The organism is Hydrocarboniphaga sp. FW305-C-57 (genome assembly GCF_058783045.1).
The window spans coordinates 56,951-114,621 of sequence record NZ_JBYSYG010000016.1 but is presented as its reverse complement, the minus strand read 5'-3'; the positions used below and the strand labels follow the sequence as shown (position 1 = coordinate 114,621).

Here is a 57,671-nt window from a genome sequence, read left to right as displayed (position 1 = left end):
GTGACGAGCAACACGCCATTGGTGGTGGCCTTGATGCTAGTGCCAGGCTCCACGGTAAGCGTTACGCCGTTGGCGCGCAGCTGTTCGGCGGCAGCGGCGTCTGCGATCTGGCCGTTGCCCGTGCCCACGCGAACCACACCGCTGAGCGTCCACTGGCGAGCAGCGGACATGGTGTAGTCCTGATCGACGTCACCGCTGATGGTGCAAGCATTGCCTTCGCAAGTCACGAAGCTGACTTCCGGCTCTTCCGGGAGTTCACAAGCATTGCCCACACCATCATTGTCGCTGTCAGCCTGATCGGGGTTTGCTACCGTCGGGCAGTTGTCGGTTGCGTCTGGAATACCGTCGCTGTCGGTATCGGTGGGCGGCGCGGTGCAGGCGTCGCCTACGCCGTCGTTGTTCGAATCGGCTTGATTCGGATTGGCGACCGTCGGGCAGTTATCCGTCGCGTCGGGAATACCATCGCCATCGGTGTCCGGCTGTACAGTGCCGTCACCATCGGGAACGAAGACATTGCCGTCGTTTCCGCAAGCCGACAACAAGAGGCTGGCGCCCACCAATACCAGCCACCAGGGATTGTGTTTCATGACCTCTCCCGAGGATTGTTCAAAAAGATCTGGTCAGCGATCGCCAACCTTCGGAACTACAGGACCGGCCAAGCGACTGCCTGGCCGGCCCGTGTAACTAACTAAAACTTGTACGTGTACGAGACCTCACCGTTGACGCCGATCCTCCAGCGCTCGATGACCTGATTGTTCTGTTCGAAGCGAATGTCGTCGTTGAGCAGATTGCGCAGCTTCACGCCAACGACCGAGCGGTTGGTGAACTTCTTTTCGTAGGTGAGGTTGAGGATCACGCGGGCCATTTCGTAGGCCGGGTCGGCGGATTGACCGCGGCCAGTGACGTCTATGCGATCGTCGAAATAGTTCGCGGTCATCGTCACCGTTTGCTGGGTCGGGAAATGCTCGTAACCAATTCGCGCATTCGCCAGCAGAGGCGACTGGCCCTGTAGGTCGCGGGTGTCGCGAGCTTCGAGTCGCGCGCCTTGCGCATCGAGCTTGATCTCGGATTCGATGTAGCTGATGTTGGCGCCGACCGTAATGTTGTGGTCCTGGTTCAGCAGCCAGGAAAGCTGGCCGTCGAGTTCAACGCCCGAAACCTTCGCGGACTCGCTGTTGCGGAATGTGAAGATGGGGTTGTCCGATGCGCCGCCCTCGGCATATCCGCGTTCCAGCGGCTTGTCGATGTCCTTGTAGAACAGCGCCAGCGAGATGCTGTCCTGACGGTTGAGGTAATACTCGACGCGCACATCGTAGTTATCGATAAGTGACGGATCGCAAGGAATGTAGCGTCCACCCGATTCGACCGAGCAGCCTCTGAACTCACGCCCGCGATCATCAAAGAAGCGCGACGGCGCCAGTTCGGTGATGCTCGGGCGCGATACCGTGCGCGCATAGCCCGTGCGAAACTGCCAGTCATCGCCGTAGCGATAGATGCCGGAGATGCTGGGCAGCAGCTCGTTCGACTTCAGGCTGGTTTCCCCGAGATTCGGCGCGTTTGGGTAGCTCAGCGAGGTCTTGAAGTTATCCTGGCGCACGCCCGCAACCAGTGTGAAACTCGGGCCGAAATTGGTTTCGGTGGTCACATAACCAGCGGTCGAGCGCTGCTCTGCTTCGTAGGTATCGGTTTCGGTTGTTCTCTCGAAGTTCAGAGAGAATGCACCGCTTTCAAAGGCATCCGGCGTCAGCAGGGCTTCCGGATCGTCGTTGGTGATTGCGTCACCCGAGGAGGTCACGCCGAGACGAATCAGTTCATTCTTGCGGTCACGATCGTTGTAAAGGCCACCGACTTTGACAGTCGTCTTGATCGTATCGCTGAACTGCAGCGGAATCGTGTAGTCGGCGCCGAAGTCGAGACCGTCTTCCTTCAAGTCCGCGAACAGACGCTGGAACTCGGACGGCAGGAAGCGAGTGCCGAAGTAGGTGTAGCTGCGACGATCGGGAACATCGTTGGTGGTTTGCGAAACACCGGCACGCAGATCGAGCGTCTGATTGTCGAATACCGGAATGCTGCCCTGCAGCTGCTGGCTCACGAACTGACGCTCGCGCCATTCCATCATCACATCAGAGCGATCGATTTCATCATCGACGTCACGACCCGATTCAACGGCCGTCGTGTCTTCGGTTTCGCGCAGCACTGTGGTCTTGCTGTAAGCCTTCCAGCCTGCGTTGGCTTCGATGCCGCCGACTAGGTAAGCATCGACCGCTGTGCGGAAGATGTCGCGATCGTAGACCGTCGCCACCGGCGCGATCACCGTATTGCGAATGCCGTCCTGGCGAGATTCGACGCTACGATCGTAGGACACGGTGCCATAGCCGCCGATACGACCGATGTCATGATCGAAACTGTTACCCAGTGCCCACGACAAGCCGAAGTCCGGAGCGGCCTCGCGCAGCGTGGGGTTGAGTTCATCGTCCATCAGCGACCAAAAGCGAGCCTGCTCGCTGCGGCTCAAGGTGGGACGGAAGCCCACGCCGCGAGGGTACTGGCGAGTGCCATCGTCGTAGCCGAGCAGATCGCGGCCGCCACCATGGTACGAGGCCATCTTCTCGCCGGTCGTGCCGGTGCTGCCACCGGCGCTGACCGACACGTTGTTGATGTATTCATCCGGCAAGCCCTTGGTGCCGATCTTGATGATGCCGCCGGTAGTGTCGCCGGGCATGTCGGCGGTGAAGCTCTTCTGGATTTCGATGCCCGACAGGATGTCGGCCGGGAACAGATCGAGTTCGACGTCCCGACGATACGGATCGGTGCTTGCGAGCAAATCGCCGTTGAGTGTGGTGGAGATGTATCGACCCGCCAGGCCACGCACGATCGCGAAGCGACCGCCCTGGATCGACACGCCGACGACGCGCTTGAGCGATGCCGCGACGTCGCTGTCGCCGGCCTTGAGCAGTTCTTCGACGCTGATCGCATCGGTCACCGCGACCGAGTTGCGTTTGATGTCGATCGGCGCGGCGGACCGCTTGTAGCTGCCGACGACGACGATTTCCTCGACGCCCGCCGTGGAGGGATCGGAGACGGCAGCGGCCTGCGGAGGCAGCAGCGTGATGTTGGCCGACAGGCCGACGCCGGAGACGATGCGAATGCCCGAGGTCCGCGCGGTCTCGAAGCCTTGCTTCTCGACGGCCAGATCGTAGCGGCCGCGCGGCACGTCGATCTGGAACAGGCCGTTCGCATCGGTGGTGCCGGTGATGTCCGAAGGCTGCAGACGCAGTGTTGCGCCTGCGATCGGCTTGTTGTCGCCGTCGAGCACGTAGCCTTGCAGCACGCCGGGCGCGCCCTGGCCGGGCTGGCTGGCATCGTACTTGTCGATCGAAGCCGCCGGCGGCTTTTCGAAATCGGTGAACGTGAGGCTCAGGTCTGCGCTTTCGCCTTCGGCGAGTTCGAACTGGTATTCGGTGAGCGTGACGCCTTTCGCCTTCTCGACGATGCGCACCGTGTGCGCACCTTTCTCGAGTTCGCCGACGACCGCGCCTTGCGCATCGGTCTTGCCGATGGAGCGTCCGTCGAGTTCAACCTCCAGATCCTTTAGAGGGTTGGTGCCAAGAAAAGTATTCAGATACAGCTCGGCCGACCAGGCCTCCTGAGCGGCCAGTGCGAGAGAGGCCGTACCAACGAGCTTGAAGAGCGATTTCATCTAGAGTCGAGGATCCGCCAGCGAACGAAATGCGGCTCATCGCTCGCTGTGATCGAACGAGCCATGGATGCATGTGTGACCGCAGAATCCCCCGCGCCGGTGGAGCCCCCCACCAGCGCCGGCTCGCTCGCACATGACGAGGGCCGGACTCTTTTGGCGCGGCAAGAGTAAGAGCCGGACGTGATCCTTTTGTGACAAGCTCGAGCGCGTGCGATGAAATGTGACAGCCGAAAAAATGGCGGGACGAGTTGACGCTCGAGTCGGCTTTTCGAGCCATTTCACCGGCAAAATCGGCGAATCGGCTGCGAAGGAAATGACGGCGAACCCGACGCGGCGCGGGCTGTCCGAGAGCTGCGACGGGCGATTGTGACGGTGATGAAACCCCTCGTTCGCGTCGCGGACTTGCCGGTCAGCGAGCGGCATCGATTGTGGGCTGCCTGCTTTCGCCTTGCCCTAGCTACTGCGCCCCGCCTCGATGTGGGGCGGCAGCTCATGGCCGATGTAGATGGTATCGCCGGCTCGGTGGCAGGAGCCCGCGTAAAATAAGTCGTAGCTGCGAACCACGCGGACGGACTTGAGCGCGGCCATTACCACGTCGTCGAGTACTCCTCGATTCAAGCTCGTGGCCTTGGGCTTGGGCCGGCTACCCCAGCTCATGACAGTTCACCATCGGACCGGGTAAGAGACCGGACGCCGTAGGCGATCAGGAGTGCCGATCGGCCTTCTGCCGTGATTCGGCATGACGCAGAACCTTTTCGTAGCGCGACCGCAGGGCGTCGAGAGATTTCTGATCCAGCTTCTCGATATCGATCATGTCATCGCTGGCGTTGCTGAGGGCGAAAATGACCTCGTCCAACTTGAGCTGCAAGGCCTCCGAATCGCGGTTCTGCGAATTCTGGATCAGAAACACCATCAGGAACGTTACGATCGTCGTGCCCGTATTGATGACGAGCTGCCAGGTCTCGCCGAAGTGGAAGAGGGGCCCGGTGGCCGCCCAGATGAGGACGGATGCCCCAGCGATGACGAACGCATAAGGCGAGCCTACGGCTTTGGACGCCTTGCCGGAGAACTTTGCAAACGCCTTTTCCATGGACATGACCTGACCTCCCTTACTTCTTGATCACTGCGAGGCGGGCCTTATTCCAAACGCTGTCGAGTTGGCCCATGGCTGATATCCCTATTGGCGAGCGGGTATGTCGAACCTACCAGCCGCATCCTTAACGCTGGACACTGGCCTACACCGAGAGCCGCGCAAGCGTCGAAGCGTCAGCAGCCCCACCGAAGAAGCGCTGCAATGCAGAAGCGAAAAGAGAATCGCCGTTCGCCGCGGCGTCGAAAAGCGTCATCGAGGATCGGAACTTGAGATCGTCGGGATGGCCGAACAGAGCGCTGGCACCGATCGATGCCGAGGCGATTGCGAGCTGGGTGCATTCGACAAGACGAGGGCCGAGGATCGGATGGTCCAGATAGCTTCGAGCTTCAGCGAGCCCCGATAGGGCATAGCGCCTCGCCATGTGGGACGAACCAAGACCGGCGATTTGGGGAAACACGAACCACATCCAATGCGATCGCTTCTGGCCCTCGCGCAGCTCACGAACAACGTCGTGATAGACAGGTGCCTGGGCTTCGACGAATCGAAACAGGTTGAATGGATCGGACATAGGGCAGTCAGTTGGTGAACTGGATCGTCAACGCTGCCTGCGCCGTGCTGAACATCGGTAGAAGCATCGACGACGGCCTTGGAGTAACGGGAGGCGGTTGGTACAAGGGGAAGCATCGCGATCGCAGAAGCTCCGCCCGCCCTTTTTGTGGCGAATCACCGAACTAGAAGCGCAGCTTGAAAGGCACCTAGATCGTCAAGCAGCAGCGGCGTTCCAAGTGACTTAAGCTGTCTTTTGGAAGGGCGAATGGCTGATTTAAATCATCATGTTAAGAATAGGAATCGACCTCGGCGGCACCAAGATCGAAGGCGTGGTCATGGATGCCACGCACAGCATCCTCGCGCGCAGGCGCGTGCCGACTCCGCAGGGCGATTATTCGGCCACGCTCGGCGCGGTGGCCGCACTCGTCGGCGAACTCGAGCGCGAAGTCGGCCAGGCCCGGCTGCGTGTCGGCATCGGCCACCCGGGCTCGCTGTCTCCGTTCTCCGGTCTGCTGCGCAACTCCAACAGCACCTGCCTCAACGGCAAGCCGCTCAAGACCGATTTCGAGCACCTGCTCGGCCGCGAAGTGCGCATGGCCAACGATGCGAACTGCCTCGCGCTGTCGGAAGCCACCGACGGTGCGGCGGCCGGGGCGGCGAGCGTGTTCGCGGTGATTCTCGGCACCGGCGTCGGCGGCGGGCTGGTATTCAACGGGACGCTCGTCTCGGGCGCCAACGGCATCGCGGGCGAATGGGGGCACAACCGCCTGCCCTGGCCACGCGTGGAATGGGACGAGGTGCCGGGCCCGGCCTGCTGGTGCGGCCAGCATGGCTGTATCGAGACCTGGCTCGCGGGCCCGAGCCTGGCGGCCGACCACGAGCGCCTGCACGGCCGGACACTGGGCGCCGAGGCCATCGTCGAAGCCGCCGCCGGCGATGCGGCCGCCGAAGCCACGCTTGCGCGCTACGACGACCGCTTGGCCCGGGCGCTCGCCCACGTCATTAACCTGTTCGACCCCGAAGTCATCGTGCTCGGCGGCGGCGTCTCGCGCATCGGCCGGCTCTACGAGCGCGCGCCGGCGCTCTGGCGCGGCTGGGTGTTCTCGGACGAGGTGCGCACGCGGCTCGCTCCGGCCCTGCACGGCGATTCCAGCGGTGTGCGCGGAGCGGCCTGGCTCTGGCCCTGAGCGGCCGAGGCAGCGTCCGCGAGTGAATGCCATCTGAATCGATGGCCGGCATCGCGGCCCGCTTGGGTACACTCGCGATCCGACCCTCCGACCCCCCACAAGGCGACGTCCATGGCCCGACCGTTCAAACTCCTCATGATCCTCGTCGGGCTGGTGCTGCTCGTCGCGATCGGCGCCGTGATCGCAGTGATCGCCACCTTCGATCCGAACGACTACCGCAGCCAGATCGCGGGCCTCGTCAAGGACAAGACCGGGCGCGAGCTGCAGATCGGAGACATCGGGCTGTCGGTGTTCCCGTGGATCAAGGTCGATCTGGCTAAGGTGTCGCTGAGCAATGCGCCCGGCTTCGGCGACCAGCCGTTCGCCGAAGTCGGCAAGGCCAAGGTCGGCGTCGAGCTGATGCCGCTGCTGCGGCAGCGCAAGATCGTCGTCGACGGCCTGCAGCTCGACGGCCTGGTGCTCAACCTCGCCAAGAACGCCGACGGCAAGACCAACTGGGAAGACCTCGTCAAAAAGGAGGACAAACCCGACGAGCCCGAGACGCCCGAAGACGAATCCAAATTCAAGCTCGAGGACATCGACATCGGCGGCATCGAGATCACCAAGGCCGCGATCCGCTACCAGGACGACCAGGCCAAGCAGGCCTACCAGATCAGCGACTTCAACCTGAAGACCGGCGCGCTCAAGCCCGGCAAGGCCTTCGACATCGAAACCTCGGTCAAGGCCGCGCTCGAAGCACAGAAGCTCAACGTGGAGCTCAAGCTCAGCACGCACGTCGACCCGGACCTCGACACGCAGGACATCGAACTGTCCAAGCTCAAGCTCGAAGCCAAGCTCAGCGGCGCGCAGCAAGGCGAAGCGAAGTTCGAAGGCGACATCAAGGGCAATTTGAAAACCCAGGCTTTCGAGCTGCCCAAGCTCACGCTCGACGTGAAGGGCAAGAGCGGCGACATCGAGGCCGAAGCCACGCTCAAGGGCAGCATCAAGGGTGACATGATCTCGCAGCAGATCGACGTCTCCGGCCTCGACCTCGACGCCAAGGGCAAGCAGGGCGCGGCCAACAACGGCCAGGCCAAGCTCAAGGGCGCGATCAAGGCCAATCTGCAGACGCAGGTGTTCGATCTGACCGGGCTCGATGTCGACGCCAAGGGCAAGTACGGCGAATACGACATCGCCGCGCTGCTCAAGACCGCGGCGCATGCGGAACTCGCTTCCAAGCTGTTCACCGCCAAGGGGCTCACGCTCAACGCCACCGTCGGCGGCAAGGCGGTTCCGGGCGGAACGCAGAAGGTGGATCTCACCGTCGGCGACGTGAAGCTCGACCAGGCCAAGGGCAGCGGACAGGTCAGCAGCGTGCTGCTCAAGGCCGCGGGCCTCGAAGCCTCGACCAGCCTCGCCGTTTCCGCGCTCGACACCGATACGCCGCGCTTCTCCGGCCCGCTGGAGGTGAAGCCGTTCAACGCGCGCGAGCTGATCGCCAAGTTCTCGCCGGAATCGCTCAAGACCGCGGACGCCAAGGCGCTCACCTCGGTGAGCCTGAGCAGCAGGATCGATGGCAGCACCAAGAGCCTGAAGCTCGAAGACCTGCTGCTCAAGCTCGACCAGAGCAGCATCAGCGGCAGCTTCAATGTGCGTGATTTCGCGAGCCTGGCGCTGGGCTTCGCGCTCAAGATCGACCAGATCGATGCCGACCGTTACCTGCCGCCGGTCGAAACGCCACCGGCAAACCAGCCAGCCAAGCCCTACAACGCCGCCGAACTCAACAAGACCGAAATTCCGCTCGATGCGCTCAACGATCTGAACATCGACGGCACGCTGAGCATCGGCAAACTCAAGATCAAGGGCACCAACCTGAGCGATGTGAGGCTCGACATCGCGGGCCCAAAAGGGGCAGCGAAGCAGGCGAGCCTGGCCGGTAAGCTCTACGGCGGCTCGTTCACCGCGAACACGCGCATCGCCCCGGGCCCGCGTCCGACTTATGCGATCAAGACCAGCCTGCAATCGCTCTCGCTCGGCCCGGCGCTCAAGGATTTCATGGGCGACGACAAGGTCACCGGCGTCGGCACCGTGAACCTCGACATCACCACCGCCGGCAAGACCGTCGGCGACGTGCGCAAGGCGCTCAACGGCGATGTTTCGCTGAACTTCAAGAACGGCGCGGTGAAGGGCTTCAACCTCGGCGAGATGCTGCGCAAGGGCAAGGCGATGCTGAGCGGCCAGCAATACGCGGCGCCGGCCGGGCCGGTCGAAACCGATTTCGCGGTGATCGACTTCAGCGGCAAGATCGTCAACGGCGTGCTCAAGTCCGACACGCTCGATGCGCGCAATCCGCTGCTGCGCGTCGGCGGTTCGGGCGAGATCGACCTGGCGAACGAAACCTTCAACTACACGGCCAAGCCGACCATCGTCGAAAGCAGCAAGGGCCAGGGCGGCCGCGGCCTCGAGGATCTCGGCGGGCTCACTGTTCCGATCAAGCTCACGGGCACTTTTTCGGCGCCGAAGTACAAGATCGACTTCAAGGACATGGCGACCGCGAAGGTCAAGGCCGAGGTCAAGCAGCAGCTCGACGTGCGCAAGGAAGAGCTGCAGCAGAAGCTCAACGACAAGTACGGCGACAAGCTCAACCAGAAGCTCGGCCCCGAGCTCGCGCCCGCGCTCGAAGGCCTGTTCGGCAAGAAGAAAAAGAAAGACGCGCAGCAGCCGGCGCAGGAACAACCGCAACAGCAGCAGAGCGCTCCGGCCGAGGAGAAGAAGGAAGAGAGTGCGCCGGCCAATCCGTAACTTCGCCGTCCTGCTCGCAGGCCTGCTGCCACTGACGGCGCAGGCCGTGAGCATCGAATCGCTGACCGTCACCAAGACCGACGATCGCTATCGCGTGACGCTGCAGGCGCGTCTCGATGCGAGCGCCGATCGCGCGTTCACGGTGCTCACGCACTACGAAGCGCTGCCGGACATCAGCAAGGCCGTGAAGCTCGTGCGCATCGAGCCCGACGCACCACCCGACATGCAGCGCGTGTATACGCGCATGCGCGCCTGCTTCTCGTTCTTCTGCCGCACGCTCGATCAGGTGCAGGACATGCGCAGCAGCGCCTCGCCCAACGGCGGCAGCCTGTCGGCGACAGTGCTGCCCGAGAAAAGCGATCTGCGCTACGGCCAGGCCGACTGGACCATCGATCGCTGCGCCACCGCCAACGAAACCTGCCTGAGTTTCGTCGCCGTCGTGGAACCCAATTTCTGGATTCCACCCGTGATCGGCCCGTGGGCGATGGAGCGCAAGCTGCGCCAGGAAGCGCTGGAAACCACGCAAGGCATCGAGCGCCTCGCCAAAGCCGCGCCATGAGCACGCCGTTCGCCGACCGCCTGCTGCGCTGGTTCGACCAGCATGGCCGTAAGGACCTGCCCTGGCAGCACCCGCGCGAGCCGTATCGCGTCTGGCTGTCCGAGATCATGCTGCAGCAGACCCAGGTCGCCACGGTGATCCCGTACTTCCATCGCTTTCTCGAACGCTTTCCAAGCGTGCGCTCGCTCGCCGAAGCGCCGGTCGACGACGTGCTGCAGCGCTGGGCGGGCTTGGGCTACTACGCACGCGCGCGCAACCTGCATCGCTGCGCGCAGGCCGTCATGGAGCAACATGGCGGCGAGTGGCCTCGCGACATCGACGCGATGGTCGAGCTGCCCGGCATCGGCCGCTCCACCGCGGCGGCAATCCTCTCGCAGGCCTTCGGCGATCGTCATGCGATCCTCGACGGCAACGTCAAGCGCGTGCTCGCGCGTCACGCCGGCATCGCCGGCTACCCGGGCCTGCCGGCCGTGCAACAGCAGCTCTGGCGCGTCTCCGAATCGCATCTGCCGCAGGCTCGGCTCGCCGACTACACGCAGGCGATCATGGATCTGGGCTCGGCCGTCTGCACCTCGCGCAAGCCGCAGTGCGGCAGCTGCCCGGTCTCCGAAGACTGCGTCGCCCGCCGCGACAACCGCATCGCCGAACTGCCTGGCCCCAAGCCGCGCAAAGCCCGGCCACAGCGCGCCTCCTGGCTACTGCTGATCGAGAACGATCGCGGCGACCTGCTGCTCGAACGCCGCCCGCCGACCGGCATCTGGGGCAGCCTCTGGTGCCCGCCGGTGGTCGATCTCGCCGGTGACTGGCGCGCGGCGCTGGCAGAGCGCTACGGCCTCCAGGCGGGGCTGCCCGAGACGCTGGCCCCGGTCCATCACGCCTTCACGCACTACGACCTCGAGCTGCGCCCCCTGCGCGTCCGCATCGCCAAAGGAGCCCGAATCGCGGATGCCTCGGCCGCCTGGACTACAATGCGCGACCCCGACGCCCTGCCCGGCCTGCCCGCTCCCGTGCGCAAGCTCCTCGAAGCGGCGTATTTTTCGACACCCGATCTGCTGAGCCTCTAGATGTCCAGAACCGTTCATTGCGTGAAGATCGGCGCCGAGGCCGAAGGCCTCGACCGCCTCCCCTACCCCGGAGCGCTCGGCCAGCGCATCTACGACAACGTCTCCAAGGCGGCCTGGCAGCAGTGGCTGCAGCATCAGACGCGCCTGATCAACGAGTACCGACTGCAGCTCGCGGACGCCGAAGCGCGCAAGTTCCTCGCCAAGGAAATGGAGAAATACTTCTTCGGCGGCGGCGAGCTCGCGCAGACTTCCTACGTGCCGCCCCCGGGCGGCGACGAAAGCGGAAAAACTTCTTGACGCACAGCAGCTTCGCCGCTTTAATACGCGGCCTCGCGCAGCCTCTCCGGCTGGCAAACGCGAGATTCCTGTCCCGCTCCTAGCGCGCAGTTGCCCCAGGGGCCGAGTAGCTCAGTTGGTAGAGCAGGGGATTGAAAATCCCCGTGTCGGCGGTTCGATTCCGTCCTCGGCCACCATATCCATATTCACGCCCAAGAACAGCCTTAGCGCCCGTATAACCGCGCGACTATAGGGTTGTTCTTGTTGCCTTTTCTTTTTCTGGGGCGGCGACGCCCCCAGCTATCCGGCCCTTGTGCCGGTGAACACGCCGGGCGACTGAAGCGCAAAGTCGCTCCGCGGCGATTCCAAGGCCGACCGACGCTGCCGTTGTGAAATGCCCGAGGCTCAGAGCTTGCAGTGCAGGGACTTAAGGCATGGCGAGATAGAAGCCAAGCACACCGCAACAGACCCCCAGGATGCATGCCTCGAAGGCGATACGCAGAAGCAATGGCGCATGCCGCAGTTCCATGAAGTAAAGCCCGATCAATCGCATCTTGAACGCAGCAAGCGCGATCAAGCCGGTGTTCATCAGTGATGCCGACGGCGACAACTCGCAGACCGTATCGAGCCCGAGCAAACCGCTCCCCACGGTGGCCCCGATGAGCGCCATCCAGGCCAGCAGCATCCCGCGATCAACCCGATTGACGGATCTCATGCTTAGCGCAGCAGGTATAGCAACGGGAACAGCATGATCCAGAGCAGATCGACGAGATGCCAATAAACTCCGGCGCCTTCAAAGAAACGCGGATTGGGTTCGGGCTTGCGTGCGGCCAGCGCCAACAGCAGCAGCAGAGCCATCCCAACGAGCAGATGCAACAAATGAATGCCCGTCAGCATGAAGTAGAACGTGTAGAACTCGTTGGTTGTCAGGTCGATACCGGCCTGTACCTTGGCTCCGTACTCGAACACTTTGACCAGACAAAAGCCGCCTCCACATCCCATCGCACCGACGAAGAAGCGCGAAGCAATAATCGTTCGGTCGGCTCGCACCATCTGCACTCCGAGCGAGACAAGCAATGAGCTCAGTAGTAGCAGGAAGGTGTTCGTGAAACCCAAGCTACAATCGAGGGCTTCCTGCGACAAGCGATACAGGGAAAGATTTTGTGAGCGGTAAGACAGGTAAGTCATGAAGAAGATGCCGAAGACCACAATGTCACCGAGGATGAACACCCAGATACCGGCTTCTCCCGGAATTCGCTTGCTCGGCAGTGTTGCGGAACGATCCGCGTCTTCAGAAAAAAACATGTGTATGCGAGGTATCAACTTTTTCGAGGCAGGCACTGCCGTGGATGTCGCCAGCCGAGTTGAAGTGATACGGATGTTGTAGCGCTCCATCGCGCATGACCGCGACCCAGGTCTTATGGACGGGGCGCGGTGGCACTGCTATCGGATCGCGCCATTTTCGCGCCGTTGGGCGGCGATTGCGCGCAGCATGAGAATAGAGATCACGGTGATCCAGGTTCCAAAGACAAAAAATGGAAACCAGAAAACGAACAGCCCGTTCCAGGAGAAAGGCCCGGTTTTGGGGATGAACGCGCAGGCTCCGAGTTCGAAGATAAAAGCCGCCCAGAGCGTGAAGTAACCCATCCAGCGCGGGAATGGTGAATTGCTAACCTGCTTGCGGCCGAGGCAAACCCACGCAATCGCCACGAACTGGAAAATGATGTACTGATCCGTGGTGGTCAGCGTGAGCATGGCCACCTCATGGATGAGCGCAGTGACTTCGGCCGGCCGCGTCGGATTAAAGGCAGCCACTCCCCAGAACAGCGGCGGCAGCACCAGAAAAATCGACGTCATGATGCCGCCACCGAACTGGAGGATCGACCAGACCGGCACACCATCGTGCTCGACACGGCGCATCTGGACCGATATCGCGGTGGCAATCGGCATGGCGAACGCACTGCACCAAGAGCAAATAACGGCGCCAATACGAATCCGCAGGCTGTTCTCGGCATAGAAGGCGGCAACGGCTTCTGGGCCAAGCGCAGCAGAAGGCGGTGGCAGCATATGAAACAGGCCCCAGTACACCAGACCGAACAGGCACATGAAGATCATGCCCCAAACGATCAGGAAACTCTGTGCACGCTCGCTCATTGCAGCACTCTTGCATTGGTCGTTGCAGCCGAAGACAAACCAGCCCGCGGATTAGCGCGGCCCGTGCAAAGGCGCCTGCCTCATCACAGAACAGGCGCAAGCGCGCAACCGCAGGCCGTCATGCCCTGGGACTTCGCTGATCCGCGCCATCAGCCTCGATTCACGCGAGGAATCGCGGTTGGCCCAATAGCGCGTTGCCACCCGTACAGAAAACGATCTGACCAGTTTCGAAGTACTCGTCGCGGACGAGCATCAGGGCACAGGCAGCAATGTCCTCCACGGTAGCTGTGCGCCCCAGTGGTGTTAGATCGACGAAGCTCTTCTCGAAAGCTTCCGGGTCCGCGCCGTAATTGCGCATCCCCTGGCGAGACAGCTCCGTCAGGACGAGCGAAGGAACGAGCCCGTTGATGCGCAAGCGCTTATCGCGATACTCGATCGCGGCGCCCTGCACGATACGGTCCCCTGCCCGCTTTGAAGCCGCATAGCCAACAATGCCGGAGAGTGGGTCGTAGGCGGACAAGCTCGAAACGTTGACGATCGCGCCGCCCGGCACCATCGCTTCGGCCACGTACTTGATGAGCATCGCCGGCCCGACGAAATGCAGCCTGGACATTTCGATCAGATGCTCCTCGCTGAACTCGCGAAACGCAACTCGTGGAGCCTGTCCGACGACGTTGACGACGATATCGAGACGACCGTACTCGGACACCGCGACATCGACGAGGTCTTTGATCTGCTCGTGGCGCGTGATGTCCGCGTGCACCCCTAGGCCACCGATCTGCTGCGCGATCTGTTTCACGTCGTCTAGCTTGCGCGCGGCCACCACTACCTTGGCCCCCTCACGTGCGAAGCGCCGCGCGACGGCCTCGCCCATGCCACCGGGCGTCGAGGCACCGAGCACGATCGCTACCTTGTTCTGCAGCTCACCCATCGCCGTCTCCTTATCGTTGCGCTGTCTCGCAGTAGCCGGATATCCGCTAAAACTTGCCTTCTGCACTCATCCTCAGCTCGCGTTGCGCAGTCTTCGCAGACCGCGCGTGATTCACCGAATCTGCCAATGGAGCAGCCCGAACCAGCTTGGAAGTCGGCAGCAGGAAGTGGGACAGCGCCGGAATCAGCACGAGCGCTCCGACCATGTTCCAGAGAAACATGAAGGTCAGCAGGATGCCCATATCGGCCTGAAACTTGATCGGCGACCAGGCCCATGTCACCACGCCAGCCGCCAGCGTCACGCCGACGAGCGCAACCACCTTTCCGGTGAATCCGAGTGCATGCGCATAGGCTTCGCCGAGCGGACGACCGGCGCGCTGATGAGCAAGCTGCACGCTGAGCAGATAAAGCGCGTAGTCCACGCCGATGCCGACGCCGAGCGCGACCACCGGCAAGGTCGCCACCTTCACGCCGATGCCCAGCAGAACCATCAATGCTTCGCACAGTATCGAGGTGATCACCAAGGGAACCACCGCAACGACGACAGCTCTCCAGCTTCTGAACGTAATGAAGCAAAGCAGAGTGACGGCCGCGTAGACCAGCGCCAGCATGAGTCGGTTGGCCGACTTCACGGCGATGTTCGTCGCCGCCTCGATACCGGCTGAGCCCGCCGCCAGCAGGAACTGGATTTGATCGTTGCTGTGCGCCTCGGCGAACTCCGACGCCACCTTCACGACTTCGGCCAGGGTGTGCGCCTTGTGATCACGCAGGTAGGTGATTACCGTCCCGGTGCTGCCGTCCGAGTTGATCAGCTCGGGATTGTTCGTGCGCAGGTCATAAGTCGACTGGGACGAAAGCGAGTACGCGCGATTCAATGTGGCCCATTTCGGTGATCCCTCGAAGATGCCCGCCATCGCGGCGCGGGCCAGACCGGCAGCCGATTCGGTGGTCTGCACCGCAGGCATCTCGCGAAACTGCTGCTCGAGCCGGTCCTCCTCGATCAGCGCCTCGTAGTGGCTCAGGCCGTCCGGCGGCGTCTTGACGATCACCGCGAAGACATCGCTGGAAAGACCGAAGTTGGCGGAGATGAAGGCGTTGTCCCGGTTGTAGCGCGAATCCTGACGCAGCTCGGGGGCACCGGGATCGAGATCGCCCACCTGCAGTTGCAGGCTCAACGCGAACCCGATCACCGTGATCGCGGCACTAGTCCCGATCGCCGCAATCGCCCAGCGTCTGTCGGTAAAGCGCGATAGCGCCAGCCAGAAGCCCTTGAGATCACCGCCGTCGGCCGCTCCACCACCGAGACTACGTTGTGCGGCCGACGAGCTCACCCCGACGTAGGACAACAGAACCGGAAGCAGTACAAGATTGGTCAGAATCAGGACGCCCACGCCGATGCTCGCGGTGAGTGCCAGATCGCGAATGACCGGAATGTCGATAACCATGAGCACAGCGAAACCGACGACATCGGCCATCAGCGCGGTAAGCCCGGCGAGAAACAAACGCCGGAAGGTGTAGCGCGCCGCCACATAACGATGCGTGCCTCGCCCGATGTCCTGCATGACGCCATTCATTTTCTGCGCGCCGTGGGAGACCCCGATCGCGAACACCAGGAACGGCACGAGCATCGAATACGGATCGAGCACGAAACCCAGCAGCGCGATGATGCCCAACTGCCAGGCCACGGCCGCCGACGAACACAGCAGCACGAGCACCGTACTGCGACTGCATCGCGTGTATCCGAAAATCGCCAGGGCTGCAATGAGTGCTGCGATCGCGAAGTAGGACATCACGCGATTGAGACCTTCGATGAGATCACCCGCGAGCTTGGCGAAGCCAACGATGTGAATACGAACGCGGTCGGACTCCAGCGAACGCACCTGCTTTTCGAGATCCTGCGACAACGCCGCGTAGTCGATCGGCTGCCCTGTCGCCTCGATGCGATCGAGCAGCGGCACGAAGATCATGCTCGAGTGGTGATCGTTGGCGACGAGCCGGCCCGTGAGTCCGGCGATGCGAACGTTGTGGCGCACCTGATCGATCGCCTGCGGCGAGCCATCGTAGTCGTCGGGCATCACCGCACCGCCGCGATACCCTTCCTCGGTGATCTGCGTCCAGCGCGTCGCCGGCGTCCACAGCGACTTCATGAACGAGCGATCGACGCCCGGAATCAGGAACACGATATCGTTGATCTTCTGCAAGGTCTGCAGATAGTCGGCGTCGTAGATGTCACCGCCGCGGTTCTCGACCACGATGCGAATCGAATTGCCGAGACTGCGAAGATCGCCGCGGTTGTCGAGAAAGTGACGGATGAACGCCTGGCTCTGCGGCAGCATGCGCTCGAAGCTGGCATTCACTTGCAGCTTCGCTGCCTGCACGCTCAAAGCGACCGTCACGACCGCAATTACGGCAACGAGCGTAGCTCGGTAATTGAAGATGATCCGCTCCAACCAACTTCCGGAGCGACGGTCGAATGCCTCGATACTGCGTACCACCGGCATCTGGCCAGCGGCACCTTCGTTGATCTTCATGTGATGGACCGTATCGCGCTCATCGCGCGAGCTGTTGAATTCGGACGCCGCCATAACCGACGAGCGCGAGTCGACCGTCGTCCAAAGGCAGCGACGCGGCAGTCGCGAATCCCGGGCGCGTGAGCGGCTTTCCGCTGCCGCCCTCAGACGACGCGCGCAGAACCTCCCCTTCTTCGGTCACGATGTAGAAATCCGAAGTGCCGGGCAAAGTGCCGCCACTGAAGAGCGCGGACGTGGTCGGAAGCGTTACCGCAGTCCAGCTCGTGCCGTCGTCGCGGCTCGAATAGGCCGTTCCGCGCAGGCCGAAAGCCAGCAGCAGTCCAGGCTTTCCGACGATGTCGAACAGACTGCCCTTGTAGCCCGTATCGACCGCGATGAAGCGTCCTGCCTCGCGATCGTGGCGATAAACCATGCCACGCTCACCCGCGATGTAGAGCGCGCCACCAACGCGACGGATGGCATTGAGATTGAGTTGCTCGGGGTTGTCGATCAGATGCGAGGCCGGCAGCCAGTGACGACCACCATCCAGAGTCATCGCGATCTGGCCGAAAGTGCCGACCGCGTAGCCGCGATCTCGATCGAGAAAACAGACCGAGACGAACGGCAGCGCACTGTCGCCCTGGATGTTCGCGTTGACCTGCTCGAGATAACGCTGCTTCTCGGTATCGCCAGCTTGAATCAAGTTCTCGTAATAGGCTGGGAACTCGACTTTCATCGTACGCAGGTCGAACTGCTTTTCCCAGCTTTTCCCACCGTCTACCGACTTCAGTACGAGCGCATCGTGCCCCACGATCCAGCCGGTCTGATCGTCGATGAACTGCACGTCCGCCAGATCGGACTGCACCGGAGAATCCATCTGCGTCCAGCTCTTTCCCTGATCATCCGACATCACGATGAGCCCGCGGCTGCCGACCGCGATGAGTCGCTGCCCTGCCTTCGCGATCGCGACGAGCGGAAGCTCGGTGACTTTACGCGCGCTCCCGACGCGATGTGCCGGTGTATCGAGCGGGTCGGCAAACGGCACCGCCTTTTCCTTGGCCGCGGAGGCGAAGGCGAGCAGCAAGCCGGCGAGCAGAGCCAACCGCCTTGAATCGAGATGCGGCATCGTCACGAACTCCTGAAAAGGCACCGGGATCGAAGCGGTAGCGACGCCATTCCGACGTCGCTACCGCGCTCGCCTTGTCAGCGAATGCCTGTGGCGGACAATTGCTGCGGGGTAAACATCGCGTGATCGAGCGGTTTGTCGAACACCTTGACCTTGTTGTGAGCTCCGACCCAGGCGTTGAAGTACACGCCCTTGGTCAGATCCAGAAGGAAGTACGAGTAGCCGCAGAGGAAGGGCTGCTTGGCATCCGGCACCGCATACGGCAGTCCGAAGCCGACACGATAAAGCTTGCCCGCGCGATCGAAGCTGTCGGTGCCGAGAAGATTCCAGGAGTCTTCGTCGAAATAGAAAATCTTCTTCGGGTTGATGTGCCGCTTGCCGTCCTTGAGCGTCGCTTCGACGACCCAGACGCGATGCTTTTCCCAGCGCAGCAGATCCGGATTCGGAAAGCGCGGCGTGTTGAACTGGTCCGTCGTCACGCCCGCCTGATTCGGCTTTGCGACGTTGTACGGAACGATCATCTCCTTCTTGCCGATCAGCTTGAAGTTGAAGCGATCCGGACGGCCCGAATAGAGGAACACTTCGTCGTAGGTGAGTGCTCCACCGAAGTTCGCCGCCGGCGTGTCGTAGGTGAACTCGGGCGCGACGCGAACGCGACGCTGACCTGGCGTATAGACCCAGTTCAACTGGTTGGTCTTGCTGTAGTTGATCGAGAACTGCAACACCAGGTTGTAGCCCACCTGCGAAGACGGGGCGCGACCGACATCGAGCTGCTTGAAGAAATACGGATCCGACAGGCTGCTCTTGCTCTGGTCGTAGTACGCGAGCCCGAGGTAGTTGGCGAAATTGCCGAGCAAGGTTTTATGTCCGGGCGTCACCAACCAGCTGTCGTTGTCGAATTCCCAGAACGTCGGCTGGTAGCGCAGAAAATAATTCCAGATCGCTTCGTAGCCGTTTTTCGGAATCGGAAACGGCAATCCGCCGTATGCATTCTCGACACCGTCGCCTTCCACCGTGCCGGTGAGCTTGGCCGTGGTGGCATTCTTGACCGTGTTGTCGAGCACCCATTTCGGATACGCCGCGGTGCGATGCGTCGGATAGACGTCGAGCCTGAACTCCGGATACTGCTCGATCGTCGCGATCGCACCCTCGGTGAGCTGATCCTTGTACTGGCTGTAGTTCTTCGAGTTGATGCTGTAGAGCGGCTTCTCGGATGGGAACAGATCGGGGACCAGGCCGGCCGCCGGATTGAAACCAGACGGTATCGACGTGTAGCCGCCCTCGTAGGCCGGAATGCTGCCATCGGCATTGCCTGCCTTCTCGGCGCCGAACAGCGTGAGCTTGTCGCCGCCGAGCTGCTTGGCTTCTTCCGCCGAAACCGCAGCGTAGGTGCTGGCGGCGGACAGCAGCGTCGCAACGCCGAACGTAAGCTTCAAAGTATTCTTGATGATCGTCACGGGATCCTCCTTGGGATTCGTGCTGGTCAGAACGCGAACTGGACAGTCAGCGAGAGCCAGTCCTTGTCGTTGTAGAAATAGGTCCCGTTGCCGCTCGCGTAGTACGAGGGAAACCCTGGCGTTCCGATCGGGACCGGCGTGCCATTGGCAGTCGGGAAATTCGTCAGGCCGCCATTGGTGTGCGCGGAGTAGCCGTTGTACTGAAGCGTGACGTTGTAGCGGGCACGGATCAGCGTATGCAGGCCAACCGTGTAGTTGAAGGCCCCTTGGTTCACCGGGCCACCGAGGCTCGCCGCATTGCCGTAAACGCCGTACATCGCAAAGATCGGCATGTCGAGATCGATGCCCGGAAACACCTGCAACCACTGAGGCGTGAACAGGGCAGCGACCGAAACTGCGTCATCGGTCGCACAGCCGTTCCACTTGTTCCCGCTCGGGCAGGCGGATGCGTTGTCGGTCCCGTTGTAGAGGGCCTCGTTGGCGGTGACATCGAGCTTGCGCGTATAGACGACTTCGCCGAGCGCCGAGCCTGTCTGCCAAAGCGGTGTCGGTGTCAAACCGAACAGCACATTGGCCAGCACGTTGAGCGTGTCTCCACGTGCTCCCTCGCGGCCGTCCAGGTCGGACGGCAACGGGCCAGGTACGCTGTTGAGTCCGGTATTGTGGCGATACGAGACTTCGAAGCCCGTGCTCAGCGCCCCTAGCTGCTTGTCGAGGCTCAGGCCGATCAGGTCGACGTTCTCGGCATAGGCCAGATGAAAGTTGGGATTGCCCTGACTGTCCGCGCCGAACAGCGGAACCCAGGGCTGGGTTTCATCCAGGCGCCGATAATGCAGGCCCAACACGCCGCTGAGCCACGCGGGCGACCACGTCATTCGCAAGCCGAAGTTCGAGTTGATTTCGTCGGGCCTGAAATTGTCACCGCGCGGCACGCCACCGGGCCCCAGCAGGTAATCGGTATCGTTGAAGAGAAAACCCGTGATGCCCAGGTAAGTGCCGCCTTGAGGCAAGCGATTGCCTTGGAATTCCAGGAAGTATTGAGCCGTCAGAGCGAGGTCGGACGTGAGATCGGTCGAAAACAGCACCTGCGCGCGTGGGATGGCGAGTTCCTTGGCCTGCGTTCCGGGAGCGCTCGCGCCCTTGATGTTGTCTACGGCGTTCTGCGAGTAGTTGATGCCCGCGAAACCGAAGAACAGTGCGTTACCCCAATACGACGTCAGCCGACCCGCCTTGATCGAGCTCGCGTGGCCTCCGAGCGTGAAATTGGTGAACGCGAAAGCGTCCAGCAGCTGCCCGCCGCGCACGTGATATCGCTTGGTGTAGCTCGAATAGCGATTGCCCTCGTAGGACCCCAAGGCCTCATAAGGCACACCGGGCGCTACCTCGCCCGGATTGTTCTCGACCTTGTTGTCGTACGCGAAATCGCGAAAGCCCGATCCGCTCACACGCAAGCCCGCAGTGCCGAATGAAGCGCCCCGATATTCGGCATCGAATTCCGAAAGCAGCGAAAGGCGATTGGTGACGATGTCGCCCGCGCTATCGAACTTGTAATCGTTCTCCGAATAGACGGGGTTATTGCCGATGCGGTCGTCGACTCCCTTGACCCGCATACCGATGTTGTACTGCACGGTATTGTCCCAGTTGACGTTCCAATCGGGACTCAAATTGAGAGGCATTGCTACGGCCGTTCCGCCCGCCCCCAGACAAGCGCTGCCCATAAGGGCCGCGTACCAACGCATCGCATTTACACGCATGGTGTTTCTCTCTCCTCGCTTAGTTTTGGCCGAGCCTGGTTGCGATCCAGGCCAAGCCAACTGTTATCTATATATTATGATCATCTAGTTGATCTAACCTACCCGCAAAGCTTTCGCTCGTCAATGCATGACGAACAGCTAAAGAGAGGAGGTTTTATTCAGATCGGATGCAACCGTCGGCGCGTGGCGCAGACGTCAACTGCACCGCGCCGATATGGCGAGGCCTGACAGCAGAATCAGCTTTGAGCGGCGACGTCTTCGTGGATTTCGATCGCGCGCTCCGGACAGGCACGTGCTCCTCGCCTGGCCTGCGCTTCGAGACCCGGCGGCACCTGCTTTTCGGCAAACCCGATGTAGCCGTTGTCGTCGAGTTCGTAGAGTTCGGGTACCGCGGCAGCGCAACGTGCATGGCCCACGCATTTATCGGGGATCACGACAATTTTCACGATGAGGTTTCCTGGTAGCAGAAAAGAATAGGGCCGATGCGGATCACGCGGCCGGCCAGACCAGAGGCAGCGCATCGAGTCCGATCACGTCGCCGACATGCGCGCTGAGCTTGGCTCCGTCGCGAATGGAAAACTCTGGGATCCGCTGCAGCCATTCCTCGACCATGATCGGCAGCTGCGCACGCGCAATACCCGCACCGATGCAGAAATGCGGGCCGGCGCCGAATGCCATGTGACGCTCCTTGCGCTCGGCATCGAAGCTCTGTGCCTGCGAAAATTTCGAAGGGTCCATGCAAGCAAGTGGCGTCGACAGCAGCACGTTGTCGCCTTTCTTGAGCGTGACATCGCCGATCTGGATGTCCTGCTTGACGAAGCGGTTCGTCGACACGATCGAGTAGCGGCGCAAGGCTTCTTCGACGAAGGCTCGAATCGCCCCAGTGTCGCCCACCAGCCTTGTGCGCAGACTCGCGTCGAGCGCGAGATGGCGCAAGAGCCAGCTGGCCGTCGAGCCCATGGTGTCCATGCCCGCGAGGAACATGAAGAGGATGAGACCGGAGCATTCGGCCTCGGTGGGCTCGTTGCCGTCGATGCGACTATTGATGAACTGCGGGATCAGTCCCTTGCCCGGCTTGCCGCGGTATTCCTCGTAGAGCTTGCGCATTTCGGCGAGCATGTCGCGAGCGCATTGCAGGCGGATCATCGGGTCGTACTGATGAATGATCTCGAACAGAAACCGGATGTAGAGATCGGAGCGCTCGTAGGGCACGCCCATGAGTTCGCACCAGACCCCGGCCATCATCTTGAACCCGACCGGCACCACGTCGCAGCCGCCGCTCGGCGCGATCTCGTCGAGCACGTGTCGCACGCTCTGGCGCATCACCGGCTCCAGCGCCTTGACCGCCGACGGAGTGAAGTACGGCGCCAGTGCGCTGCGATAACGCGTATGCACCGGTGGATCGAGCTCAACCGGAATCAGCAGTTCGTCCATCCCGACCATCACGTTGAAGCCGGAGATGTAGTGGCTCGTGAAATGCTCGGTGTCGGTGAAGGCGTTGCGAATGTCGTCGTGGCGCGTGAGTACCCAGGTGCCGAACGGATTGCGGCCACCGGGGGGGATGTAGATGACGCGCGGGCCTTCGTAGAAAGCAGCGAATCCGGCGTTCGGATCCCCAGCCTCGTCCCGACGGCCGTACCACTGCTCCTGGCTCACGACGCCGGCCGGCACATGGGCCGGAATCTGGAACTGGTTCATGGACATTCTCGACAAGTGGAAGACGGAGTCGCGGCGATCAGGCCGAACCGGCCAGCTGTTCCATGAGTCGACGCTGGATCTCGAGCGTCGACAGCGCGCCATCATCAACCGGCAGCTGCGCTTTGGCCGCCTTTTCGATCTCGTGCCAACGCTGCTCGGCCACACCGGCAACATGGCGATGCGTGAAGACGAAGAAATGCTCATCCGCGACCGCCTTCACCACGAGACGGCCGGCTTCCTCAGGATCGATGCCGAAGGTCATCGCCTTCTGATTGATCGGATTACCTTCGAACTTGCCGCCGAATTTCTCGGGTCGGTTGCGGCCCGCGTTCCACATGCCGGTATTGACGATGCCCGGACAGATCACGCTGAAGCCCAGCGAGCCCGCGAACTCGATGCGAAACGCATCCGTCATTCCGATCACCGCATGCTTGGCCGCGGTATAGGCTGCCGTGCCGATGCTCGCAGCCGCCAGACCGTTCTCCGACGCGGTATTGCAGATCCAGGCCTTGATGCCCTTGTCGATGAAGCGGCGCGCGAAAATCACCGAACCGTTCCAGACACCGAAGACGTTGACGCCGAACTGCCACTGCAGGTCTCCGGGTGTCGTATCGAGCACCGGCGCTGCCGCGACGACACCGGCGTTGTTGAAAAGCATCGTCAGATGCGGGAGCCGTTCGAAGGCGAAATCGGCGAGCGATTCGATCGACGCCGGGTCGGAAACGTCACAGCGGAACGCGAGCACTTTGCGCCCCGTCGCTGCTGCGATTTCGGCAGCGGTGCGCTCGGCGCCCTGCAAGTCGATGTCAGCGACGACGACATCCACGCCTGCGCGAGCCAATGCGAACGCGATGCCGCGCCCCAGACCTCCGGCGGAACCGGTGACGACCGCGGCGGTAGCTTCGAGCTTCATGTCTTCTCCTCATGTTCTTATCTCGATGAACTCATGTTAGTCTAGATCAGCTATATGATCAATTGCATCGAACGGATCGTTGCGCAAGGATTTCCAGCGCCGATTCCGACCTAATAACAAGAGGAGAAAGCAGCGTGACGCAGCGATTCGAAGGCAAAGTGGCTGTGGTGACCGGCGCTTCCAAAGGCATGGGGCGAGTCATGTCGAAGGCGCTGATTGCGCAAGGAGCCCAAGTCGCCGCGCTCGCGCGCCCTTCCTCCGAACTCGAGACGCTTGAGGCCGAACTCGGCGACTCCGGCATCGCCCTGCCCTGCGACGTCGCTGACCCTGATCAGGTGCGCCGTAGCTTCGATGCGGTGATCGAGCGCTATGGGCGGCTCGACTTCCTCGTCAACAATGCGGCTCTCTGCGCTCCGCACCTGGTCGAGAAATCCACCGACACGCAGATCCGCAACGAGATCTCGGTCAACCTCATGGGGCCGATCTACTGCGCGCGCAGCGCGATTCCGCACCTGCGGGCGACCGGCGCGGGGCACATCGTCAACATTTCGTCGGAATCGGTCCGCATGCCGTTTCCGTATCTGGCGGTCTACGTCGCCACCAAAGGTGGCCTCGAAAGCTTCACCGAAGGCCTGCGCACCGAACTGCGCCCCGATCGCATCAAGGTATCGACGATGCGCCTCGGCAACGTCGGCGAGACCAGCATCATCGATAGCTGGGACGACGCCATCAAGGCCGAGTATTTCGCGCACGTCAGCAAGACTGGACACCTGGCGCTGGTCGGCGGACTCGCCAAGCCGGGCAGCATTGCGCAGGCGCTCGTCGATCTGCTGAGCCTGCCCGAAGACGTCAACGTCGATCTCGTCGAAGTGCGCTCGCGCTGAGCACGCTTCACCGCCCATCCATTCCAGTTCATTCGAGGAGAGCCGCATGCGTTTCAACAACAAAGTCGCCGTCGTCACCGGGGCAGGCCAGGGTATCGGCGCCCACTACGCCAAGGCGCTCGCCAGCGAAGGCGCCGCCGTGGTCGTCGCCGAGATCAATGAAGCCAACGGCAACAAGGTCGTCGACGAAATCGTCTCGGCCGGAGGCAAGGCGATCTTCGTGCGCACCGACGTATCGTCCGAGGCGTCGGCCAAGGAAATGAATGCCGCAGCGCAGAAAGCCTTCGGCGGCGTCGATCTGCTCATCAACAACGCGGCGATCTACGCCGGCATGCGCATGGAGAGCGAGCTCACGATCGATCTCGACTATTACAAGCGCTTCATGGACGTGAACCTGCACGGAGCGCTCATCGTGACGCGCGCGGTCTACCAGTCGATGGCGGAGCGCGGCGGCGGCGCGATCGTCAACGGCTCGTCGACGGCGGCCTACATCGGCTATGACTACTACGGCGTCGCCAAACTCGGCCTCAATGGCCTGACGATGTCGCTGGCGCGCGTGCTCGGCCCGATGAAGATTCGCATCAACGGCATCGCGCCCGGCCCGACCGATACCGAGGCGACGCGCACGACGGTGCCCGGCGCCGTGCTCGACGGCATCGTCGCGCAGCTGCCGCTCGCGCGGCTCGGCACCACCGAGGACATCGCGCGCACCGTGCTGTTCCTGCTCTCGGATGAAGCGGGCTGGATCACCGGCCAGACCTGGTGCGTCGACGGCGGCATGATCCGCCGGCCCTGACACGCATCGCGGGCTTGTGCACCCACGGATCGGCGTCCTCGCCAACAAGCATCTGGTGGGAGCCGATTCGTTTCTCACTGCATTGGAGCAATGAAATGCCGAAAGTCTGGCTCATCACCGGCTGCGCGCGCGGCCTCGGCCGCAGCATCGCCGAAGCCGTGCTGGAGGCGGGCGATTCGCTCGTCGCGAGCGCCCGCACACCCGCGGCGCTGCAAGCCCTCGTCGATCGGCATGGATCGCGCGTCGCGGCCATTCGCCACGACGTCACCGATCCCGCCGCCGCGCAGGCCGCCGTCGCGCTCGCCGTGAGCCGCTTCGGCCGGCTCGACGTGCTCGTCAACAACGCCGGCTACGGTCACATCGCCCCGATCGAGCAGCTCGGCGACGCGGCGCTGCGCGCCGAGATCGACACCAATTTCATGGGCGTCGCCTACACGAGCCGGGCCGCGCTGCCGGTCATGCGGCGCCAACGCAGCGGCCACATCATCCAGGTGTCCTCGGTCGGCGGGCGCATGGGCTCGCCGGGCTTCGGCGCCTACGTCGCGGCCAAATGGGCCGTCGGCGGCTTCAGCGAAGTGCTCTCGAAGGAAGTCGCCGCGCTGGGCATCAAGGTCACCGTGCTCGAACCCGGTGCGATGCGCACGGGCTTCAATTCAACGGCGCACGAGGACCCTGTCGAACTGCTGCCCGAATACCGCCAGAGCGTCGGAGCGGTCAAGGACATGCTCGCCGCTCACGCGGGTCAGGAGAGCGGCGATCCGGCGCGCATCGCGCAACTGGTGCTGCGCCTGGCCGATCATCCGAATCCTCCGCTGCATCTGCTGCTCGGCGCCGATGCCATCGAATACGTTCGGCCCTCGGAGCAGCAGCGCGCCGACGAGCAGCAGCGTTGGGATGCGGTGACGCGGAGCAGCGCCGTGGATGCGGGCGCGATTCCGGAGTTTCCGCGCTGAACAGCACGCGGTGCGCATCGCACCGCCGTGCATTCGCAGCTGGCGCCTTCAGGGTTCGCAACGAGCCCCTGCGTTAGCCGTGCTCGTGCATTCGCCGCAGCTCTCCAGCACGTCGGACTGCGTTCCGGCGAGCATTCGCGGCATTGATCCTCCGTTCGTTTCTATGATATTGATGAGCTATATGATCTAGTCGTCATATCGACAGTCCGAGCTGTCGAACCGGCCCGCCAGAGCGCCGGAAAGAACGAGGCTGGAGGAGAACGATCGGCATTGCCCCTTGCCCGGCGGGCGGGTGGCGTGCGCCCTCGATTTCCCTGCGGCCCAGACCGGGCCTCGCATTCGCCCATCCACCGGATGCAGTCAAGCGAAAGGGAACTCGATGATCAGACACGCCATCTTCATCAGCTGCGGCGGCTTGCTCGGCGCGGCGTCCGCCGCAACGGCACAGGCACCGGAACCCGCGACGGCCGACGTCGGCGCAGCGGCGGATGCCCAGGCGACAGCGCAACCGGAGCTCGACACCATCGCCGTACAGCCACCCGAACCGGCCGAAACGACCGCGGCGGCGCCGACGGAGAACAGGGGCTCGATGATCGAAGAGATCGTCGTCACCGCGCAGCGTCGCGAAGAAACCGCGCAGAGCATTCCGATCTCCATCTCCGCGTTCTCCGCGGACCAACTTGCGAGCGCTGGAGTCGAAGACACACGAGCCTTGCAGACTCTGACACCAGGTCTGCAATTCAGCGGCGCTGCCGGATTCGATCTGATCTATCTGCGCGGCATCGGCACCGAAGCTTTCCTGCCTTCGTTCGATCCCAGTGTCGCCACCTATGTAGACGGCATCTACATTCCCGCATCGCAAGGCCTGATCACCTCACTGACCGGCGTCGAACGCGTCGAAGTGCTCAAAGGTCCACAGGGCACCTTGTTCGGCCGCAATTCCACCGGCGGGGCGATCAGCATCATCACCAAGTCGCCGGACCGTTACTTCGAAGCCCAGGCCTCGCAAGAATTCAGCAATTTCGACGGACAGAAAACCAAGGCCTATGTGAGCATTCCGATCGGCGATACGCTCGCGATCGGGCTCTCGGGCCTCTACTCTCAGCGGGATCCCTATTACACGCTCGTCGATCGGCCAGGCGACATCTATCCGCCGCAGGACTATTCGCTCGCAACCGACCGAAGCAAGGTCGGGCGCATCAAACTGCGTTGGACCCCCACCGACGATCTCGACCTCTCGCTGACCGGTTTCGCGCTCGACAACTCGGGCAGCACGCCAGCGATCCAGCCGCTGCGCGAAGCGAGTCCGCTCGGCACGCTGCTCGGTGCGCGCCCCGACGCCAACGACTATGAAACCAGCGCCAATGCGCATCTGACCTATGGCACGCGCCAGACCATGCTCTATGGCAACGCCATCTGGTCGCTGTCACCGTTCGACATCAAGCTACTGGTCGCAGACCAGAAGATCCACAGCGATCTGATCGTCTACGATTTCGACGGCAGCCAGGCCAATCTCGTCGCCTTCCGCTCGCCGAACGCGCCGAACAACATCACCACCGCCGAGTTGCAGTTCGCCTCGAACGACAGCAGCTGGGGCTCGGACTGGTTCAACTGGGTCGGTGGCTTCTACTACCTGCGTCAACAAGGCGGCTTCGATCCTTCGAACTTCGTCGTCGCCGGCGACGGCACATCCCAACCTGGCAGCGCGCTCGGCGGTCTGATTCCAGCCGATATTCTTGAAAGGCTGCGCCTGGGTGAGTTGCCCCTTACGATTCCGACGCTCGAAGGCAACGGCGTCCGCCTGCTAGTGCACGGCTTGCTGCGTACGCACTCCTATTCAGGTTTTCTGCAAAGCACGATTCATCTGAGCGACCAGATCAACCTCACGCTCGGCGGCCGCTACCAGCGCGAGGATCGATTCCTCGTCAAGCAATACGTCGCCACCTCGAACTCGCAGGGCGAAGAAACCGTGCTGCTGCCGTTCAATCAACCCAAGGTCGAGAGCAGCAACTTCTCGCCGCGTGTCTCACTCGATTACCAGGCGGCCGATCGCATCCTGCTCTACACAAGCTTTTCGCAAGGTTACAAGAGCGGCAGCTACAACCTCGTGAGCATCTACACGCCGCCTGGCTACGTGAAGCAGGAGAAGGCAAGCGCTTATGAGGTCGGAGCGAAGTCGACGCTGTTCGACGGCAACCTGCGACTGAACGGCGCGCTGTTCCAAACCAAGATCGACGATCTGCAACAGCAGTTCATCTCGCTGCTCAGCGGTGGCGCAGTGACGGTAGAGAATGCTGGTGCGGCACGCAGCCGAGGCGCCGAGTTCGACTTCGTCGCCGTGCCCTTTCCCGGCTGGAACCCGAACCTCGTCGTCAATGGCGGCGCCACCTATCTCGACGCCATCTACACGCGTTATCCCGATGCGAGCGGCTTCGATCCTCAGAGCGGCCTCTATCGAGGCAATTTCGACTTCTCGGGCAATCGACTCGCACGCGTTCCGAAGTACACCGCGAGTCTCGGTTTCAGTCAGACCTTCGGCGTGCCCGGCGGCGAACTGAGTCTCGGAGTCGACGGCTACTACAACAGCGGCTTCTACTACACGCCGCAGAACACCGAGGCTGCGAGCCAGGATCGCTACCTGCTGCTCAACGCACGCATCGGCTACGAGTACGAGCCCTGGAATCTGAAGATCACCGCCTTCGTCGACAACCTCGAGGACGTGACCTACAGCGTCTCGAGTCTGACGACCGATTTCGGCACCGCAACGACGCTCGCGCCGCCGCGTCTCTACGGGCTTCGCCTGAGCTGGGAATACCGTTGAACCCCACAGACCGAAGGCCCCGCCGCTACATCCCGTCGCGACAGGGCCTTGGTGTTGACGCTCGCAGCACGGGCTACCTCAGCTGTACCAGTAGGGCGCTTTGAGATAGCTCGCGTAGTTGACCTCGTCGTGCGGAAAGAACACCTCCGCATCATGCTTTCGAGCGAGATCGCGAATCTTGAGGATCGACTGATAGCCGCGCACTGGATCGACATGCGAACTTGGCACGATGAGCTCGTCGAAGGACTTCTGCGTGTAACAGGCATCCGCCGGAAACAGCATCGGCCGCCGGCCACCGAGTTCGACGAGCAGGCTGTAATGGCCCAGCGTATGCCCGGGCGTCTCGATCAGATGCAGGCCCTTGGCGATCTCCTGATCGCCGCAGAGCGTCTCGAAGCGCGGCGTGTAGATGTCGATGTCGGCCCCCATGCCGCGCACCGGCTCGAAGCTGCGGTCCGAGTACGTCAGCGCCTCGAAGGGCTCGGGCTTGTAGGCCGCTTCCAGCTCGCACTTGTGGCAGAGCGTCTTTGCATGCCGGCAGTGCTTGTTGCCGCCGCAGTGATCGAAGTGATAGTGCGAGTTGACGACGAAGTCGATGTCGCCTGCATCGAGGCCGAGCAGCGAGAGCTGCGCCGGAATCGTCTGCTGCTCCGATTGCACCGCACCGGTCGGCGAAATCGCAGTCTGGAAGTGATGCAGATCGAAGCCGGTGTCGAACAGGAAGTAGCCGTCGGCGTGCTCGATCAGCACGCCGTAGGCCGGCATTCCGATCAGCTTTTCCGAGGCCCGGTTCCAGTAGACCTGATATTCCTTGGCGTACATCACGCCACCATCGAGCAACGCTACGCGTGTCGGCTTCATCGCGAACTCCTTGGATTGATTCAACGCCGACCGAGCTGGTCGACGACCTGGATGGCTTCTTCGGCGAGCCGGTCCATCAGCGTGGGCTCGATGCCCGCAAGCCGGCAGACGTCCTGAAACAGTCGCGTGTCCTTCTCCGTCATCGTCACTGCGTGACGTGCGAAAGCCGCATCGGGCAGAAGTCGATCGAGCAGGATGTCGAGATTGAAGCTGGCCGCACTGCCCGAGCGCAAAACCTGCCGCGCGGCGGTGTTTTCAAGCCCTAGCCGGTCCGCAAGCTCAAGCGCCAGATGCGCCATGCGCAGATTGGCGAAGCCAAGCACGTTGTTGAGCAGCTTCATCTTCTGCCCGCTTCCGCTGGCGCCCAGATGCAGAATGGACTCCCCGTAACAGCGCATCAAAGGCAAGACCCGATCGAACGCGGCCTTCTCGCCACCCGCCATGATCGAAAGGCGACCACTCGTCGCACGAATGCGAGCGCCGCTGACCGGCGCGTCGAGCACGGCGATGCCACGGTGCGAGGCCGCATTCGCGATCTCGAGCGTGGTCGCGACCGAAATCGTGCTGTGGATCAGCAGAATGCTGCCGGGCCGCATGGAGGCAATCAGGCCATTCCCACCGAGCGCCAGCTCATACACGTCGGCGTCTCCGAAGACGCAGAGCCCGACGATGTCGCTCGTGGTTGCGAGTGCCGCCGGACTATCCGCGAAGCGCGCAGCCGTATCACGAAACGCATCGAGGCTCGCGCTACGGCGTGCCCACAATGTCGTCGAAAAACCACCCTCGACGATGCGGCGCGCGATCGCGCCGCCCATGTCGCCGAGACCGATGAAGCCGACCGCCGGCGCGGGCGTGTTCATGCTTCGAGCGCCACCAACGAATCAAGGTCGAGAATCGCCTGTGCACCGCGACCGATGATGTCGAGGCAGGCGGCGCGCGGCTGCATTGCCGGCAACAGCGCCCCGGCGCCCATGACAGTCAGGAAACCGTAGTAGGGATAGATCGCATGCCGGCGATACGCGAGCCAAGCCTCGTCGAAATCCACCACGGGCCCGCCGCTGTCCGCAAGCCGCGCGAGATAGAACTCGAGCAGACCGCGCTCCCATCGACGCCGGTTTTCAATCGTGAGTCCCGAGATGACGGCATAGGCGAAGTCGAAAGCCCAGTGTCCCTTGAGCGTGATCTGCCAGTCGCAGGCGCCCATTGCACCGGTCTGCGTGCGGTAGAAATTTCGAATATGAGAATCACCGTGCAGGAAGCAGTGAGGTGCCTCGGCGTTGCCGATCAGCGAAGCGGCGAAAGCCCGCCAGATCCGATCTTGCTGTGGCATCAGCGTAGCTGGGATCACTTCGGCTGAGCGCTCCGCTCCCTTGTCGCAGAGCTTGCGGAAATCGAGCGAAGCGTTGGTCTGGCGCTGGAAATCGAGCGGCGTCTTGAGCCAGGAGAATTCGCGGTCGAGCCTCGGGCTGGCGTAGTACTGGCCGTGGCAACGCGCCAGGAGTCCGACGATGCCCTGCATGTCCACCAGCGAAATTTCGTCCGCCGTCGTGCAGAAGCGCGCGCCCTTGGCGGCGACGATATCGTCGAGGACGACGATGGAGCGATAGCTGCTCGGATCGTAGGCAGCGTAGTAGGCGCGCGGGGCCTCGATCTCGAGTTCCGAACGCACTTGATTGTAGAAGCCGATTTCGCCACGGATGATGCCGGAAAAACCGTTGAGCACGCGCGTCGTCAGCGTCGTCGTACTCTTGATGAACAGTTCTTCGGGCAAACCCGCTGCCTTGCCGGCCTGGTTGTAGCGGACCGCGAGATGTCGGCGGTTCGTGGTGCCGCTACTGCCCCCTCCGGGAATCACCTCGATCACCTCGGCTCCCTCGTGGCCGGCGCACAACACCGCGCTGGCCCATTGCTTCGAAATAGCATCGGCCGAGCGCGGGATCGCCGGCGGCGCCGAGGGAACCGGACGGGTCAGCTTTTCCACGAGCACGTGTCCTGCGATGCGCAGGACGCCGCCGAGCCGCTCGGACAGCGGCGCTGCCCTGGAAACCGGGAAAGCCTCGTCGACCTGAATCTGCACGCCCATGTGATTACTCCTCGTTCGTGAATTGGTGAGCTGATGAGTCAATTACGGTACTGCGCCGACAGCGCATTCGAGTCGACTCTGCACGGCCTGCGGGTCATAGGGACTCAAATCCCCGAAGCGACCATTGCGCACGTACCGCGGCCATTCCGGATTGGCCAGTAGCATGCGTCCAAGCGCCACCAGATCGAACTCGCCGCGATTGAGCATCCGGGTCAGGGCGTGAAGATTGGATTCGGAAACCGCGGTCGCACTCATCTCGCCGATGTAGTTGCCGTCGAGTGGGCCGCGAAGACCGACCGAGCCGACGGTCACGCTCGGCCTGCCCGTCAGCTTCTTCGCCCAGGCGGCCAGATTGAGTTCGCTGCCTTCGAACGCGGGTTCCCAGAAGCGCCGAGTCGAGGCATCGAAGAGATCGCAACCGGCATCGGCCAAGGGACGCAGCAGTTGCTCGAGTTCGAAAGGATTCTCGGCAATGCGGGCTTCGTAATGCCCGCCCTTCCACTGCGAAAAGCGAAGCATGATCGGGAACCCGGAGCCCGTCGCCGAGCGGATGGCAGCGACGATTTCGGCGGCGAAGCGGCTGCGTGCCGCAATCGAACCGGCGTAGCCGTCGGTGCGACGGTTGGTCCGCATCCAGAAGAACTGGTCAATTAGATAACCATGCGCCGCGTGAATCTCGACACCGTCGAAGCCGATCACCTGCGCGGTGCGCGCCGCTTTCGCAAAGGCGTCGATGACATCGGCGATATCCGCATCGCTCATTGCTCGTACCGGCCGCTTGCCGACTACCGACGGCGCGATCGAAGGTTCTTCTGGATTGTCGGTCTGTTCCTGCAGGCGGCCGAGCCCGCAATGCCAGAGCTGCACGAAGATTTGCGAGCGCTCCGCGTGCACCGCCTCGACAACTTCGCGCCAGCGTGCGATCGCCGCGTCACCATGGAGCTGCGGAACGCGGCGGCTCTGATGCGCGACCGCGTGCGGTATCGCCGTGCCTTCGGTGACGATGAGACCGGCGCCGCCGCGGGCACGCCTCGCGTAGTAGGCCGGCGCATCGACGCTCGGCACGCCGTGCGTCGAGAACTCGCGCGTCATCGGTGCCATCACGATGCGATTGCGCAACTCGAGTGCGCCGATCTGCAGTGGCTCGAACAGAACCGAGGCCAGATCGCCGGAGAAAGCCTCAGTCGACATCGGCGAGATCGACCCAGGCACGCGACAGCTGCGAGCGACGTGCCGCTTCGAGAATGCGCTCGACGGCCCACGCCTGCTCGAAATCCGGACGACAGCTCCCACCTTCACGAATCGCACGCAGCATGTCGTGAAAGGCCCAGGCCATCGATGCCGATTCCGGCGCTCCCGATACCGCGGACAGCGGCGAGCCGTTGGGCAGGCATCGCAGATCCGCGGGCATTTGCACTTCTTCCATTCGCAAAGCGTCGGCATCGCTGGCGAAAAGTCGCGTCGCGAGATGCTGGGGGAACGGCGGCTCGCTCGCCAGACGCAGCCGCCCCGCGCTGCCGTTGACCTCGATCATGCAGCCTGTCGGCGCGACCGAAACCCAGCTCGGCTGTACCGTCGCGATCATGCCGCTGGTGAAGCGCAGCATGAGCACCGCCGTGTCGGTGCTCTGCGGGGTTACACGCGATCCGTCCTCGAAGCTCCATTCCGGCAGGTAGCGCGCGTCGTGGCCGATCACCGATTCGACTTCGCCGAACAGGTACAGCATCGAATGGAGCAAATGGCTGCCGAGATTGCGCAGCGCGGAACAGCCATGCTCGCCATGCTGGAACCAGTTATAGGGGAAATCGACCCTGGGTTTGTTGAACAGCGAGAGCTGGAACTGCGCCTGGCAGACGAAGGGAGTGCCGAGAAAGCCCTCGTCGATCATCTCGCGCATGCGCCGGTACGCCGGCACCCATTCGCAGAACGCATCGACGCAGCCGACACGTCCACTGCGGCGCCACGCCTCGTGCAGGCGTCGCGACGACTCGAAGCTCTCGGAGAATGGAATGCCGTTGTAGACATGCTTGCCCGCATCCAATGCCGCAAGCACCATCTCGCGGCGCCAGTCGGGCCGCGTGCCGCAGTCGACGATGTCGATCTGCGGATCGCGCGACATTTCGCGATGATCCCAGAACGCCCGTTCGATGCCATGCTCCCTCGCCGCCTTCTCGGCGGTTTCCCGGCGCGACGTACAGATGGCGACGACTTCGACATCGTCGAGCGCCCGCCAAGCCGGCAGGTGCGCATACGCACCCCAGGCAGCACTGATCAAGCCGACGCGCAGCTTGCGCGCCGAAGCGTTCGCCTCGGCCATCGGGGAAGCCTCATCAGATGTTGAGTCGAAGCAGCAGTGCGTCCGCGTCGTCGTGGACCTTGGGATCGAGCACGGTCGCCTCCGGATTCGACGGGTCGTACGCCGGATAGTCGACGTAGCCCTCCGCGCCGAGCGAATAGGTGGTATTCATGTCGGGCTGCGAAATCGGCCAGCCGTGGCGCAGGCGCTCGACGAGATCCGGATTCGAGATGAACGCGCGTGCAAAACCGATGAGGTCGGCCTGCTGCTCGGCGACGAAGCGCGCATAGTCGATCGCGCGCAGGCTGCCTTCGGCAAGCACGAGCCCATGGAAACTCCTGCGAATGTCCTGATAGACGCTCGAACTCGCGAGATCACCGAAGTACAGATGCAGGAACGAAAGCCCTTTTCGCTTGTTGAGTTCGTCGACGAGATAGGCGTACTTCTCGGCGATGTCGTCCTCTTCGATGTCGTGCACCTGGAAGCCCGGCGTGAGCTTGATCGAGACGAACTCCGGCCCATTCACATCGATCACGCGATCGAGCACTTCGAGCGCGAATCGCGCCCGGTTCTGCGGCGATCCACCGTAGCGATCGGTGCGCTGGTTGACGTTGGTCGAGAGGAACTGGTGGATCAGGTAGCCCGAGTCGGCATGCACCTGCACGCCATCGAAGCCGGCGAGCACCGCGAGTTTCGCCGCACGCGCGAATTCGTCAGCGATCAGCGGCACTTCTTCTGTTTCGAGCGCGCGCGGCATCTCGTAGGGCGTGACGCGCGGAATGTTGATCGTGATGCGGCGCGAATTGCGCGGAATACGCACGGCCGACGGGGCGACCGGCGGGACGGTGCGCTGCAGGAACTGCAGGTTGTTCGCTCGTCCGACGTGATTCATCTGCAGCACGATGCGACCGCCTCGCTCGTGCACTGCGTCGGTCACGCATCGCCAGCCGAGCGCGTGCTCGGTCGTGAACATCGCCGGCGCGTTCATGAAACTGCGACCGACCGCGCTCACGGGCGTCGAGTCGGTGATGATCAGACCCGCACCCGCACGCTGGCGGTAGTGCTGCGCCATCAGTTCGTTGGGCGTGCCGTCGATTTCGGCGCGCACGCGCGTCATCGGCAGCATGACGATGCGATTCGGAATCCTAAGGCCGCCCGGTAGCGTCAGCGGCTCATAGAGTGAAGCGAGGTCGAAGGACATCGGAAGCGCCCTCAGTGCAGCAGGTTGATGAGGCCGAACACGTCGGGCTGCTTCTCGAGCGACATCACGGTCTCGATGCATTCGTCGATGCGCGAAGCGGCCAGGCCCTGGCAGGTCGAGTTGCGGAACTTGGCGAACAGGCTCGCATCGTCGAAGCGCGTGTCCTCGCGGAACGGATCGCCCGGTGCGTATTCGTCTGCGGCTTCGAAGGTCCGGCCCGCGGCGCGCAGCACGACGCGGCTGTGCGTACGCTCCCAGCGCCCCGCGAGCAACTGCTCGACCACCTTCTGGTCGATGTCACCATCGCGATGGCATTCCACCTTGGCCTTGATCGCTGCGACTTTCGGATCGTTCCAGTATTCCGGTGAAACCCACTTCGGGCCTGCCGGAATGCCGAGCGCCGACATCGCGATGAGGTGCGGCATGCTGAACTGGCAATCCGCCTCCGAGCCGACGACCGGACTGTCCATGTGATACGAGAACATCATCTGGTTGCTGTAGACGTCGACCTTCTCGATGTCGTCGGTCTTGATGCGATGCTGCTTCACGAGTTTTTCGAACAGCCCCAGCGGGCCGTGCGTGAAGCGACAGCTCGGATAAGGCTTGAACGAAGCATCGAGCGTGATCCAGCGCGAGCCGAGCTGGCCGACGGCGTCCTGCGGCGCGACATCGATGCAGCCGGCCATCTGCCACCAGTTGGCCTTCACCTCACCGATGTCGCCGTCGAAGATGTCCGGATCACCCGTGAAACCGTTCTGTGCAAGCAATGCGGCGAGCGTGCCGCTTTCGGCCATGAAGGCGTACGGGTTGTACTTGAGGTGGCTGCGCGGCGGCTGGTTCCAGCGGCCTCCGGTCGGAATCGTCGATGAGAAGCCGGCGATGCCGAAGGCCGACGCCATCTGCTGCGCGTCGAGCGCAAGCAGCTTGCCCGCACCGATGACCGCCGGAAACACAACCCAGTTGACGCCGCCGCCCGAAGGATTGAAGCGCATCTGCCCATCGGCACCGACGGCGACGTGGCGCGTCGCCGAGGCGATGCGGGCACCGAGTTCATAGGCCAATGCCGCGGCGACGAGAAAATCGCGCCCGCTGCGACCGGTCTGCTCGGCGATCGCGAGTGCCGGCATGAACGAGCATTGGCCGTGATGGCCAAGCTGCAGGCAGGTGTCGTCGGCTTCGAGCGCCGATGCAAGCGTCGCATTGCAGAACGCCACGCTCGTCGGCGAACTGCGCTGCCCGGTCACCAGGACCGTGCAGTCCGGCGTCCCACCGAGTTGCTGGCGCGTGCGCAGTGCGAGTTTGCCCGCACTCGTCGAAAAGCCGGCGACCGCATTGCCGAGCGTGTCGAGGATCAGCCGCTTGACCTTGTCGACGACCTCGGACGGCAGCGACTCGTAGCTCGCGCCGTTGATGTAGTCGACGAGCGTCCTGGTGTACTGCGTCATGGTTCTTCTCCCGGTGGTCCGCTGACGGACGACCGCGCTTATGATTTTTATCGATCGATACCGATCGGGCGTTACCAGCTCAACGGCAGATAGTCGACGCCGAAGACGATGCCGCCGTGCATGCGCGGCGATTCGCCCTGCTTGACCTTGAAAGCCGGAATTCGCTTGAGCCATTCCTCCATCGCCACGATCAGTTCGCGGCGTCCCAGATGCGAGCCCAGGCAGCGATGCACGCCGGTGGCGAAGGCCATGTGCCGGCCGATCGGGCGATCGATGTCGATCTGCGTCGCGTTCTTGTGCTCTTCTGGATCGCGGCTGCCGAACATCAGGCCGATGACGATCCAGTCGCCGGCCTTCATCTGAACGCCGTTGAGCACCGTATCGCGCAGCACGCGACGGCCCGTGGTGACCACCGAATGTGCGCGCAGCAGTTCTTCCACGGCCTGCGGAATCAGCTCGGGACGATCGCGCAGACGCTGCTGGGCGACGGGGTTTTCGGCAAGGAACTTGAAGAAGAAGCCCAGCGAGGACGCCGTGGTGTCGAGCCCTGCGATGAACAGCAGGTAGAGCATGCCGATGAGCCGGTGCGGGGGCAGCGGCTGGCCGTCGACGCGCGCATTGACGACGATGCTCGTCACGTCGTTGTCGCCGGGGGACTGCTTGCGCTTCTCGATGAGTTCGAGCAGGTAGTCGCGGATCGCGATGCCGCCGGCGACGCGGCCTTCGATCGTCGCGCTGCGCAGCAGCTCGTCGCCCCATTTGACGAAGCGATCGAAGTCCTCCATCGGCAGGCCCATGAGCTCGAGGAAGATCTTCACCGGATACGGCCGGGCGAAATCCTCCATGAACTCGACCTCACCCTTGGCAAGGGCTTCGTCGATGAGCTTGTTGCAGAACGAGCGCAAGCCCTTGTCGAGCGCGTCGATGCGCTTGGGCGAGAACACCGGATCGAGAATCTGGCGTAGCTGGCGATGCTCGGGCGGATCGACCTCCAGCGGGGCAAGATCCCAGCTTTCACCGATCAGCGCGGTGAAGCCGGATTTCGACTTGCTGCCGAACAGCGACGGATCGCCCATGACGGTCTGGATGTCTTCGGCACGCGTGAGCACCCAGGCGCCCGCGTTGCCGGAGTAATGCACTGGCGTGTAGAAAATCGGCGACTTCTTGCGCAGCTCGTCGATCGCGAGGAAAGGATCGACGTCCGTCGGCGTGGCCCAGATGTCGTAATCGACGATGAGCTCGCGCGGCACGTGTGCCGGCACGTTCGAGACGTCGACCCGCAATACGCTGTGATTACCCATGTGGTCTGCGTTCCTTGTTCGATCAGCCTGCGTGGAAGACGATCGACTTCACGTAGCTGTATTCGTTGAGTCCGTCGGCACCGTATTCGCGGCCGTAGCCGGAACGCTTGATGCCACCGAACGGAGCATGCGAGCTCATGCCGCCAGAGCCGCCGTTGAGATAAACCTCGCCGGTGCGGACCTGCAGAGCGATTTCGTAGGCGCGACCGACGTCGGCCGAGAAGATGCCACCGCTGAGTCCGAAGTCGGAGTCGTTGGCGAGCGCGACGGCTTCCTCGTCGGTGTCGAAGCCGATGATCACGCCGATCGGGCCGAACACTTCCTCCTGCGCGATGCGCGAGCGGTTGTCGACGCCGTCGAACAGCGTCGGTTCGAAGAAGAAGCCCTTGTCGAGTCCGGCGGGCCGCTTGCCGCCGGCGACCAGCTTGGCGCCCTGCGACAGTGCGACATCCACGTACTGCTCGGTGCGGCGACGCTGCGCATCACGGATCAGCGGTCCCATGCCGACGCTAGCATCGGCCGGATTGCCGACCTTCACCGCCCGCGTCATTTCGCCGAGTCGCTTCGCGTATTCGGCGCGCACCGAGTTGTGCACGAGATGGCGCGTATTGAGATTGCAGCCCTGCCCTGCGTGCCAGGTGAAGTTGAACAGGCCTGCGCCGAGTGCGAGGTCGAGGTTGGCGTCCTGGCGCACGATCAGCGCCGACTTGCCGCCGAGCTCGAGCAGCAGGCGCTTGAGCGTCGGCGCGGCCTGTGCCTGGATCGCGGCACCGACGGCATCCGAACCCGTGAAGGTGATCAGGTCGATGCGCGGATCGGTGGTGAGCATCTCGCCGACGTCCTTGCCACCTGTGACGATATTGAGCACGCCCCTCGGCAGGCCCACTGCGTCAGCGGTTTCGCCGAGGATCAAGGCCTCGAACGGCGTGTACGGTGAAGGCTTGAGCACGACGGTGTTGCCGGCCGCCATCGCCGGAAAAATCTTCGCCACGTTCATGAAGAACGGGAAGTTGTACGGGGTGATCGCCGACACCACACCGACGGGCTCGCGCACGGTGACGCCACCGCCGAGCATCTTCGCACCCGTCATCGTCGGATTGACATCGACCGGCAGCCCCTTGAGGGGGCTCTGGTAGCACTGATCGACGAAGAACTGCGCATGCTGCAGCGGAATCGCGAACTGCACGTACTGCGCCGGCAATGTTGCGCCGGCTTCGATCATGATCAGGTGCTTGATCTCGTCTTCACGCATGCGCAAGGCATCGAGGAAGGCCTGCAGCCTGGTTGCCCGCTCCTTGCCCGACATGCGCGGCCAGGGGCCTTGATCGAAAGCGCGCCGTGCCGCAGCGATCGCCGCGTCGGCCTCGACCTTGCCGGCCACGGGCGCCAGCGCGATGAGTTCTTCGGTCGCCGGATTGACGACGGCTTCATGAGCGCCGTCAGCGACGGGAACCCATTCCGCGTCGATGTAGAGCGACTCGGGATACGAACGGCCTGCCATTGGTTCTCTCCTCCTGTGCAGACATCGGGCGCGCGATCGCACGCCCGCTGAATTGTTCGGCCGCGGCGCGCACTGCGCGCCGCGCCGGATGGATCACATCGAGGTCAGCATGCGCTGGATGTCGCCCGACGTGATCTTGCGCTTGTCTCCGTCATGCGGTTTGGCGGCTCCGCCGAGGCCCGGAACCGGATCGGTGTTGACGTGCGTCGCCTTGGCGCGCAACGAGCCGACCGTGCAGTTCTCGCGACCGAGGATCGAGAACGGATCGAACGAGAACTCGCGCATCGCATTGAGGTGCGTGATCTTGTCGACCGTCGCTTTCGGTATGTCCTTGAGGCTGTTGACGAGCGCTTCGGGCGAGCGCGGCCATTCGCTGTCGGAATGCGGGTAGTCGCTCTCGTAAGTCACCATGTCCTCGCCGACGTCGGCAATGTTGCGCATGCCGAAGGCATCGTCGATGAAGCAGGTGATGAAGTGGCGGCGGAAGGTGTCGCTCGGCATCTCGTTGCCGAAATCCGCATTGGTCCAGGCCTTGTGATGCCGATGCGTCGCGTCCGCGCGCTCGAGGAAGTAAGGCACCCAGCCGATGCCGCCTTCGGACAGCGCGAGGCGCAGGTCCGGATAGCGCTGCCACATCGGTGCGTGCAGCCAGTCGCCGGCGCTCAGCGCGATGGTCATCGGGAAGGTGGTGATCCAGGCATCGATGGGGGTATCGAGCGATGCATGCGGCGGCGGCGATCCCGAGCCGATGTGAGCCGCGATCACCACCTTGTGATCGTTGCAGACCTTCCACAGAGGCTCCCAGTACGCGTCGTGAACGCTCGGCAGCTTCACGCTCGAAGGGCTGTCGGGAAAGCTCACCGCGTGCACGCCGTGCGGCACCATGCGCTTGATCTCCTGCACGCAGAGTTTCACATCCCAGAGCGGCAGCAGGATCAGCGGAATGTGGCGGCCCGGATAGCTGCCGCACCAGACGTGCACGTGCCAATCGTTGTAGGCGCGGATCACCGCGTACATGAGCTCCTTGTCCGCGACTTCGAGAAAGCCCGTCGCGGCGAACCCCGGAAAAGTCGGGAAGCACAGCGAGGCCAGCAGGCCGTTCGCGTTCATGTCGTCGATGCGCGCGTGGATGTCGTAGCAACCCTTGCGCATGCCCTCATAGGAGGTCGGCTCCATGCCGTACTCCTCGAGCGGACGGCCGGCGACGGCGTTGAGGCCGATCGACGGATAAACCTTGCCTTCGAAGGTCCAGAAGTCGCGATCCTTCTTGCTCTGGATGCGCGGGGCGCGGCTCTTGAACGGAGCATCGATGAATTGGGTGAACAGATCGGGCGGCTCGATCAGATGGTCGTCCACGCTGATCAGGATCAGGTCGTTGATGTTCATAGCTACAAGCAGCTCCTCGTCATGACTGGCCGCGATCGGAACGGATCATGTCCCGTCGCTCATGTTTGTATATATGATCTTAATGATCAATCATTGAAGCCGGGCGGTCAAGCGGTTGAATGCACCGCTTCGACACCCCGCCGACACCCCCACAAGATGCGCCCGACAGCGCCATACGACGAGGAGATATTCGAATGCGAAGAGTGGTTGCAATCACCGGTGCCTACGGCGCCCTGGGACGAGCCGTCGCCGCACGTTTCGCCGCGGATGGAGCGCGGCTGGCATTGATCGATGCGCAAGCATCGCCGGCCTCGTCGGAGCCCGCGGACTCGCTGCACCTGGGCAACGTGGATCTCGTCGATGCACAGGCCGCGAAGCTCGCGATCGACACCGCCGCGACGCGCCTCGAGCGCATCGACGTGCTCGTCAACGTCGCCGGTGGATTCCGTTGGCAGGCATTCGCCAACGACGAACCGCAGACCTGGGACACGCTGCATCGGCTGAACCTGCTGACCGCGGTCAACGCGAGTCGCGCCGCCCTGCCCTGGCTGCTGCGCAGCGGCTCGGGGCGCATCATCAACATTGGCGCACTCAGTGCCGAGCGCCCCGGCGCCGGAATCGCCGCCTACACCGCTTCCAAGAGCGCCGTGCATCGCTTCACGCAGAGCCTCGCCGACGAGTTCAAGGGCCACGGCCTGACCGTCAACGCGGTACTGCCGTCGATCATCGACACGGCGGCGAACCGCGAGTCGATGCCCGATGCCGATCACGGCAAATGGGTGCAACCCGAGGAACTGGCGAACGTGATCGCGTTCCTGGCCTCGCCGCAGGCCGGCGCGATCACCGGGGCTCTGCTGCCCGTTTGCGGAGGGCTCTGACCATGCGCATCGTCGTCATCGGCCGCGGCGTCATCGGCTCGGCGGTTGCAAGCCTGCTGCGCCAGCGCCACGAGGTCGTGCAGGCAAGCCGCAGCGGCGGCGATCTTCTCGTCGACGCCCGCTCGGAAGATTCGATTCGCGATTTCTACGAGCGCTGTGGACGCTTCGACGCGCTCGTCGTCGCGCTCGGCAGCGGCCGCATCTTCACGCCGCTCTGGGAGCTCTCGCCCGCCGACTATCTCGAAGCCTGGCAGGACCGCGTGATGTCGCAGATCAACCTCGTGCGCCTGGGCCTGCCGAACCTGCGCGACGGTGGCTCGTTCACGCTGTCGAGCGGCTTCATGAACAAGTCACCGCTGCCAGGCTTCAGCGCGATCACCGCATCGAACGGTGGCATCGATGGCTTCATCGTCGGAGCGGCGCGCGATCTGCCGCGCGGCATCCGGATCAACGGCGTCAGCGCGACTTTCGTGAAGGAGACGCTCGAAGGTTTCGGCATGACCGATCTGTCGGCGTACGCGGTGATGCCCGCCGCTGCGGTCGCTCGCAGCTATGCGCTCGCCGTCGAATCGGATTTCACCGGCCGCGACCTCGACACGCGCGAGCTCGCCTGAATCCCATCGCGGATTCGCGTCAGTACCGCGAAGGATCGAACAAGCGCTGCTGCAGCGGCGCCCACGCGGCGGGCTGAGCGCCTTCGATCTCGATGACGCGCAGCGAAAAGCGCCAGCGCCCGTCGGCGCAAAGCCGGAGTTCGTCGAGATAGCGTCCGAACACCCAGAGCTTGGGCTGCGCATCGTCGTCCTCGTCGACCCGCAGGATGTAGCTCTGCACACGCGCATCGCCGGATCTTTCATCGACCTCGATGCGATGCTGCGTGATCAGGTGCTTGTGCCAACGCGATGGTGCCTTGGTGTGCAGCGCGATGAACGGACGCAGCGCCGCCTGGCCTTCGACACGGAACGCCGGTGCGAGTCGCGGCCGCACTTCGAACACGCCATCCGGCAGGAAGCAGTCGAGCCAGTCTTCGTCGAGGCCGTAGTCGATGGCGGTCGCGTAGCGCTGCAGCGTCTCGACGATAGCCTGACGCCGCTCCAGCTGCGCGACACGGCGTTCGATCGCCTCAAGGCGGGCTGCGTCGCTCATGTGTCCCTTTTGCTCGCGATCCAGAACAACATCGCGGCGAAAAGATTGATCATCAAGGTGCAGGCCATTGCATGAGCGAGTGAATCCGCACCGCCGAGCGCGTCGCTGATCGTGCCCGTCAGCAGAGGCCCGAGGCCGACACCGACCAGCACGTTGCAGAGCTGTGTCGCCGCGAGCACGCCACCGCGCAAAGCTGCAGGCGCGTGGCCGATGATCAGGGCGTAACCAGGACCGAGCCAGCTGCCCAGCGTGAACCCGAGCGCAAGCGTACAGGCGATCGCGGTGTTCTCGTTCTGCGAGAACGCCATGCCGAGCCCGGCCGGCACCGATAGCGACACCGAAGCAGCTGCGAGCCATCCGCCCGCCCCGGGGCGCCGCGCCGCGAACCGGTCCGCGAGCGGTCCTGCGACGGCGGCGCCGAGCGCCTGGAAGATGCCCGCGGCCATCGCGACGACGACGCCCGCTTGACGCAGATCCATGCCATGCGCGCGAATCATCAGCGAAGCCGCCCAGGTCCACACTGAAGCCCCCACCATCGAAGCCAGCGCCATTGCCGCCATCGCGCAGCTCAGTCGCTTGAGCTTGGCGATCTGCCGCAACGCGGCGAGACCGTGATCCGAGCTGCCTGCGGACAAGCCGGTACGCACGGGCTCCTTGAAACTCGCGAGCAGCAACAGCGCGAGCAGCAGCCCGGGCGCACCGGCGATGAAATAAACCGAGCGCCAGCCATGCGCCGACACGATCGCGCCACCGAGCAGGAAAATCGCACCCATGCCGAAGGCGACGCTCAGGTAGAACAGGCCTATCGCGGTCGCGCGCCGACGCTCGGGAAACAGATCGGAGATCAGCGACAAGCTCGCGGGTGCCGTACCGGACTCCGCGGCGCCGATGCCGATGCGCGCGAGCAGCAGCATGGTGAAGTTCGTCGCGAAGCCCGATGCGAGCGTCAGCAGGCTCCAGACCGACAGCATCGCCGCGAGCAGCCGCGTGCGCGAATGGCGATCGACCAGCCAGCCCATCGGCAGCACCGCGAGCGCGAACGGCGCCGCATGCGCGAGACCGCCGAGCAGGCCGATCTGGCCGTCACTGAGCCCGAACTCGCGCTTGACGGGCTCGATGATCACCGAGATCACGCTGCGGTCGATCGTGTGGCAGGCGTAGATCAGCGTCAGCAGGCTCAGCGCCCACCAGGCGCGCGGAGCCGCATGCTCCAGCGGAGCTGCGGCAGCCCGGCTCATTCGTTCGGCAGCCCGGAGACCGGCACCGGCATCGCCTGCGAGGAATGCCGCAGGAAGCCGCCGTCGACGAGCACCGTCTGCCCGGTAATGAAGCTCGCGCTCTCAGACGCCAGGAACATCGCAAGACCGGCAACGTCGCCCATGCGCCCCTGGCGCTTGACGAGCTGCGCAGCGTGGATGCGTCGCTGGAAGACCGCGTTGACCTGTGCCATGGCGGCCGGAGAATCGATGAGTCCCGGCGCAAGGCCGTTGACGCGAATGCCGTCGCCCGCAAGCTCGTCGGCGAGCGTCAGCGTGAGATTGTTCACCGCAGCCTTGGTGAGGCTGTAGGCGCCGTTGGCCATGTAGGAGGCCATCGACGACATGTTGAGGATCACGCCGCCACTTTCGCTCAATGCCGCACGGCAGGCACGCGCACAATGCAGCACGCCGACGACATTGACCTCGAGCAGACGCATGAGCCGCGGCGATGGAATGCTCGTGAGCTGGTAGATGTCGCCATAGGCGATGCCTGCATTGTTGATCAGCACGTCGATGCGACCGAGCCTGGCGATCACTTGGCGCACGGCCGCTTCGACGCTGGCTTCGTCGGCGACGTCGAGCTGAAAGAAGCCGTGGCGGCTCGACGGCCCTGCGAGCCCTAGCGTGGTTTCGCGCGCTGCCTGCGCATCGAGATCGGCCGACGCGATCGCAGCACCTTCGGCCGCGAAAGCTTCACAGAGATGACGGCCGATACCGCTGCCGGCGCCGGTCACGAGCACGACCTTGCCTTCGAATCGCATCGCTAGCCTCCGATCAGCGAGCGGCCGATCAGCAGCCGCTGGATGTCGCTCGCCCCTTCGTAGATCTGGGCCACGCGCACGTCGCGGTAGTAGCGCTCGACCTGGGTTTCGCGCGTGTAGCCGCAACCGCCGTGAATCTGGATCGCCGCGGAGCAGACCGCCTCGGCCATCTCCGAAGCGAACAGCTTGGCCATCGAGGCTTCGGTCAGACAGGGCCTGCCGGCGTCCTTGAGGCTGGCCGCATGCCAGACCAGCTGGCGCGCGGCCTCGAGCCGCGTGGCCATGTCGGCGAGACGAAAGCTCACCGCCTGATGCTGTGCGATCGGCTGGCCGAAGGCTTCGCGTTGAGTCGAGTAGTCGACGGCCGCCTGCAGCGCCGCCCTCGCCATGCCGAGGCATTGCGCGGCGATGCCGATGCGGCCCGATTCCAGATTCGACAGCGCGATGCGATAGCCCTCGCCGGGCGTGCCGAGCAGCGCCTCGTCACCGACTCGGCAGTCATCGAAGACGATCTGCGCCGTGTCCGAGGCGTGCTGGCCCATCTTCTCTTCGATGCGGGCGACGGTGTAGCCCGGCGTGGAGGTCGGGACGGCGAAAGCCGAAATGCCCTTCTTGCCGAGCGCCTTGTCGGTGACCGCGAAGACGATCGCGAGATCGGCATGGCGGCCACTCGTGATGTAGTGCTTGACGCCGCGGATGACCCATTCGTCGCCATCACGCACTGCGGTCGTGCGCAGGTTCGCCGCATCCGATCCGGCCTGCGGCTCGGTCAGGCAGAAGCAGCCCAGCCATTCACCGCTCGCGAGCTTGCGCAGCCAGCGCTCCTTCTGCGCCTCGCTGCCGTAGCGGTTGAGGATGCCGCAAGGCAGGGAGTTCTGGACGCTCACGATCGTCGAAGTCGCGCCGTCTCCGACGGCGATCTCCTCGATCACGAGCACCAGCGACATCATGTCGAGCCCGGCGCCGCCCCATTGCTCGGGCACCGTCATGCCGAGCACGCCGAGTTCGGCGAGCCCCTGCAAGGCTTCGCGCGGAAAGTAATGCTCGCGATCCCAGTCGGCCGCATGCGGCGTGATCCGCGCGGCGACGAAATCTCGCACCGCGTCGCGAATCATCTCCTGCTCGTTCGTGAGGATCATCGGCAGCTCACTTCGCCGCCATGCGGATCGCACCGTCGAGCCGGATCGTCTCGCCGTTGAGCATCGGGTTCTCGACGATGGCCTGCACGAGTTGCGCGAATTCCGCGGGTTTTCCGAGCCTCGACGGAAACGGAATCGTTTTGCCGAGCGAGTCCTGCACGTCCTGCGGCAGGCCGAGCAGCATCGGCGTCTCGAATATGCCCGGGGCGATCGTCATGACGCGAATGCCATAGCGCGCGAGCTCGCGCGCGATCGGCAGCGTCATGCCGACGACGCCGGCTTTCGAGGCCGAGTAGGCCGCTTGCCCGATCTGGCCATCGAAGGCCGCGACCGAGGCGGTGCAGATGATCACGCCGCGCTCACCGCCCTCGTTGGCCGGCTGCTTCGATATGCGCTCGGCCGCCAGGCGCAACAGGTTGAACGTGCCGACGAGGTTGATGTTGATCGCACGCGCGAAACTGTCGAGCCGATGCGGACCCTCCTTGCCGACAACCTTCTCGCCCGGTGCGACGCCGGCGCAGCAGACCAGGCCGTGCACGCCTCCGAATACGTCGACTGCGGCCTGCACCGCCGCGGCAGTGGATTCCGCATCGGTCACATCGGTGCGCATAAAGTGAGCCGACTTGCCGAGTTCGGCGACGGCCGCCTCACCCGCCTGAACGTTGACATCGGCAAGCACGGCCTTGCCACCCGCTTCGACGAGGCGACGCGCAGCCGCGAGTCCGAGTCCACTCGCACCACCGCTGATCAGAAAGACACTGCCCTGAATATTCATGTCGGTTCCTTTCGCTTCGATCAAAGGCGCTCGACGATGGTCGCCGTCGCCATGCCATGGCCGATGCACATGAGCTGCAATCCGAGCGTGCCGTCGGTGGCCTCGAGCCCGGCGATCGTCTTCGCGAGCAGGCCTCCGCCACTGGCTCCCAGCGGATGACCGTGGGCGATCGCCCCGCCCCAGGGATTGACTTTGTCCATGTCGGCATCGAACTCACGCGCCCAGGCGAGCACGACGCTCGCGAAGGCTTCATTGACCTCGATCCAGTCGAGATCCGCGATCGATAAACCCGCACGCTGCAGGGCCATCCGGGTCGCCGGCATCACGCCTGTCAGTTGCAGCACCGGATCGGAGCCACAGGCGACGCGCGCCCTGAAGCGAGCACGCGGATGCAGGCCATCGGAGGTCGCCCGCTCGCGATTGGCGATCAACACCGCCGATGCACCATCCGAAATCTGGCTCGCGTTGGCGGCCGTCACCACGCCGCGTCCCTCGGGCCGCAACACCGGCAGCATCGCGCGCATGCGCTCGACGTCGACGAGATGGCGCACGCCTTCGTCGTTCGCGAAATCGATCGTCGTCCCATCGGCGCCAAGTCCTGCCAGACGCACGCGCCCGTCGGCATGCGCCATCGCGCGGCTTGCACGCTGGTGGCTTTCGATCGCGAAGCGGTCACAGTCCTCGCGCGTGACGTTCCAGCGCTCGGCGATGCGCTCCGCACTCTCGATCTGGTGGATCAGCGGATAGCGCTGCAGCAACGCCGGATTGAGATCCTCGAAGCCGCGGAACTCGCGCTGGCCGAGCGTGATGTCGAGAAACATCGGCACGCGCGACATGCTCTCGACACCACCTGCGATGACGTAATCCATGTCGCCAGCCGCGACCGCCTGCGCTGCGAAATGCACGGCTTGTTGGCTCGAACCGCACATGCGGTTGAGCACGACGCCCGGCACGGTTTCGGGCAAGCCCGACAGCAGTGCTGCGAGACGACCCACGTTGGCCGCCTGTTCACCGGCCTGGCTCACGCAACCCGCAATCACGTCCTCGATGCTCGCAGGCGCGAGGCCGGTGCGTTTCAGGAGCCGGTCGATGACCTCCGCCAGCAGTGAATCCGGGCGCCACTCACGCAGGGCGCCGCGACGACGGCCATAAGGGCTGCGCAGCGCATCGACGACGACGGCCTCGGCACTCATTTCACTCGCCCCGGACGCATCAGAACTGCGACACCGGCAGATGCACGACGAGTCCGTCGAGCTCGGGCGTCACCTTGATCTGGCAACTCAGGCGGCTACTGGCGCGCGTGTGCGTTGCGCTCTCGATCATCGAGACTTCCAGCTCTTGCGCGGGCGCGACACGTGCCGCCCACTCGCCTTCGATGTAGCAATGACAGGTCGCACAGCTGCAGGCGCCGCCGCAGTCCGCGACGATGCCCGGCACCATGTTGTCGACGGCGGCCTGCATGAGCGAGCTGCCATCGGCCACCTCGACGAGGTGCGATTTTCCGTTGTGCTCGATGAAGTTGATGCGTGTCATAAAAAGACTTCGATGCGTTCAGAGAAAGTAGGACGAGGCGACGCGCAGCTGCTCGCGGCATTCGGCGACCATGCGTTCGATGAGCTCGGCACAGCTCGGCACATCGTCGATGAGGCCGACCACCTGCCCGCCCCAGACGAGGCCGCCTTCCGGATCGCCACGCTCGAGCGCCTCGCGACCGCGCACGCCGCGGACCAGATGCTGTACGTCGGCGAACTGCGCGCCGCCGGGACGCCGCTCGATCGCAACGACTTCGTCCGAGATGCCGTTCTTGAGCACGCGCCCGGTGTTGTGCAGCGTGCGGAAAATCAGGTTGGTGTCGCGCTCGCTCTTGTCGACCATCATCTGCTTGATGAGCTCGTGGATCGGTGCTTCCTGGGTGGCGCAGAACCGCGTGCCCATGTTGACGCCCTCGGCACCGAGCGCGAGCGCCGCCGCAAGGCCACGACCATCGCCGATGCCGCCCGAGGCGATCACCGGAATGCCGAGCTTGCGCGCCGCCAAAGGAATCAGGACGAGTCCGCCGACATCGTCTTCGCCCGGATGTCCTGCGCATTCGAAACCGTCGATGCTCACGATGTCGACGCCATGTCGCTCGGCCGACAGCGCATGGCGCAGGCTCGTGCACTTGTGAACGATGCGCACGCCCGCGGCCTTGGCTTTGTCGATGAAAGACTTCGGATTGCTGCCAGCGGTTTCGAGCACCTTGATGCCAGAGCCGATGATGGCGTCGAGATAGGCCTCGTAAGGCGGCGGCGTGGCGCTCGGCAGGATCGTCAGGTTCACGCCGAACGGCCGATCGGTCATGCCTCGGCAGCGCTCGATCTCGGTGACGAGCGCTTCGGGCGTCGGCTGCGTGAGCGCAGTCAGAACGCCGAGGCCGCCGGCGTTCGAGACCGCCGCAGCCAGCTCGGCCCGCCCCACCCACATCATCCCGCCTTGCACGATGGGATAACGAATACCGAGCATCTCGGTCACGCGCGTACGCATAGTCGTCTCTGCAGAAGCGCTACTTAAGCGCGTTGAAAGGGAGATCGCGATCGAGTCTCAGATCCGGCGGCAGCCCGAGCACACGCTCGGCGATGACGTTGCGAAGGATCTCGTCGGTGCCGCCGGCGATGCGGAAGCCCGGCGCGAAGAGGTAGTGATGGCGAAAGCCACGCATGGGCTCGCGTTCGTCGTCTGCGATCGCCGCGGCTTCGAACAGGTCCATCGCGAAGGCGCCGATGTCCTGTCGCGTCTTGGCCATGACGAGCTTGCCGATCGACGCTTCCGGTCCCGGGGGCAAGCCTTTCGACACTGCGGTCTGCACGCGCATGCGGATGAAGTCGAGACCAGCGTCGTTGATGTAGAAATCGGCGATCGCCTGGCGTACCGCACTGCTGTCGAGCCGCGTGCCTTCGCCGTCCCGAATCGAGGATGCCAGCGCAACGAGTTCCTCCGCTCCAGGCGCATCGGGCGGACGTCCGATCGCGAGGCGCTCGTGCATCAGCGTGGTCAATGCGATCTTCCAGCCCTGCCCGACCTCGCCGAGACGCTGGGCGTCTGGAATGCGGACGTCGGTGAGAAAGACTTCGTTGAAGTCGCATTCGCCCGTCATGCCGCGTATCGGACGCACTTCGACTCCGGGCGTGCGCAGGTCGAGCCAGAACATCGTCAGGCCCTTGTGCTTGCTGAGGCTGGCGTCGCTGCGCGCGAGCAGCAGGCCGAAATCCGAATGGTGCGCCCACGAGGTCCAGACTTTCTGGCCATCGATGATCCAGTCCTCGCCTTCACGCCGTGCACGCGTGCGAATGCCGGCGAGATCGGAACCGGCCGCGGGCTCCGAAAACAGCTGGCACCAGATCGTCTCTCCACGCAGCGCCGGCGGCAGCAGGCGCTGCACGACCTCGTCGCTCGCGAAGCTGTAGATCGTCGGCAGGCACATGCCCATGCCGACCTGGAACGGCGTCAGCGCGAGCGAATAGCGCGCCTCTTCGTGCGAGAAAATGATCTGATGGATCGGGTCCTCGCCCTGTCCGCCGGCGGAGCGCGGCCAAGTGATGCCCACGTAGCCCGCCGCCTGCTTGCAGGCCTGCCAGCCGCGGGCGCGCTCGACGAACTGCGCTTCCGTCTCCTGCGTCTCGCGACGGCTCCAGCGTGGTGCGGCCTCGCGCATCCACTCGCGCACCCGAGTGCGATAGCTGGCCTCGTCGGGGCTGTCTTCGAAATCCATGTGGCCTCCTCAGGCCGCGGCGCGCTGGCGCAGCGCAGCGACGAGCCGATCCGACCAGCGACTGCGATTGCCAAGCTCGAGTGCGAGCAGACGCGCCCGGCGATAGTAGAGATGGCAGTCGTTTTCCCAGGTGAAGCCGATGCCGCCGTGCAGCTCGATCGCCTCTTCGGCTGCGAACGAGCAGGCTGCGGTCGCCGCGAGCCGCGCACCCGCCGCAGCGAGCGGCAATTCGGCGGAGCCGTTGGCGAGCGCCCAGGCCCCGTAGTAGCAGTGACCGCGTGCGAGTTCGATCCTGGTGTACATGTCGGCGAGCCGATGTTTCACCGCCTGGTTAGCGCCGATGAAGTTGCCGAAGGCGCGCCGCGTTTTCGCATAGTCGACGCAGGTTTCAAGCAGCATTTGCGCCGCGCCGATCTGCTCGAAAGCGGTGTACACGGCGACGATGTCCATGAGCTTCGCGGTCAGCGTCGCGCCCTCGCCGGGTTCGCCGAGGCGAATCGCCGGCGCCACATCGAAGCACAGGCGTGCGTGCGAACGCAGGCAATCGATCGTGTCGATCGGCTTTCGTTCGACACCCGCATCGCGCAGATCGATGAGCCACCACCCCCAACCGGTGCCATCTTCTTCGGCGACCGCGGAAACGATCGCGAAATCGGCGATCGGATCGGCAACCAGGGTTTTGTCGCCGCTGAGCCGCCCGGCTCTCACATACGCGGCAGGCTTCGCATCCCAGCTGCCGTGGCCCTCGACGAAAGCGAGCGTGCCGATCACACTCGCATTGGCGAGCTTGGGCAGCCATTCGTCGGCAATCGCGCCGCCTGCGAGCTTGAGCGCTTCGGTCGCGCGCAACACCGATGAAGCGAACGGCACCGGCGCGAGCCGGCGCCCGGTCTCTTCGGCGGCGACGCAAAGCTCGAGTGCACCCAGGCCGAGCCCATCGTGCCGCTCGTCGATGGCGGCCGCGGCCAGTCCCATATCGACGAGACTCGCCCACAGCTCACGGTCGTAGGCTGCCCCGCGCTCCATGACCTGACGTGGCGAGGCGCGATGTTCGTCGAGCAGGCGACGCAACTGCGTGCGCAGTGCTTCCTGCTCTTCGGAAAACTCGAAGTTCACACCGAGGCCTGCGTTGCTGCCGGGTGGAAGCGCTCGCCGCTCGCTGCTCGCCGATGCAGCCAGGCACTCGGACGGAAGCGCTCTCCATGCTTGTCCGCCAGTGTCTCGCATGACGAGACGAATGCGCGCAGGCCCATGGTGTCGATGAGCGAATAGACGCCGCCCGTGTACGACGGAAAGCCGATGCCGAGCACCGAGCCGACATCGCCCTGGGCCGCATCATCGATGACACCCTCTTCCCAGGCGCGCGCGGCTTCGAGCGCCTGGATGAGCAACAGCCGATCGCGAATGTCGTCGGCATCGAAGTCCGGGCGCGGAGCGTAGTGCTGCCGCAAGCCGGACCACGGCTTGCGCTGCTGGTCCGCGTAATCATAGAAGCCGGCGCCATGGCGACGGCCCTTGCGATCGAAGCGCTCGACGAAATCCTCGAACACGCGAAAACCGTAAGGCTCCTGCCACTTCGATCCAGCCTCCTCACGACGCTTGCAGGTCGCGCGATACGTAAGGTCGAGCGTCAGGTCATCCATCAGCGCGAGCGGCCCGAGGCCGAAGCCCGCGTGTCGCGCGAGATTGTCGATGAGCGCCGGAGCGTAGCCGTCGCCGACCATGCCGACGGCTTCGAACAGATAAGCCGTGATGATCCGCGTCGTGAAGAATCCCGGTGCATCGTTGACCTGGATCGGCGTCTTGCGCAATTGCTTCACGAAATCCAGCGCCTGCGCGAGTGTCTGCTTCGAGGTCCGGCTACCCGAGATCACCTCGACCAGCGGCATCCGATCGACCGGTGAAAAGAAATGTAGTCCAATGAAGCGTTCGGGCTTTTCGATCGTTCCGGACAGTTGCCCGATCGGCAAGGCCGAGGTGTTGCTCGCGACGATCGCGTCGGGACCCAGGACGGCGGCGAGCTTTTGGAACACCGTGGCCTTGACCTGGCGATTCTCGAACACCGCTTCGACGACGAGTTCGCAGTCGGCAAGTGCACGGTAGTCCGCCGTGGCGGTAATGCGCGAGAGCGTGGCATCCGCTTCGCCGGCCGCCATGCGCTTGCGCGCGATGAGCTTGCTGAACTGCTCACCGATTCGTGCGCGTCCGGCCTGGGCCTGTGCCTCGCTGGCGTCGAGCAGCACGACCTCGATGCCACGCTGCGCCGCAACCTGGGCGACACCGGTGCCCATGAGCCCGGCGCCGATCACGCCGATGCGGCGAAAGCTTTTCTGCTCGAAGCCGGCTGGTCTCCGCGCAAGACGATCACAAGCGTTGCGCGATACGAAACCGGTGCGCAGCAGGTTTCGCGAAACCGGATTACGCAGCAGGCGTGTGAACTCGCGCGATTCGACCCGCATGCCCGCTTCGAACGGCAGTGCAGCGCCGCGCACGACGGCGCTCAGCAGCGCGATCGGCGCCGGATAGTTGTGCCGCGTGTCGACGCTGATCCGGGTCGCGAGCGTATTGCTGAGCTGGTTGATTCCGGCATCGAAAAAGCCGCTTCCGCCCGGAATTCGAAACCCCTTGCGATCCCAGGGCTGCAAGGCCTGTCCGCCCGCGAGAATCCATTGCCGCGCCTCGTCGAGCAAGGACTCCGGCTCCGCGACCGCGTGCACGATGCCGCGCGTCAACGCTTCTTCGGCTGACAGGCGAGTCCCTTCGAGCATCAGCGTCACCGCGGCTTCGATGCCGATGAGCCGCGGCAAGCGTTGTGTTCCGCCCGCGCCCGGAAGCAGGCCGATGCCGACTTCGGGAAGCCCGAGCACGAGCTTGGGCAAGCGGGCGACGATGCGATGGTGGCAGGCGAGCGCCAGCTCCAGGCCGCCACCGAGCGCCGAGCCGTTGATCGCAGCCACGAACGGCTTGCCGCAGGTTTCGAGGCGACGCATCACGAGGCTGAACGGCCGCGCGATGTCCCGATAGACGCTGGCCTCGTCGCCGAGCCCATCGAACTGGGCGACCATGCCGTGAATGTCACCGCCGGCCATGAAGTCGGCCTTGTCCGAGGTCAGCACCACGCCGCGAATCGACGCGTCCTTGGCGACATGCTCGATCATGTTCGCAAGCTCGACACCGAACGTCAGCGTCGCGAGATTCATCGGGCGATCGACGCAGTTCATGCGCAGCACGGCGACGCCGTCGGTGCCGATGTCGAGGTTCAGCGAGGAAACCGGCACCTGCGTCATGACACTCTCTCGATGATCGTGGCCGTGCCCATGCCAAGGCCGACACAGGCGGTGATCAGTGCAGTGCTCTTGCCACGGCGCTCGAGCTCGTCGAGCACGGTGCCGAGCAGCATGGCACCGGTGGCGCCGAGCGGATGGCCCATCGCGATCGCACCGCCGTTGACGTTGATGCGCTCGTGATCGATGTCGAAGCGCTGCATGTACCAGAGCACGATCGAAGCAAACGCCTCGTTGAGCTCGAACAGGTCGATGTCGGCGATTGACATGCCCGCCTTGGCGAGCACTTTTCGCGTGGCTGCCTCGGGCCCCGTGAGCTGGATCGTCGGCTCGCTGCCGACCGAAGCTGCGGCGCGAATCCGGGCCCGTGGCTTCAGCCCGAATCTCGCTCCGGCCTCGGCGCTGCCGACGAGAACCGCAGACGCACCATCGACGATGCCGCTGGAATTTCCGGCGGTATGCACATGATCGATGGCAAAGACTTCGGGATAGCGCTGCAGCGCGACGGCGTCGTAGCCGCTTGCCCCCTGATTGGCGAATACCGCCGGCAATGCGGACAAGGATTCGAAGCTCGTATCGGCCCGCAGATGCTCGTCGCGATCGAGCAATACCTGCCCGAGTTCATCGACGACAGGCTGGACCGAGGCAGCGAAATAGCCTTCATTCCAGGCATGCGCAGCGCGCTGCTGGCTCGCGAGCGCATAGCGGTCGACGTCTGCGCGCGACAGCCCGGCACGCGTCGCGATCAGATCGGCACCGATGCCTTGCGGGGCCAGATGATTGTCGTAGACGAGGATGGGATCGCTATACCAGGCCCCGCCGTCGGAACTCATCGGCACGCGCGACATCGACTCGACGCCACCGGCGACGACCAGATCGCAACTCCCGCTGCGAATCTGACCGGCGGCGAGATTGACCGCATCGAGTCCCGACGAGCAGAAGCGATTGATCTGGATGCCCGGCACCGAGTCTGCGTAGCCCGCGCGCAACAGCGCGGTCCGCGCGATGTTGCAGCCCTGCTCGCCCACCGGGGAGACCACGCCGAGCACGACATCGTCGACGCCGCCGGCGGGAAGCCGATTGCGCGAGGCGATGGCCGACAGCACTTGCGCCGCGAGCTCGACGGGCGGCACCTCGTGCAAGGCCCCGTTGGGACGGCCGCGGCCGCGCGGGGTGCGAAGGTGGTCGTAGATGAATGCGTACACTGGGCGGCGTCCGGTCAGCGCTTGGCCAGCTGAATGTCGGACTTGTCGCGATCCCAGGTCGCCGCCGTGCAGCCTTCATCGCGCAGTTGATACTTGAGAATGCGGCCCACCGGATTACGCGGCAGTTCCTTGCGAAACTCGATGTAGCGCGGCACCGCGAAGTAAGGCAGACGCTCGATCGCCCAGCGGCACAATGCTTCCTCCGTCAGCACTTCGCCCGGCTTGAGTACCGCCGTGACCTTGACGTCGTCTTCGGTGAGGTCGGACAGGACCGCGTGCACCGCAATGTCCTCTATCGCGGGGTGCAGCCGGAACGTCGTCTCCATTTCGTAGCTCGAGATGTTCTCGCCACGGCGACGCATGTAGTCCTTCTTGCGGTCGATGAAGTAGAAGAAGCCGTCTTCATCGAATTTGCCGATGTCACCCGTATGCAGCCACAGGTTGCGCATGATCTTCAGCGTATCGGCCGGCCGCCGCCAATAGCCTTCGAACATCACATGAGGCTTGAGTGGCCTGACGATGACCTCGCCCGCCGTGCCCGGCGGCAATTCGCGATCGTCGTCGTCGACGATGCGCACGTCGAAGTCGGGCGAGCGAATACCCGAGGAGTCTGGCTTGGCCTGCACACCGCAAGGCAGCGTCGTCACGACGGAGGCCTCGGTGATGCCGTAGGAGTTCGCGCCGAGGATCTGCGCGCCGAAGCGTTGCTTCCACTTGGACTGCAGCGGCGCGGGGAACGGCGTGCCGAGCACCACGCGAACCTGATCGTGGCAACGCTTGGCAGACTCGTTCTCGGGAGCCTCGACGAGCAGCGGAATCATCGAACCTAGCAGGCTCACGATCGTCGCTCCGGTACGCTCGATCTCGGGCCAGAAGTTCGACACCGAAAAACGCTTGTAGACGGCAGCCTTGCCGCCGACGAGCAGGCTCGCCAGGATCGTGGTCGAGGTGGCGTTCATGTGGAACAACGGCAGCGCGGTCCACTGCACGTCGTCCTGCGTTCTGCCCGCGACGGTGACCAGCTGGCGCGCGAGATTGATCGCGTAGTTGTGGCTGACCATGCAGCCCTTCGACGGCCCGGTCGTGCCCGCGGTGTAGATCAGCATCGCGAGGTCTCCAGGCTTCACGCCGACCGCCGGCCGGCTGAGGTCGGACGAGCGATACGCGTCGAGCGGCGCCACCGTCTTGCCTTCGGCCGGAGTCATCGGCGCCTCGCCGCGATACAGTAGCGAGCGCAGATCGGGAAGCCCCGAGGCCACGCCGCAGACGCGGTCGGCATAGTCGGACTCGGCGACGACCACCGACGAGGCCGAATCGGCGAGCTGATGCCTCAGGAATTCCCCGCGATACGCGGTGTTGACCGGCACGCTGATCGCGCCGAGCTTGTTGATCGCGAACCAGACCAGGATCGCGTCCGCATTGTTGTCGAGGATGGTGGTGACCGTGTCACCGGCCTTGACGCCCAAGGTCGCCAGGCCGTTCGCCAGACCGTTCGCCTCGCGCTCCACTTCAGCGAAGCTGTACTCGCGTCCGTCGATATCCAGGAAGATGCGATCAGGCCAGTTTGCGACGGCGCGTTCGAGAGCCGCGTTGATGGTGTCCTGCTCGCCCGTTGTCCATTCGTTTGAAATACGCACGCAGCTTTCCTCCGCGGCGCCGACGCATGCCGGCACCTGCATCTTCGTTGTCTTGTGAGTGACGCTGGCGCCTGCTACCAGGCGAGCGGCAGATGATCGAGGCTGAAAACGACCCCGCCGTGCATCGTCGGAGCATCGCTTTCGGCAATACGGAATTCAGGCACACGCTTCATCCATTCCTCCAGCGCGATGACGAGTTCGCGCCGTGCCAGGTGGGAGCCGAGGCAGCGATGCGGGCCGTACGAGAAGGCGATATGCCGATTCAGCGAGCGACCGAAATCGATCGTCTCGGGGTTCTGCACATCGTCGGCGTCGAAGCTCGCGAACGTCGTGTAGATGGCGATGCAGTCGCCGCGCTTCATCGAGACGCCGGCCAGTTCGAGATCCTCGGTGACGAACCGGCTGACCATGACCACCGAATAGGCACGCAGGAGCTCTTCGATAGCTTCCGGAATCAGCTCGGGCTTTTCGCGCAGCAAGCGCTGTTGCTCCGGATGCTCGGCGAGATATTTGAAGTAGAAACCCAGCGAGGCGGCGACGGTGTCCAGGCCGCCGACGAA

The 57,671-nt window shown here is 63.7% G+C and carries 51 protein-coding genes and 1 tRNA gene (2 of these 52 running past the window's edge); 12 read left to right on the top strand and 40 right to left on the bottom strand.

The annotated features are described in order from the left end of the window. From AC3WUM_RS23115 to AC3WUM_RS23095, 5 genes are all read right to left on the bottom strand, one after another. On the bottom strand, positions 1-587 hold the beginning of the coding sequence (locus AC3WUM_RS23115) for a beta-helix domain-containing protein (RefSeq protein WP_492413398.1). It extends 2,383 nt beyond the left edge of the window; only the first 587 of its 2,970 coding nucleotides appear in the window; its start codon is at positions 585-587; the stop codon falls past the left edge of the window. A gap of 101 nt (positions 588-688) precedes the next feature. Next, positions 689-3,700: a TonB-dependent receptor gene (locus tag AC3WUM_RS23110; protein ID WP_492413397.1), complete on the bottom strand. Its 3,012-nt coding sequence runs from the start codon at positions 3,698-3,700 to the stop codon at positions 689-691. A 453-nt stretch (positions 3,701-4,153) separates the two neighbouring features. Beyond that, the gene (locus AC3WUM_RS23105) at positions 4,154-4,357 is read right to left on the bottom strand and encodes a hypothetical protein (RefSeq protein ID WP_492413395.1); all 204 of its coding nucleotides are present in this window, start codon (positions 4,355-4,357) and stop codon (positions 4,154-4,156) included. 46 nt (positions 4,358-4,403) lie between these two features. Next, positions 4,404-4,796, bottom strand: coding sequence for a low affinity iron permease family protein (locus tag AC3WUM_RS23100; protein WP_492413393.1), 393 nt, complete (start codon positions 4,794-4,796; stop codon positions 4,404-4,406). A 139-nt stretch (positions 4,797-4,935) separates the two neighbouring features. Then, positions 4,936-5,361, bottom strand: a complete 426-nt coding sequence (locus tag AC3WUM_RS23095; RefSeq protein ID WP_492413391.1) for a DUF1810 domain-containing protein — start codon at positions 5,359-5,361, stop codon at positions 4,936-4,938. A gap of 265 nt (positions 5,362-5,626) precedes the next feature. Between AC3WUM_RS23095 and AC3WUM_RS23090 the strand changes: the two genes are divergently transcribed. The 6 genes from AC3WUM_RS23090 to AC3WUM_RS23065 all read left to right on the top strand — a co-directional run bounded on the left by AC3WUM_RS23090 (position 5,627) and on the right by AC3WUM_RS23065 (position 11,406). Next, on the top strand, positions 5,627-6,529 hold the full coding sequence (locus tag AC3WUM_RS23090) for an ROK family protein (RefSeq protein WP_492413389.1): 903 nt from the start codon (positions 5,627-5,629) through the stop codon (positions 6,527-6,529). Positions 6,530-6,640: 111 nt separating this feature from the next. Continuing rightward, on the top strand, positions 6,641-9,310 hold the full coding sequence (locus AC3WUM_RS23085; RefSeq protein ID WP_492413388.1) for an AsmA family protein: 2,670 nt from the start codon (positions 6,641-6,643) through the stop codon (positions 9,308-9,310). Next, complete coding sequence (locus AC3WUM_RS23080; protein WP_492413386.1) at positions 9,291-9,869, top strand: SRPBCC family protein; 579 nt, start codon at positions 9,291-9,293, stop codon at positions 9,867-9,869. The genes AC3WUM_RS23085 and AC3WUM_RS23080 overlap by 20 nt, the downstream gene beginning before the upstream one ends. Beyond that, entirely contained in the window at positions 9,866-10,933 is a 1,068-nt protein-coding gene (gene mutY / locus AC3WUM_RS23075; protein WP_492413385.1) for an A/G-specific adenine glycosylase, read from the top strand. Before AC3WUM_RS23080 ends, mutY begins: the two co-directional genes overlap by 4 nt. After that, positions 10,934-11,230: an oxidative damage protection protein gene (locus AC3WUM_RS23070; protein WP_492413384.1), complete on the top strand. Its 297-nt coding sequence runs from the start codon at positions 10,934-10,936 to the stop codon at positions 11,228-11,230. 100 nt (positions 11,231-11,330) lie between these two features. Next, a tRNA-Phe gene (locus tag AC3WUM_RS23065) sits at positions 11,331-11,406 on the top strand. Between the two features lie 230 nt (positions 11,407-11,636). Here the strand turns inward: AC3WUM_RS23065 and AC3WUM_RS23060 are convergent. From AC3WUM_RS23060 to AC3WUM_RS23010, 11 genes are all read right to left on the bottom strand, one after another. Continuing rightward, positions 11,637-11,894 carry a cytochrome C oxidase subunit IV family protein gene (locus tag AC3WUM_RS23060; protein ID WP_492413382.1) on the bottom strand — a complete coding sequence of 86 codons (258 nt, stop codon included), beginning with the start codon at positions 11,892-11,894 and terminating at the stop codon, positions 11,637-11,639. Positions 11,895-11,926: 32 nt separating this feature from the next. After that, entirely contained in the window at positions 11,927-12,604 is a 678-nt protein-coding gene (locus tag AC3WUM_RS23055; RefSeq protein WP_492413381.1) for a cytochrome c oxidase subunit 3, read from the bottom strand. A 48-nt stretch (positions 12,605-12,652) separates the two neighbouring features. Then, entirely contained in the window at positions 12,653-13,363 is a 711-nt protein-coding gene (locus tag AC3WUM_RS23050) for a hypothetical protein (protein WP_492413380.1), read from the bottom strand. A gap of 160 nt (positions 13,364-13,523) precedes the next feature. Beyond that, positions 13,524-14,294: an SDR family NAD(P)-dependent oxidoreductase gene (locus AC3WUM_RS23045; protein ID WP_492413379.1), complete on the bottom strand. Its 771-nt coding sequence runs from the start codon at positions 14,292-14,294 to the stop codon at positions 13,524-13,526. A gap of 46 nt (positions 14,295-14,340) precedes the next feature. Beyond that, positions 14,341-16,824, bottom strand: coding sequence for an efflux RND transporter permease subunit (locus AC3WUM_RS23040; protein ID WP_492413377.1), 2,484 nt, complete (start codon positions 16,822-16,824; stop codon positions 14,341-14,343). A gap of 19 nt (positions 16,825-16,843) precedes the next feature. Next, a complete protein-coding gene (locus AC3WUM_RS23035) occupies positions 16,844-17,929 on the bottom strand; it encodes a WD40/YVTN/BNR-like repeat-containing protein (protein WP_492413409.1) in 1,086 nt (361 codons plus the stop codon). A 77-nt stretch (positions 17,930-18,006) separates the two neighbouring features. Continuing rightward, positions 18,007-19,386, bottom strand: coding sequence for a DUF1329 domain-containing protein (locus AC3WUM_RS23030; RefSeq protein WP_492413375.1), 1,380 nt, complete (start codon positions 19,384-19,386; stop codon positions 18,007-18,009). A gap of 26 nt (positions 19,387-19,412) precedes the next feature. Then, positions 19,413-21,104 carry a DUF1302 domain-containing protein gene (locus tag AC3WUM_RS23025; protein ID WP_492413373.1) on the bottom strand — a complete coding sequence of 564 codons (1,692 nt, stop codon included), beginning with the start codon at positions 21,102-21,104 and terminating at the stop codon, positions 19,413-19,415. A gap of 272 nt (positions 21,105-21,376) precedes the next feature. Next, positions 21,377-21,586: a ferredoxin gene (locus AC3WUM_RS23020; protein WP_492413371.1), complete on the bottom strand. Its 210-nt coding sequence runs from the start codon at positions 21,584-21,586 to the stop codon at positions 21,377-21,379. 43 nt (positions 21,587-21,629) lie between these two features. Further along, the gene (locus AC3WUM_RS23015; RefSeq protein WP_492413369.1) at positions 21,630-22,838 is read right to left on the bottom strand and encodes a cytochrome P450; all 1,209 of its coding nucleotides are present in this window, start codon (positions 22,836-22,838) and stop codon (positions 21,630-21,632) included. Between the two features lie 37 nt (positions 22,839-22,875). After that, a complete protein-coding gene (locus tag AC3WUM_RS23010; protein ID WP_492413367.1) occupies positions 22,876-23,751 on the bottom strand; it encodes an SDR family NAD(P)-dependent oxidoreductase in 876 nt (291 codons plus the stop codon). Positions 23,752-23,885: 134 nt separating this feature from the next. On the opposite strand from AC3WUM_RS23010, the gene AC3WUM_RS23005 reads away from it, so the two are divergent. The 4 genes from AC3WUM_RS23005 (at position 23,886) to AC3WUM_RS22990 (ending at position 29,205) form a co-directional block, all read left to right on the top strand. Further along, positions 23,886-24,635: an SDR family oxidoreductase gene (locus AC3WUM_RS23005; protein ID WP_492413365.1), complete on the top strand. Its 750-nt coding sequence runs from the start codon at positions 23,886-23,888 to the stop codon at positions 24,633-24,635. Positions 24,636-24,681: 46 nt separating this feature from the next. Continuing rightward, a complete protein-coding gene (locus tag AC3WUM_RS23000; protein WP_492413363.1) occupies positions 24,682-25,431 on the top strand; it encodes an SDR family oxidoreductase in 750 nt (249 codons plus the stop codon). 95 nt (positions 25,432-25,526) lie between these two features. Next, entirely contained in the window at positions 25,527-26,384 is an 858-nt protein-coding gene (locus AC3WUM_RS22995) for an SDR family NAD(P)-dependent oxidoreductase (RefSeq protein ID WP_492413361.1), read from the top strand. Between the two features lie 379 nt (positions 26,385-26,763). Further along, the gene (locus tag AC3WUM_RS22990; RefSeq protein ID WP_492413359.1) at positions 26,764-29,205 is read left to right on the top strand and encodes a TonB-dependent receptor; all 2,442 of its coding nucleotides are present in this window, start codon (positions 26,764-26,766) and stop codon (positions 29,203-29,205) included. A gap of 78 nt (positions 29,206-29,283) precedes the next feature. Here AC3WUM_RS22990 and pldA read toward each other — a convergent pair whose 3' ends face one another. The 10 genes from pldA to AC3WUM_RS22940 form a co-directional block, all read right to left on the bottom strand. Further along, positions 29,284-30,066, bottom strand: a complete 783-nt coding sequence (pldA, locus tag AC3WUM_RS22985) for a 4-pyridoxolactonase (protein WP_492413357.1) — start codon at positions 30,064-30,066, stop codon at positions 29,284-29,286. Between the two features lie 20 nt (positions 30,067-30,086). Continuing rightward, a complete protein-coding gene (locus AC3WUM_RS22980) occupies positions 30,087-30,926 on the bottom strand; it encodes an NAD(P)-dependent oxidoreductase (protein WP_492413355.1) in 840 nt (279 codons plus the stop codon). Next, positions 30,923-32,149, bottom strand: coding sequence for a phosphotransferase (locus AC3WUM_RS22975; protein WP_492413353.1), 1,227 nt, complete (start codon positions 32,147-32,149; stop codon positions 30,923-30,925). The genes AC3WUM_RS22980 and AC3WUM_RS22975 overlap by 4 nt, the downstream gene beginning before the upstream one ends. Before the next feature lie 42 nt (positions 32,150-32,191). Beyond that, entirely contained in the window at positions 32,192-33,340 is a 1,149-nt protein-coding gene (locus AC3WUM_RS22970) for an NADH:flavin oxidoreductase (RefSeq protein ID WP_492413351.1), read from the bottom strand. Further along, complete coding sequence (locus AC3WUM_RS22965; protein ID WP_492413349.1) at positions 33,330-34,466, bottom strand: Gfo/Idh/MocA family protein; 1,137 nt, start codon at positions 34,464-34,466, stop codon at positions 33,330-33,332. The genes AC3WUM_RS22970 and AC3WUM_RS22965 overlap by 11 nt, the downstream gene beginning before the upstream one ends. Positions 34,467-34,479: 13 nt before the next feature. Continuing rightward, a complete protein-coding gene (locus AC3WUM_RS22960) occupies positions 34,480-35,646 on the bottom strand; it encodes an alkene reductase (protein ID WP_492413347.1) in 1,167 nt (388 codons plus the stop codon). A gap of 11 nt (positions 35,647-35,657) precedes the next feature. Then, the gene (locus AC3WUM_RS22955) at positions 35,658-37,091 is read right to left on the bottom strand and encodes an MmgE/PrpD family protein (protein WP_492413345.1); all 1,434 of its coding nucleotides are present in this window, start codon (positions 37,089-37,091) and stop codon (positions 35,658-35,660) included. A gap of 71 nt (positions 37,092-37,162) precedes the next feature. After that, entirely contained in the window at positions 37,163-38,392 is a 1,230-nt protein-coding gene (locus tag AC3WUM_RS22950) for a cytochrome P450 (protein ID WP_492413343.1), read from the bottom strand. Positions 38,393-38,414: 22 nt separating this feature from the next. Next, positions 38,415-39,893 (bottom strand): aldehyde dehydrogenase family protein, encoded by a 1,479-nt coding sequence (locus AC3WUM_RS22945; RefSeq protein ID WP_492413341.1) that lies wholly within the window; start codon positions 39,891-39,893, stop codon positions 38,415-38,417. A 93-nt stretch (positions 39,894-39,986) separates the two neighbouring features. Further along, on the bottom strand, positions 39,987-41,279 hold the full coding sequence (locus AC3WUM_RS22940) for an amidohydrolase family protein (protein ID WP_492413339.1): 1,293 nt from the start codon (positions 41,277-41,279) through the stop codon (positions 39,987-39,989). Between the two features lie 194 nt (positions 41,280-41,473). Between AC3WUM_RS22940 and AC3WUM_RS22935 the strand changes: the two genes are divergently transcribed. After that, positions 41,474-42,157 (top strand): SDR family NAD(P)-dependent oxidoreductase, encoded by a 684-nt coding sequence (locus AC3WUM_RS22935; RefSeq protein ID WP_492413337.1) that lies wholly within the window; start codon positions 41,474-41,476, stop codon positions 42,155-42,157. A 2-nt stretch (positions 42,158-42,159) separates the two neighbouring features. After that, positions 42,160-42,771, top strand: a complete 612-nt coding sequence (locus AC3WUM_RS22930) for a short chain dehydrogenase (RefSeq protein WP_492413335.1) — start codon at positions 42,160-42,162, stop codon at positions 42,769-42,771. Positions 42,772-42,790: 19 nt separating this feature from the next. On the opposite strand, the gene AC3WUM_RS22925 is transcribed toward AC3WUM_RS22930, so the two are convergent. The 14 genes in view from AC3WUM_RS22925 to AC3WUM_RS22860 are tightly spaced (at most 32 nt apart) and all read right to left on the bottom strand, a layout consistent with a single transcriptional unit that may run on beyond the window. Further along, entirely contained in the window at positions 42,791-43,303 is a 513-nt protein-coding gene (locus tag AC3WUM_RS22925) for a nuclear transport factor 2 family protein (protein ID WP_492413333.1), read from the bottom strand. Beyond that, positions 43,300-44,541 (bottom strand): MFS transporter, encoded by a 1,242-nt coding sequence (locus AC3WUM_RS22920; RefSeq protein WP_492413331.1) that lies wholly within the window; start codon positions 44,539-44,541, stop codon positions 43,300-43,302. Before AC3WUM_RS22920 ends, AC3WUM_RS22925 begins: the two co-directional genes overlap by 4 nt. Continuing rightward, positions 44,538-45,323, bottom strand: a complete 786-nt coding sequence (locus AC3WUM_RS22915; RefSeq protein ID WP_492413329.1) for an SDR family NAD(P)-dependent oxidoreductase — start codon at positions 45,321-45,323, stop codon at positions 44,538-44,540. The genes AC3WUM_RS22920 and AC3WUM_RS22915 overlap by 4 nt, the downstream gene beginning before the upstream one ends. Before the next feature lie 2 nt (positions 45,324-45,325). Then, a complete protein-coding gene (locus AC3WUM_RS22910; RefSeq protein ID WP_492413327.1) occupies positions 45,326-46,462 on the bottom strand; it encodes an acyl-CoA dehydrogenase family protein in 1,137 nt (378 codons plus the stop codon). Positions 46,463-46,469: 7 nt separating this feature from the next. Next, positions 46,470-47,237, bottom strand: coding sequence for a 3-hydroxyacyl-CoA dehydrogenase (locus AC3WUM_RS22905; RefSeq protein WP_492413325.1), 768 nt, complete (start codon positions 47,235-47,237; stop codon positions 46,470-46,472). A 20-nt stretch (positions 47,238-47,257) separates the two neighbouring features. Further along, a complete protein-coding gene (locus tag AC3WUM_RS22900; RefSeq protein ID WP_492413323.1) occupies positions 47,258-48,430 on the bottom strand; it encodes a thiolase family protein in 1,173 nt (390 codons plus the stop codon). Positions 48,431-48,449: 19 nt separating this feature from the next. After that, positions 48,450-48,770 (bottom strand): 2Fe-2S iron-sulfur cluster-binding protein, encoded by a 321-nt coding sequence (locus AC3WUM_RS22895; protein ID WP_492413321.1) that lies wholly within the window; start codon positions 48,768-48,770, stop codon positions 48,450-48,452. An 18-nt stretch (positions 48,771-48,788) separates the two neighbouring features. Next, a complete protein-coding gene (locus AC3WUM_RS22890) occupies positions 48,789-49,805 on the bottom strand; it encodes an NAD(P)H-dependent flavin oxidoreductase (RefSeq protein ID WP_492413407.1) in 1,017 nt (338 codons plus the stop codon). Further along, complete coding sequence (locus tag AC3WUM_RS22885; protein ID WP_492413319.1) at positions 49,780-50,985, bottom strand: acyl-CoA dehydrogenase family protein; 1,206 nt, start codon at positions 50,983-50,985, stop codon at positions 49,780-49,782. Before AC3WUM_RS22885 ends, AC3WUM_RS22890 begins: the two co-directional genes overlap by 26 nt. 9 nt (positions 50,986-50,994) lie before the next feature. Then, positions 50,995-52,101, bottom strand: coding sequence for an acyl-CoA dehydrogenase family protein (locus AC3WUM_RS22880; protein WP_492413317.1), 1,107 nt, complete (start codon positions 52,099-52,101; stop codon positions 50,995-50,997). Further along, complete coding sequence (locus tag AC3WUM_RS22875) at positions 52,098-54,272, bottom strand: 3-hydroxyacyl-CoA dehydrogenase NAD-binding domain-containing protein (RefSeq protein ID WP_492413315.1); 2,175 nt, start codon at positions 54,270-54,272, stop codon at positions 52,098-52,100. The genes AC3WUM_RS22880 and AC3WUM_RS22875 overlap by 4 nt, the downstream gene beginning before the upstream one ends. Then, positions 54,269-55,474 (bottom strand): acetyl-CoA C-acetyltransferase, encoded by a 1,206-nt coding sequence (locus AC3WUM_RS22870; RefSeq protein ID WP_492413313.1) that lies wholly within the window; start codon positions 55,472-55,474, stop codon positions 54,269-54,271. Before AC3WUM_RS22870 ends, AC3WUM_RS22875 begins: the two co-directional genes overlap by 4 nt. Before the next feature lie 14 nt (positions 55,475-55,488). Beyond that, positions 55,489-57,153 carry an AMP-binding protein gene (locus AC3WUM_RS22865; RefSeq protein ID WP_492413311.1) on the bottom strand — a complete coding sequence of 555 codons (1,665 nt, stop codon included), beginning with the start codon at positions 57,151-57,153 and terminating at the stop codon, positions 55,489-55,491. A 32-nt stretch (positions 57,154-57,185) separates the two neighbouring features. After that, positions 57,186-57,671 carry the end of a cytochrome P450 gene (locus tag AC3WUM_RS22860; protein WP_492413309.1) on the bottom strand. Its footprint extends 750 nt past the window's final position, so the window shows 486 of its 1,236 coding nt (coding positions 751-1,236); the start codon falls outside the window, past its right edge; the stop codon is at positions 57,186-57,188.

Excerpts from the sequence above, each read along its gene's own strand:
- AC3WUM_RS22885 (WP_492413319.1), bottom strand. The coding sequence starts at position 50,985 with ATGGATTTCGAAGACAGCCCCGACGAGGCCAGCTATCGCACTCGGGTG.
- AC3WUM_RS22915 (WP_492413329.1), bottom strand. The coding sequence starts at position 45,323 with ATGCGATTCGAAGGCAAGGTCGTGCTCGTGACCGGCGCCGGCAGCGGT.
- AC3WUM_RS22925 (WP_492413333.1), bottom strand. The coding sequence starts at position 43,303 with ATGAGCGACGCAGCCCGCCTTGAGGCGATCGAACGCCGTGTCGCGCAG.
- AC3WUM_RS23025 (WP_492413373.1), bottom strand. The coding sequence starts at position 21,104 with ATGGGCAGCGCTTGTCTGGGGGCGGGCGGAACGGCCGTAGCAATGCCT.
- AC3WUM_RS22910 (WP_492413327.1), bottom strand. The coding sequence starts at position 46,462 with ATGATCCTCACGAACGAGCAGGAGATGATTCGCGACGCGGTGCGAGAT.
- AC3WUM_RS22895 (WP_492413321.1), bottom strand. The coding sequence starts at position 48,770 with ATGACACGCATCAACTTCATCGAGCACAACGGAAAATCGCACCTCGTC.
- AC3WUM_RS23100 (WP_492413393.1), bottom strand. The coding sequence starts at position 4,796 with ATGTCCATGGAAAAGGCGTTTGCAAAGTTCTCCGGCAAGGCGTCCAAA.
- AC3WUM_RS23090 (WP_492413389.1), top strand. The coding sequence starts at position 5,627 with ATGTTAAGAATAGGAATCGACCTCGGCGGCACCAAGATCGAAGGCGTG.
- AC3WUM_RS22905 (WP_492413325.1), bottom strand. The coding sequence starts at position 47,237 with ATGAATATTCAGGGCAGTGTCTTTCTGATCAGCGGTGGTGCGAGTGGA.
- pldA (WP_492413357.1), bottom strand. The coding sequence starts at position 30,066 with ATGAAGCCGACACGCGTAGCGTTGCTCGATGGTGGCGTGATGTACGCC.
- AC3WUM_RS23035 (WP_492413409.1), bottom strand. The coding sequence starts at position 17,929 with ATGCCGCATCTCGATTCAAGGCGGTTGGCTCTGCTCGCCGGCTTGCTG.
- AC3WUM_RS22955 (WP_492413345.1), bottom strand. The coding sequence starts at position 37,091 with ATGACGCAGTACACCAGGACGCTCGTCGACTACATCAACGGCGCGAGC.
- AC3WUM_RS22980 (WP_492413355.1), bottom strand. The coding sequence starts at position 30,926 with ATGAACACGCCCGCGCCGGCGGTCGGCTTCATCGGTCTCGGCGACATG.
- AC3WUM_RS22995 (WP_492413361.1), top strand. The coding sequence starts at position 25,527 with ATGCCGAAAGTCTGGCTCATCACCGGCTGCGCGCGCGGCCTCGGCCGC.
- AC3WUM_RS23070 (WP_492413384.1), top strand. The coding sequence starts at position 10,934 with ATGTCCAGAACCGTTCATTGCGTGAAGATCGGCGCCGAGGCCGAAGGC.
- AC3WUM_RS22875 (WP_492413315.1), bottom strand. The coding sequence starts at position 54,272 with ATGACGCAGGTGCCGGTTTCCTCGCTGAACCTCGACATCGGCACCGAC.
- mutY (WP_492413385.1), top strand. The coding sequence starts at position 9,866 with ATGAGCACGCCGTTCGCCGACCGCCTGCTGCGCTGGTTCGACCAGCAT.
- AC3WUM_RS23110 (WP_492413397.1), bottom strand. The coding sequence starts at position 3,700 with ATGAAATCGCTCTTCAAGCTCGTTGGTACGGCCTCTCTCGCACTGGCC.
- AC3WUM_RS23000 (WP_492413363.1), top strand. The coding sequence starts at position 24,682 with ATGCGTTTCAACAACAAAGTCGCCGTCGTCACCGGGGCAGGCCAGGGT.
- AC3WUM_RS22970 (WP_492413351.1), bottom strand. The coding sequence starts at position 33,340 with ATGTCGACTGAGGCTTTCTCCGGCGATCTGGCCTCGGTTCTGTTCGAG.
- AC3WUM_RS23105 (WP_492413395.1), bottom strand. The coding sequence starts at position 4,357 with ATGAGCTGGGGTAGCCGGCCCAAGCCCAAGGCCACGAGCTTGAATCGA.
- AC3WUM_RS22950 (WP_492413343.1), bottom strand. The coding sequence starts at position 38,392 with ATGGGTAATCACAGCGTATTGCGGGTCGACGTCTCGAACGTGCCGGCA.
- AC3WUM_RS23050 (WP_492413380.1), bottom strand. The coding sequence starts at position 13,363 with ATGAGCGAGCGTGCACAGAGTTTCCTGATCGTTTGGGGCATGATCTTC.
- AC3WUM_RS22960 (WP_492413347.1), bottom strand. The coding sequence starts at position 35,646 with ATGTCCTTCGACCTCGCTTCACTCTATGAGCCGCTGACGCTACCGGGC.
- AC3WUM_RS23045 (WP_492413379.1), bottom strand. The coding sequence starts at position 14,294 with ATGGGTGAGCTGCAGAACAAGGTAGCGATCGTGCTCGGTGCCTCGACG.
- AC3WUM_RS23060 (WP_492413382.1), bottom strand. The coding sequence starts at position 11,894 with ATGCTGCTGGCCTGGATGGCGCTCATCGGGGCCACCGTGGGGAGCGGT.
- AC3WUM_RS22965 (WP_492413349.1), bottom strand. The coding sequence starts at position 34,466 with ATGGCCGAGGCGAACGCTTCGGCGCGCAAGCTGCGCGTCGGCTTGATC.
- AC3WUM_RS23085 (WP_492413388.1), top strand. The coding sequence starts at position 6,641 with ATGGCCCGACCGTTCAAACTCCTCATGATCCTCGTCGGGCTGGTGCTG.
- AC3WUM_RS22900 (WP_492413323.1), bottom strand. The coding sequence starts at position 48,430 with ATGAGTGCCGAGGCCGTCGTCGTCGATGCGCTGCGCAGCCCTTATGGC.
- AC3WUM_RS22975 (WP_492413353.1), bottom strand. The coding sequence starts at position 32,149 with ATGGGCGTGCAGATTCAGGTCGACGAGGCTTTCCCGGTTTCCAGGGCA.
- AC3WUM_RS23015 (WP_492413369.1), bottom strand. The coding sequence starts at position 22,838 with ATGAACCAGTTCCAGATTCCGGCCCATGTGCCGGCCGGCGTCGTGAGC.
- AC3WUM_RS22865 (WP_492413311.1), bottom strand. The coding sequence starts at position 57,153 with ATGCAGGTGCCGGCATGCGTCGGCGCCGCGGAGGAAAGCTGCGTGCGT.
- AC3WUM_RS22920 (WP_492413331.1), bottom strand. The coding sequence starts at position 44,541 with ATGAGCCGGGCTGCCGCAGCTCCGCTGGAGCATGCGGCTCCGCGCGCC.
- AC3WUM_RS23095 (WP_492413391.1), bottom strand. The coding sequence starts at position 5,361 with ATGTCCGATCCATTCAACCTGTTTCGATTCGTCGAAGCCCAGGCACCT.
- AC3WUM_RS22940 (WP_492413339.1), bottom strand. The coding sequence starts at position 41,279 with ATGAACATCAACGACCTGATCCTGATCAGCGTGGACGACCATCTGATC.
- AC3WUM_RS23010 (WP_492413367.1), bottom strand. The coding sequence starts at position 23,751 with ATGAAGCTCGAAGCTACCGCCGCGGTCGTCACCGGTTCCGCCGGAGGT.
- AC3WUM_RS23055 (WP_492413381.1), bottom strand. The coding sequence starts at position 12,604 with ATGGAGCGCTACAACATCCGTATCACTTCAACTCGGCTGGCGACATCC.
- AC3WUM_RS23040 (WP_492413377.1), bottom strand. The coding sequence starts at position 16,824 with ATGAAGATCAACGAAGGTGCCGCTGGCCAGATGCCGGTGGTACGCAGT.
- AC3WUM_RS22990 (WP_492413359.1), top strand. The coding sequence starts at position 26,764 with ATGATCAGACACGCCATCTTCATCAGCTGCGGCGGCTTGCTCGGCGCG.
- AC3WUM_RS22935 (WP_492413337.1), top strand. The coding sequence starts at position 41,474 with ATGCGAAGAGTGGTTGCAATCACCGGTGCCTACGGCGCCCTGGGACGA.
- AC3WUM_RS22930 (WP_492413335.1), top strand. The coding sequence starts at position 42,160 with ATGCGCATCGTCGTCATCGGCCGCGGCGTCATCGGCTCGGCGGTTGCA.
- AC3WUM_RS22945 (WP_492413341.1), bottom strand. The coding sequence starts at position 39,893 with ATGGCAGGCCGTTCGTATCCCGAGTCGCTCTACATCGACGCGGAATGG.